50 protein-coding genes and 1 riboswitch (2 of these 51 running past the window's edge) are annotated in these 57671 nt (G+C 71.9%); of the genes, 28 read left to right on the top strand and 22 right to left on the bottom strand.

Annotated elements, in window-relative coordinates; translation table 11 throughout:
* From AAFX79_10820 to AAFX79_10845, 6 genes are all read right to left on the bottom strand, one after another.
* Positions 1-639: the 5' portion of a GC-type dockerin domain-anchored protein gene (locus AAFX79_10820; protein ID MEO1009053.1), read on the bottom strand. It extends 270 nt beyond the left edge of the window; the window shows 639 of its 909 coding nt (coding positions 1-639); the start codon lies at positions 637-639; its stop codon lies off the left edge, out of view.
* 176 nt (positions 640-815) lie between these two features.
* A riboswitch (cobalamin riboswitch) is annotated at positions 816-1043 on the bottom strand.
* On the bottom strand, positions 1041-2042 hold the full coding sequence (locus tag AAFX79_10825; GenBank protein MEO1009054.1) for an isoaspartyl peptidase/L-asparaginase: 1002 nt from the start codon (positions 2040-2042) through the stop codon (positions 1041-1043). (Overlaps the previous riboswitch by 3 nt.)
* Before the next feature lie 6 nt (positions 2043-2048).
* Positions 2049-2687, bottom strand: a complete 639-nt coding sequence (locus AAFX79_10830) for a peroxiredoxin (GenBank protein MEO1009055.1) — start codon at positions 2685-2687, stop codon at positions 2049-2051.
* A 151-nt stretch (positions 2688-2838) separates the two neighbouring features.
* Positions 2839-3324: a hypothetical protein gene (locus tag AAFX79_10835; protein ID MEO1009056.1), complete on the bottom strand. Its 486-nt coding sequence runs from the start codon at positions 3322-3324 to the stop codon at positions 2839-2841.
* Positions 3325-3389: 65 nt separating this feature from the next.
* Positions 3390-4100 (bottom strand): RNA polymerase sigma factor, encoded by a 711-nt coding sequence (locus AAFX79_10840; GenBank protein ID MEO1009057.1) that lies wholly within the window; start codon positions 4098-4100, stop codon positions 3390-3392.
* 82 nt (positions 4101-4182) lie between these two features.
* Positions 4183-5292 (bottom strand): hypothetical protein, encoded by a 1110-nt coding sequence (locus AAFX79_10845; GenBank protein ID MEO1009058.1) that lies wholly within the window; start codon positions 5290-5292, stop codon positions 4183-4185.
* Positions 5293-5391: 99 nt separating this feature from the next.
* Here AAFX79_10845 and AAFX79_10850 point away from each other — a divergent pair, with 99 nt between their 5' ends.
* Together AAFX79_10850 and aroC are read left to right on the top strand one after the other, a co-directional pair.
* Positions 5392-7671 carry a fused MFS/spermidine synthase gene (locus AAFX79_10850; GenBank protein ID MEO1009059.1) on the top strand — a complete coding sequence of 760 codons (2280 nt, stop codon included), beginning with the start codon at positions 5392-5394 and terminating at the stop codon, positions 7669-7671.
* A 45-nt stretch (positions 7672-7716) separates the two neighbouring features.
* A complete protein-coding gene (aroC, locus tag AAFX79_10855) occupies positions 7717-8910 on the top strand; it encodes a chorismate synthase (GenBank protein MEO1009060.1) in 1194 nt (397 codons plus the stop codon).
* Here the strand turns inward: aroC and AAFX79_10860 are convergent.
* Positions 8825-9619, bottom strand: coding sequence for a hypothetical protein (locus AAFX79_10860; protein ID MEO1009061.1), 795 nt, complete (start codon positions 9617-9619; stop codon positions 8825-8827). The two genes, aroC and AAFX79_10860, sit on opposite strands and share 86 nt — an antisense overlap.
* A 392-nt stretch (positions 9620-10011) precedes the next feature.
* Here AAFX79_10860 and AAFX79_10865 point away from each other — a divergent pair, with 392 nt between their 5' ends.
* On the top strand, positions 10012-10833 hold the full coding sequence (locus AAFX79_10865) for a bacteriorhodopsin (protein ID MEO1009062.1): 822 nt from the start codon (positions 10012-10014) through the stop codon (positions 10831-10833).
* 19 nt (positions 10834-10852) lie between these two features.
* On the top strand, positions 10853-11884 hold the full coding sequence (locus AAFX79_10870) for a beta-carotene 15,15'-dioxygenase, Brp/Blh family (GenBank protein ID MEO1009063.1): 1032 nt from the start codon (positions 10853-10855) through the stop codon (positions 11882-11884).
* Positions 11885-11939: 55 nt separating this feature from the next.
* Here the strand turns inward: AAFX79_10870 and AAFX79_10875 are convergent, their stop codons facing one another.
* Positions 11940-12440 carry a transcriptional repressor gene (locus AAFX79_10875; GenBank protein ID MEO1009064.1) on the bottom strand — a complete coding sequence of 167 codons (501 nt, stop codon included), beginning with the start codon at positions 12438-12440 and terminating at the stop codon, positions 11940-11942.
* A gap of 52 nt (positions 12441-12492) precedes the next feature.
* Here AAFX79_10875 and AAFX79_10880 point away from each other — a divergent pair, with 52 nt between their 5' ends.
* Genes AAFX79_10880 through AAFX79_10905 form a run of 6 tightly spaced genes read left to right on the top strand, consistent with a single transcriptional unit; the run spans position 12493 to position 20521 of the window.
* Positions 12493-13341: a substrate-binding domain-containing protein gene (locus AAFX79_10880; protein ID MEO1009065.1), complete on the top strand. Its 849-nt coding sequence runs from the start codon at positions 12493-12495 to the stop codon at positions 13339-13341.
* The gene (locus tag AAFX79_10885) at positions 13338-15356 is read left to right on the top strand and encodes a hypothetical protein (GenBank protein ID MEO1009066.1); all 2019 of its coding nucleotides are present in this window, start codon (positions 13338-13340) and stop codon (positions 15354-15356) included. Before AAFX79_10880 ends, AAFX79_10885 begins: the two co-directional genes overlap by 4 nt.
* 11 nt (positions 15357-15367) lie before the next feature.
* The gene (locus AAFX79_10890) at positions 15368-16423 is read left to right on the top strand and encodes a lysylphosphatidylglycerol synthase domain-containing protein (GenBank protein MEO1009067.1); all 1056 of its coding nucleotides are present in this window, start codon (positions 15368-15370) and stop codon (positions 16421-16423) included.
* 8 nt (positions 16424-16431) lie between these two features.
* Positions 16432-18129 carry an NAD+ synthase gene (locus AAFX79_10895; GenBank protein MEO1009068.1) on the top strand — a complete coding sequence of 566 codons (1698 nt, stop codon included), beginning with the start codon at positions 16432-16434 and terminating at the stop codon, positions 18127-18129.
* A gap of 37 nt (positions 18130-18166) precedes the next feature.
* The gene (gene panB, locus AAFX79_10900) at positions 18167-19072 is read left to right on the top strand and encodes a 3-methyl-2-oxobutanoate hydroxymethyltransferase (GenBank protein MEO1009069.1); all 906 of its coding nucleotides are present in this window, start codon (positions 18167-18169) and stop codon (positions 19070-19072) included.
* A gap of 39 nt (positions 19073-19111) precedes the next feature.
* Entirely contained in the window at positions 19112-20521 is a 1410-nt protein-coding gene (locus AAFX79_10905) for a trypsin-like peptidase domain-containing protein (protein MEO1009070.1), read from the top strand.
* Between the two features lie 24 nt (positions 20522-20545).
* Here AAFX79_10905 and AAFX79_10910 read toward each other — a convergent pair whose 3' ends face one another.
* The 5 genes from AAFX79_10910 to AAFX79_10930 form a co-directional block, all read right to left on the bottom strand.
* A complete protein-coding gene (locus tag AAFX79_10910; protein MEO1009071.1) occupies positions 20546-21337 on the bottom strand; it encodes a YdjY domain-containing protein in 792 nt (263 codons plus the stop codon).
* Positions 21303-22694, bottom strand: coding sequence for a Mur ligase family protein (locus tag AAFX79_10915; protein ID MEO1009072.1), 1392 nt, complete (start codon positions 22692-22694; stop codon positions 21303-21305). The genes AAFX79_10910 and AAFX79_10915 overlap by 35 nt, the downstream gene beginning before the upstream one ends.
* Before the next feature lie 9 nt (positions 22695-22703).
* A complete protein-coding gene (locus tag AAFX79_10920; protein MEO1009073.1) occupies positions 22704-23603 on the bottom strand; it encodes an aminotransferase class IV in 900 nt (299 codons plus the stop codon).
* A 96-nt stretch (positions 23604-23699) separates the two neighbouring features.
* Entirely contained in the window at positions 23700-26006 is a 2307-nt protein-coding gene (priA, locus tag AAFX79_10925; protein MEO1009074.1) for a primosomal protein N', read from the bottom strand.
* A 72-nt stretch (positions 26007-26078) separates the two neighbouring features.
* The gene (locus tag AAFX79_10930; GenBank protein ID MEO1009075.1) at positions 26079-28874 is read right to left on the bottom strand and encodes a M12 family metallo-peptidase; all 2796 of its coding nucleotides are present in this window, start codon (positions 28872-28874) and stop codon (positions 26079-26081) included.
* Between the two features lie 115 nt (positions 28875-28989).
* Here AAFX79_10930 and carA point away from each other — a divergent pair, with 115 nt between their 5' ends.
* Positions 28990-30189 (top strand): glutamine-hydrolyzing carbamoyl-phosphate synthase small subunit, encoded by a 1200-nt coding sequence (gene carA / locus AAFX79_10935; GenBank protein MEO1009076.1) that lies wholly within the window; start codon positions 28990-28992, stop codon positions 30187-30189.
* Here carA and AAFX79_10940 read toward each other — a convergent pair.
* The 4 genes from AAFX79_10940 to AAFX79_10955 all read right to left on the bottom strand — a co-directional run bounded on the left by AAFX79_10940 (position 30186) and on the right by AAFX79_10955 (position 32374).
* Entirely contained in the window at positions 30186-30659 is a 474-nt protein-coding gene (locus tag AAFX79_10940) for a rhodanese-like domain-containing protein (GenBank protein ID MEO1009077.1), read from the bottom strand. The genes carA and AAFX79_10940 overlap by 4 nt on opposite strands.
* Before the next feature lie 52 nt (positions 30660-30711).
* Positions 30712-31320 carry a hypothetical protein gene (locus tag AAFX79_10945; GenBank protein MEO1009078.1) on the bottom strand — a complete coding sequence of 203 codons (609 nt, stop codon included), beginning with the start codon at positions 31318-31320 and terminating at the stop codon, positions 30712-30714.
* An 84-nt stretch (positions 31321-31404) separates the two neighbouring features.
* Complete coding sequence (locus tag AAFX79_10950; GenBank protein ID MEO1009079.1) at positions 31405-32052, bottom strand: regulatory protein RecX; 648 nt, start codon at positions 32050-32052, stop codon at positions 31405-31407.
* A gap of 13 nt (positions 32053-32065) precedes the next feature.
* Positions 32066-32374 (bottom strand): tetratricopeptide repeat protein, encoded by a 309-nt coding sequence (locus AAFX79_10955; protein ID MEO1009080.1) that lies wholly within the window; start codon positions 32372-32374, stop codon positions 32066-32068.
* A gap of 70 nt (positions 32375-32444) precedes the next feature.
* Here AAFX79_10955 and AAFX79_10960 point away from each other — a divergent pair, with 70 nt between their 5' ends.
* Both AAFX79_10960 and AAFX79_10965 read left to right on the top strand, forming a co-directional pair.
* Positions 32445-33293 (top strand): 3-hydroxybutyryl-CoA dehydrogenase, encoded by an 849-nt coding sequence (locus AAFX79_10960; GenBank protein MEO1009081.1) that lies wholly within the window; start codon positions 32445-32447, stop codon positions 33291-33293.
* 137 nt (positions 33294-33430) lie between these two features.
* On the top strand, positions 33431-33829 hold the full coding sequence (locus AAFX79_10965) for a VOC family protein (GenBank protein ID MEO1009082.1): 399 nt from the start codon (positions 33431-33433) through the stop codon (positions 33827-33829).
* Here AAFX79_10965 and AAFX79_10970 read toward each other — a convergent pair.
* Positions 33826-34416: a hypothetical protein gene (locus tag AAFX79_10970; protein MEO1009083.1), complete on the bottom strand. Its 591-nt coding sequence runs from the start codon at positions 34414-34416 to the stop codon at positions 33826-33828. The genes AAFX79_10965 and AAFX79_10970 overlap by 4 nt on opposite strands.
* Before the next feature lie 172 nt (positions 34417-34588).
* A complete protein-coding gene (locus AAFX79_10975) occupies positions 34589-35737 on the bottom strand; it encodes a TerB family tellurite resistance protein (protein ID MEO1009084.1) in 1149 nt (382 codons plus the stop codon).
* Between the two features lie 48 nt (positions 35738-35785).
* On the opposite strand from AAFX79_10975, the gene AAFX79_10980 reads away from it, so the two are divergent.
* A complete protein-coding gene (locus tag AAFX79_10980; protein MEO1009085.1) occupies positions 35786-36961 on the top strand; it encodes a N(4)-(beta-N-acetylglucosaminyl)-L-asparaginase in 1176 nt (391 codons plus the stop codon).
* On the opposite strand, the gene AAFX79_10985 is transcribed toward AAFX79_10980, so the two are convergent.
* Positions 36962-37441, bottom strand: coding sequence for a hypothetical protein (locus tag AAFX79_10985; protein MEO1009086.1), 480 nt, complete (start codon positions 37439-37441; stop codon positions 36962-36964).
* 149 nt (positions 37442-37590) lie between these two features.
* Complete coding sequence (locus tag AAFX79_10990; GenBank protein ID MEO1009087.1) at positions 37591-39486, bottom strand: M28 family peptidase; 1896 nt, start codon at positions 39484-39486, stop codon at positions 37591-37593.
* Positions 39487-39587: 101 nt separating this feature from the next.
* On the opposite strand from AAFX79_10990, the gene AAFX79_10995 reads away from it, so the two are divergent.
* The 6 genes from AAFX79_10995 (at position 39588) to AAFX79_11020 (ending at position 47302) form a co-directional block, all read left to right on the top strand.
* Positions 39588-40964 carry a hypothetical protein gene (locus AAFX79_10995; GenBank protein MEO1009088.1) on the top strand — a complete coding sequence of 459 codons (1377 nt, stop codon included), beginning with the start codon at positions 39588-39590 and terminating at the stop codon, positions 40962-40964.
* 22 nt (positions 40965-40986) lie between these two features.
* A complete protein-coding gene (locus AAFX79_11000; GenBank protein ID MEO1009089.1) occupies positions 40987-41694 on the top strand; it encodes an ABC transporter ATP-binding protein in 708 nt (235 codons plus the stop codon).
* Complete coding sequence (locus tag AAFX79_11005) at positions 41691-42857, top strand: hypothetical protein (protein MEO1009090.1); 1167 nt, start codon at positions 41691-41693, stop codon at positions 42855-42857. The genes AAFX79_11000 and AAFX79_11005 overlap by 4 nt, the downstream gene beginning before the upstream one ends.
* A gap of 62 nt (positions 42858-42919) precedes the next feature.
* Positions 42920-44008, top strand: a complete 1089-nt coding sequence (locus tag AAFX79_11010; protein ID MEO1009091.1) for a metal ABC transporter substrate-binding protein — start codon at positions 42920-42922, stop codon at positions 44006-44008.
* A gap of 142 nt (positions 44009-44150) precedes the next feature.
* Positions 44151-45149, top strand: a complete 999-nt coding sequence (locus AAFX79_11015; GenBank protein MEO1009092.1) for a glycosyltransferase family A protein — start codon at positions 44151-44153, stop codon at positions 45147-45149.
* On the top strand, positions 45146-47302 hold the full coding sequence (locus AAFX79_11020; protein ID MEO1009093.1) for a hypothetical protein: 2157 nt from the start codon (positions 45146-45148) through the stop codon (positions 47300-47302). Before AAFX79_11015 ends, AAFX79_11020 begins: the two co-directional genes overlap by 4 nt.
* On the opposite strand, the gene AAFX79_11025 is transcribed toward AAFX79_11020, so the two are convergent.
* The gene (locus AAFX79_11025; GenBank protein MEO1009094.1) at positions 47292-49340 is read right to left on the bottom strand and encodes a hypothetical protein; all 2049 of its coding nucleotides are present in this window, start codon (positions 49338-49340) and stop codon (positions 47292-47294) included. The genes AAFX79_11020 and AAFX79_11025 overlap by 11 nt on opposite strands.
* 140 nt (positions 49341-49480) lie before the next feature.
* Here AAFX79_11025 and AAFX79_11030 point away from each other — a divergent pair, with 140 nt between their 5' ends.
* From AAFX79_11030 to plsX, 8 genes are all read left to right on the top strand, one after another.
* Positions 49481-50851: a class I SAM-dependent methyltransferase gene (locus tag AAFX79_11030; protein ID MEO1009095.1), complete on the top strand. Its 1371-nt coding sequence runs from the start codon at positions 49481-49483 to the stop codon at positions 50849-50851.
* A gap of 124 nt (positions 50852-50975) precedes the next feature.
* Positions 50976-52346, top strand: coding sequence for a UDP binding domain-containing protein (locus AAFX79_11035; GenBank protein ID MEO1009096.1), 1371 nt, complete (start codon positions 50976-50978; stop codon positions 52344-52346).
* A 3-nt stretch (positions 52347-52349) separates the two neighbouring features.
* Positions 52350-53258 carry a hypothetical protein gene (locus tag AAFX79_11040; protein ID MEO1009097.1) on the top strand — a complete coding sequence of 303 codons (909 nt, stop codon included), beginning with the start codon at positions 52350-52352 and terminating at the stop codon, positions 53256-53258.
* Positions 53255-54394 (top strand): radical SAM protein, encoded by a 1140-nt coding sequence (locus tag AAFX79_11045; protein MEO1009098.1) that lies wholly within the window; start codon positions 53255-53257, stop codon positions 54392-54394. The genes AAFX79_11040 and AAFX79_11045 overlap by 4 nt, the downstream gene beginning before the upstream one ends.
* Complete coding sequence (locus AAFX79_11050; protein MEO1009099.1) at positions 54378-55109, top strand: methyltransferase domain-containing protein; 732 nt, start codon at positions 54378-54380, stop codon at positions 55107-55109. The genes AAFX79_11045 and AAFX79_11050 overlap by 17 nt, the downstream gene beginning before the upstream one ends.
* On the top strand, positions 55103-56749 hold the full coding sequence (locus tag AAFX79_11055; protein MEO1009100.1) for a methyltransferase domain-containing protein: 1647 nt from the start codon (positions 55103-55105) through the stop codon (positions 56747-56749). The genes AAFX79_11050 and AAFX79_11055 overlap by 7 nt, the downstream gene beginning before the upstream one ends.
* A 148-nt stretch (positions 56750-56897) precedes the next feature.
* Entirely contained in the window at positions 56898-57098 is a 201-nt protein-coding gene (rpmF, locus tag AAFX79_11060; GenBank protein MEO1009101.1) for a 50S ribosomal protein L32, read from the top strand.
* Between the two features lie 96 nt (positions 57099-57194).
* Positions 57195-57671, top strand: the 5' portion of a protein-coding gene (gene plsX / locus AAFX79_11065; GenBank protein ID MEO1009102.1) for a phosphate acyltransferase PlsX. It continues 564 nt past the right edge of the window; only the first 477 of its 1041 coding nucleotides appear in the window; the start codon lies at positions 57195-57197; its stop codon lies beyond the right edge, outside the window.

The following is a 57671-nucleotide window of genomic DNA, read 5'->3' on the forward strand; positions in this document are numbered from 1 at the left end:
GATGCCGACGCCGCCGCCCGAGCCGTCGTAGGCGGCGACGACCTCGGCGAAGGTGAATCCGTCGGGGTCGAGCGCGGGATCGACGGGCTTGGTGAAGTCGCTCTCGACGATGCCGGCGGTGGGTGAGAAGGGATCGGTGAGGTCGAGATAGCCCAGGGTGGGGAAGGCGCCGTCGGCCTGCAGGCCGGGCACGGGGACGAAGGTGACGCCGTCGTCGGAGAGCTCGATCAGGCCGCCATCGGCGAAGATGCCGCCGACGATGCCGTCGGGGAAGGCCGCGTCGATGTAGCCGGCGTTGCCGAAGACCAGCAGATCGATGCCGAAGGGGTTGGTCGCGTCGTCGGTCACGGGCTCGTCGAAGGCGACGGTGAGGCTGCCGCCGTCGCCGATGCTGACGATCTCATCCATGCCGAAGGGCGGGTTGAAGACGGTGACGGCGCCGGGGAAGACGCCCTCGCCCGTGAAGCGCTCGGGCTCGCCGAGTGCGGTGGTGGGGTCGTCGAAGCCGACGGGCACGCCGTCGCCTGGGGTGTACTCGACGACGCGGTCGGCCCAGGGCGTGAAGGCCTGGGCGGCCGCAAGCGGGGCGGTGAGCGCGAGCGGCGCGCCGGCAACGAGACAGAACGCATCGGCGCGCATTATGCACGCTCCCTCCGGCGAGTGCCGGCACGTCGCCCCGGATCGCGCGGGGCGGCCTCGCACCATGGCCCGATAAACGGCGGGCCTGCCGGTCGTTCTCGCGGGGCTTTTTCCGGCGCAGTTGCGCGAACGCACGAGGCGGACGCACGCACACCGCGCCACCCATTACGCGAGGGCGACACCGTCGTGCTGGTGGCAGGTCTTCCGGCTCCGGGCCCGATTCGGCTGGCCTTCCCGCCGGGCGTTTGACGCCGGCAGTGGCCTTGCTGCCCTCACCCGTTGCGGGGAGGGGAGCCGATCGGATGCGTGCCCGTTACGGCGGCGCGTCCGCGGTGGCTTTTCACCACGCTTCCCTTTTCACCCCGGCGGCCATCCGCCGGAGAACCACTAGCGTTACCAGACTAACCCGGATCCGAGGGCGAATCAAGGATTTCTTTCGCGGCGGGGCGCTCGAACACGCCGCGGGCCTGCACGAGCCGCTCGCCGGCGTCGTCGGATATCGCCATGGTGTGGCCCGAATAGACCGCGGCCGACCCGAACGCGCCATCGGCCCGAACGGCGTACATCGTGACGTTGAATCGCGGCCGGCCGTTGGGCCGCAGCAGGTCGGCCCTCGTGGTGTGCCGCACGATGCGTTCGACGGCGGCGAGGCAGGCGTCGCTTGGGTCCTCGCCCCGCTCCATGCGGGCGACGGCGTCGAAGGACGCGCAGGCCATGAGCGTGCTCTCGCCGCGGCCCGTGCTGCCGGCGCTGCCGGCGTCGCTCGAGTAGAGACCCGCACCGATGCATGGGCTATCGCCCACGCGGCCGGGTGGCTTGTAGCTCAGGCCGCTGGTGGACGTGCAGCCGCAGCAGCGGCCCGACGCGTCGACGGCCGACGCGTGCACGGTGCCGAAGGTTCGGGGCGGGCCGGCGGGGGGCTCGTCGCCCAGCTCCTTGGCCCAGTCCCAGTGTTCGGCTCGGAGCCAGGCGTCGGGGTCGCCGCCCTCGGTCTTCCATTGCTCCCAGGCTTCGCGGGAGGCGTCGGTGAGGAGGTCCTCGTCGGCGAAGCCACGGGCCAGCGCGAAGCGGCGGGCGCCCTCGCCGGCCAGGAACGACCAGTGCGGCTCGCGGAGCACGTGCAGGGCCACGCGTGCCGCGTGCCGTACGCCCCGCATGGCCGCGACTGCGCCCGCCTCGTGCGTCCGCCCGTCCATGATGGCGGCGTCGAGCTCGACGACGCCGTCGGCGTTGGGCAGGCCGCCGAAGCCCACGGTGTTCTCGGCGGGGTCGTCCTCGACGGTGGCGATGCCGTCGGCGAGCGCATCGAGGACGTCGGCGCCGCCGAGCATGCGGCGGCGGACGACGCCGACTGCCTCGAGCGCGTTGCCGGAGCCGACGACGACGGGGAGGGGGCCGCTCACGCGCGGTCAGGCCGGCTGCGGCGTGGTGCGGAGGTAGGGCTTGATCTCGGTGTAGCCCTTCGGGAAGGCCCTGTCGGCCTCGTCGTTGGAGACCGCGGGCACGATGATGCAGTCCTCGCCATGCCGCCAGTTGGCGGGCGTCGCGACCTTGTGGTTGGCGGTGAGCTGCAGCGAGTCGATGACACGGAGGAGCTCATCGAAGTTGCGGCCCGTGCTGGCCGGGTAGGTCAGCGTGAGCTTGACCTTCTTGTCGGGGCCGATGATGAACACGTTGCGGACGGTCATGGTGTCCTGGGCGGCGGGCGGGATCATGCCGTAGAGGTCGGCCACGGTGCGGTCCGGGTCGCCGATCATCGGGAAGTTGGGGGCGATGCCCTGGGTCTCCTCGATGTCCCTGGACCACCTCTCGTGGTCCTCGACGCTGTCGCAACTGAGGCCGATGACCTTGCAGTTGCGCTTGTCGAACTCGCCTTTCAGCTTGGCGACGGTGCCGAGCTCGGTGGTGCAGACGGGCGTGAAGTCCTTGGGGTGGCTGAAGAGCACGCCCCAGGAGTCGCCCAGCCAATCGTGGAAGTGGATCTCGCCCTGCGTGGTGGGTGCGGTGAAGTCCGGGGCGGCATCGCCCAGATGCACGGTGTTGGTCATCGTTGTCCCCTTGTGTGGATTGAAAAACCGAGCAGCGTCGCTCGGCGTGGGGGACTGTACCTAGGTCGCTCGGGATTGGATGCACCGCATCGCGGAGTGTGGGCGCCTCCGATGCTCGGATGCCGCGATCTGGGGGGCAAATAGGAGGCGGCTAGGGATTGGAGATCGCAGGGGCGACCGGCGCCGGGTCGACGCGGGGCAGCCTGTCCGACACGTGGGCCCGGAAGCGGGCGACATCGGTGAAGAGGGCCTCGGCTTCCTGGCGGCCGAGGTCGCGGTAGGCGTCGCTCTGGCGTTCCTGCGCCGGCAGCACGGCGAAGGTGGGCGAGGTTTGCGTGGGCCGGGTTGGGGCGGCGATGTCCGCGGTCGGGGCCCAGGAATCCCAGGCTTGGAGGCCGCCCATGGCGTAGATGGCGGCCGACACGATTACTGCAATGGCGGCAGCGGCCGCCAGCGGCGGACGCAGCGAGAACATCAGCCTGCGGCGGGGCCAGCCGGTGCCGGCCCGGTAGAGCGTCACGCGGGCGGGGCCGGGCCGGGGATCGGCCTGGCGGCGCTCGGCCAGGCGGGACATGACGCGGGCCCGCACGCTGAGCGGCGCGGTCTCGTCGGGCCAGCTCCGGTCATCCGAGAGCATGGCTTCCACCTGGCGGCCCGTGATCGGACCGAGGCCGTTTCGATGTTGTCCACCAGCACCCATGGTTACACCGTGAGTGTATTCGCTCCGAGGGGGTCGGGCGTAACGCCGCGGGCGTCAGAAGATGCAGCATCTTCGGCCCCGGCGAAGGCGATGTCGCTGGCGCGCTCGCGGATGGCCTCGGCCAGCGTGTTGCGGGCCCGCAGCAGCATAACGCGGACCGCGACGCCGGATTTGTCCATAACGCGGGCGATCTGGGCCGGACTGAGGCCCTCGACGTAGCGGAGCCAGACGGCCGTCAACTGCTCACGATTGAGAGCGACCTCGGCGATGGACCAGATTCTGGATCGTTCGCCCAGGGCGTCGAGGTCGGGCGTGCCGGCGGGGGTTGCCGCGGCATCGGCGAAGCCCACGCTGGCCTCGGACACGATGTGCACGCGGGCTCGCTGGCGGGCGGCGGATGCCGCCAGCCTTGCGGCGATGGTCAACAGCCAGGGGGCCAGGGGACGGCCCGACTCGAAGGTGTGCAGCTTCTGCCAGGCCCGCAGGAAGGTCTCCTGGGCCACGTCCTCGGCCTCGGCGGAGGAACCGGTGCGGCGGAGCAGGAAGCGATATACGCGATCCTGATATCTCACCACCAATTCATTATAAGCCGCGACCGAGCCGTCCTTGGCGAGATCCGCCAGGGCGTGGTCGGACTGGCCCTGGACGGGCGTTTCGCCGGGTGTGGCGGGCAGGCCCGTCAGGGCGTGGTGAGGGATAGCCGAAACCGACATTGGCATCAAGATACCCGGTCCGCTGGCCGCCCCCAAGCGGATCCACCCGTATTCCTGAGAATGCGGGGATTCGGGGAAGTGGTTATAGCTCCCGGTCTCGGTCTGGCGAGGCGGGGGGCCTGGCCGGCAAGCGCGGTGGATCGGCGGCGATGGTGGGGCTCAGGCGGCGTTCGAGTTCGAGCTCGACGGTCCGGCCTTGCCGGGTGATGCGGCAGGACTTGACGAGCGTGAGCAGGCGGAGCATCGAGGCGTCGCCGTCGGCGAGGTCGGCGGTGCGGGTGGCGGCAAAGTCGACCGCGCGGTTGAGGCTCTCCATGACCCGGGCACCCTCGGACTCGCTGCCGGCGACGATCCGCAGGCCGGCCTCGAAGACGGTGTCGCTGCGAGCGGCGCGGTAGCCCAGGAAGGCGGTCGCCTCTCGGGAGAGGCCCAGCAGGTCCGAGCTGGGGGGCGGCTGGGCGTCCCATAGGCCGGTCGCGCGGGCGTACACGACGGCACCCTCCGGCGGATCGAGTGGCAGGAGGTGGGGCGTGTTCATGCCCATCAGCGGCTCGCCGGTCTCGTGCTCGGCGGTGGCGTCCCGGTCGGCGTGCAGCGGCTGAGGCTCGAGCACCGGTGTTGCGGGGCTCAGGACGGCGTCGAGGGCTGCCTGGAGGGTGTCCAGGCGGTCGGTGAGGAGGGCGACGTGCGTCGGGCCTTCCGAATCCTGGGCCAATGGCACGAGGCCCACGTGGACGTCCAGGGCATCGACCGCCCACGCGCCGGGCGAGGTCCTGGCGTCGTCGCCGTCGTCTTCGGACGGATCGAGGGTGACCGGATAGCCGCTGTGGGCGTCGACGTAGCCGGTGATCGCATCGCGAAGGGTGTCGCCGCCGACGAGCAGCGTGGTGGTGTGGCGGTCGCCGGTGTCCCGGGCCAGGGTGCCGAAGATCGTGAGCGATCGGACGTCCATGGTGGCATCGATGCCCATGTCGGCGAGCGAGGCGCCCCAGGCGCTGGACGCAATGAGGTCGAAGACCGGCCGCAACTCGCTGGAGGCGGTGGCCCGCTCGACGTCGACGTGGAGCACCCAATCGCTGCCCGGGGTCACCCACTGCGGGCGCAGCGGATCGGCCCACGCCGTTGCGGCGATGGTCGCGAGGGCTGCAACTGCGATTCGGGTTCGGGCGAGTCCGTCCAGCAACACTGGCACCCCCGGAGCATGGATAGCGGTGGCGGACGGGTGCCGTTTCGCGGACGGTGCAGATCGGAGACGTGGGCGAGGGCGAGGGCCGTGCGGGACCCCGATAGCATGGCCGCACGGCCGGTGGAGGTGGTGGGCGTGCTGGTTCTGTTTGCTATCGCCATCTTCTGCGGCGCGGCCCTGCTGTTCTGCGTGCAGCCCATGCTGGCGCGGATGATCCTGCCGGGCTTCGGCGGCAGCCCGGCGGTGTGGACGGCGTCGATGCTGTTCTTCCAGGCGGCGCTGCTGGCGGGCTACGCGCTGGCGCACGGGCTTGGGGCGGCGGGGCGACGGCGGCCGAGGCTGGCCGCCGGAGCGCACGCGCTCGTCGCGGCGGGGTCGCTGCTGGTGCTGCCGGTGGCGATTCCGGCGCTCTCGGGCGGGGTGGCGGGCGCGTGGCCTCCGGCGATGCGGGTGATCGGCGTGCTGGTGCTGGCGGTGGGCGGGCCCTACTTGGTGCTGGCGACGCTGTCGCCGATGTTGCAGCGGTGGATCGCGGCGAGCGAGCACCGGCTGGCGACAAATCCGTACCCGCTATACGCCGCGAGCAACGCGGGCAGCTTGCTTGGGTTGCTCGCGTATCCGTTCGTGATCGAGCCGCTGCTGCCGCTGGACGCGCAGCGGCGGTGGTGGTCGATCGCGTACGCGGCCGTCGTGGCGCTCGCGTTGGTGTCGGCGGTGGTCGCGATGGTGCGGTCGCGCGGCGCACGAGCGGAAGAGAAGGTCGACGCGGGCGACACGCTCACGCTGCGTTCGGCCGCGGGGTGGGCGCTGCTTGCGTTCGTTCCGTCGAGCCTGCTGCTGGGCGTGACGCAGCACGTCACGACCGACGTAGCGGCGGCGCCGCTCTTGTGGGTGGTGCCGCTGGCGATCTACCTGCTGACGTTCGTGATCGCGTTCGGCACGACGCGGCCCGGGCTGCTGCGGTGGACGGCGCGGCTGGCGCCGATCGGCGTCGCGGCGCTCGCGGTGGCGATGCTGCTTCGTGCGCGGGAGCCGCTGGCGGCGGTGGTCGTCGCGCATCTGGCGGGCTTCGGGCTGTGCGCGATGCTGTGCCACGCGCGGCTGGCCGCGCTGCGCCCGCCCGCGTCGGGGCTGACGGCGTTCTACCTGCTCGTGGCCACGGGCGGTGCGATGGGGGGCGTGTTCAACGCGCTCGTGGCGCCGCGGCTGTTCGATGGCGTGCTCGAGTACCCGCTGATGATCGGGGCGGCGATGCTGGCGCTGCCGATCGTGGGCGTCGTATCGCGGCGGTTGCTCGTGCGGGATGCCGTGGTGGGCGTGGTGGTCGCGGGCGGCTTCCTGGTGCTGCTGCTCGCGTTGCTGCTGGCGGGCGGCTCGCCGCTGGCGGCGTCGTCGGCGTTGTGGGAGCGTGCGGTGGTTGTCGGGCTGCCGGTGATCGGGTTGTATTTGTTGCACCAGCGGCCCGCGGCGTTCGGTGTCTCGGTGGCGGGCGTGCTGGTGGTGGCGCAGCTGTGGCCCGGCTCGCGGGAGGTGCTGCACGCCGAGCGGACGTTCTTCGGCGTGCACGTGGTCGAGCGGCGGCGGGTGCCGCTGGACGGCGGCGGCGTTGCGACCTTCCACGAGCTGCGGCACGGATCGACGACGCACGGCGTGCAGCGGGTGGACGCGGGCGGCGTGGCCGAGCCGCTGGCCTACTACCACGACCGCAGCCCGATCGCGGAGGTGTTCGCGCTCATCGACGGGCAGGCGACGGCCGACCCGCACACGCCGCTGGACCGCGTGGCGCTCGTCGGCCTGGGGACGGGTGCGGTGGCGGCGTACGGGCGGCGCGGGATGCGCATCGTGGGCTACGAGATCGATCCCGAGGTCGTGGCGATCGCGCGCGATCCGCGGTACTTCACCTTCGTGAGCGGCACGCGGGCGGACTTCGAGGCCGTCGTGGGGGACGGGCGGTTGTCGCTGGCGGCGTACACGGGCGAGCCGTTCGATCTCATCGTGCTGGATGCGTTCAGCTCGGATGCGATCCCGGTACACCTGTTGACCGTCGAGGCGTTCGAGCTGTATCTGGATCGGCTGTCCGCGGACGGCGTGCTGGCGGTGCACATCTCGAACGTGTATCTGGATCTGGAGCCGGTGGTGGCGGCGGCCGCAGAACGGTTGGGGCTGGCCGCGACGATGCGGGTGGACCCGTGGGACGAGGCCCAGAGTGCCCGCACGGGGCGGTACACGTCGACGTGGGTGGTGCTGGGGCGGCGCGAGGCGGCGATTGGGCCGCTGGTCGGGCGGCCTCGGTGGCGCGAGCCGGTCGCGCCCGAGGGCTTCCGCGCATGGACGGACGACTACAGCAACCTGCTGTCGGTGTTGGGTCGGCCGGCGGGCCAGTAGGGGAGCAGTCGTCGGGGGAGGCGCGGCGTCGCTCTATCATCCTGGATGCCGACACTCGACTACCAGACGGCCGGCGAGAGCCATGGCCCGGGCATGCTCGCGATCGTGACGGGCCTGCCCGCCGGGCTGGCAGTCGATGAAGACGAGATCAACCGTGAGCTGGCGCGGCGGCAGGGCGGGTACGGCCGCGGCGGGCGGCAGCGGATCGAGACCGATCGCGTCGAGTTTCTCAGCGGCGTGCGGATGGGCGTGACGCTGGGCTCGCCGGTCGCGATGCGTGTGGTCAACAAGGACAGCCGGCTGGACGACGCGGAGCGGACGCCACCGGTGTACAGGCCGCGCCCGGGGCACGCCGACCTCGCGGGCAGCCTCAAGTGGCTGACGACCGACTGCCGCGGCACGCTCGAGCGTGCGAGTGCGCGGGAGACGGCGGCGCGGGTGGCGGCCGGCGCGCTCACGCGGGCGCTGCTGCGGGCCTTCGGCATCGAGGTGTTCGGATTCGTGCGGCGGATCGGGACGGCGGCGAGCGAGGTGAAGCTGACCCCCGAGTCCTGGCGGGAGCTGCGGGATGTCCGTGATGCGAGCGAGACCTACACGCTCGATCCCGCGGCGACGGAGGAGCAGAAGGACATCATCCGGCGGGCCAAGGTCGACAAGGACACCGCGGGCGGCCTGTGCGAGGCGCACGTATTCGGGTGCCCGCCCGGGCTGGGCTCGTGCGTGGATTGGCGGCTGAAGCTCGATGCGCGGCTGGGCTACGCGGTGCTGGGCATCCAGGCGTTCAAGAGCGTGGAGATCGGGCTGGGGCGGCGGGTGGCGGAGCTGCCGGGCAGCCAGGTGCACGACCCCATCGAGTACGACCGTGCGCAGAACGCGGGCTCGACGCTGGGCTTCGTGCGTCCGACGAACAACGCGGGCGGGCTGGAGGGCGGCATGACCAACGGCCAGCCCGTGGTCGTGACCGGGGCGATGAAGCCGATCTCGACGCTGCTGCGCGGGTTGCCCTCGGTCGATCTGAACACCAAGGAAGCGGAGCGGAGCGACTACGAGCGGAGCGACGTGTGCGCGGTGTCGGCTGCGAGCGTGGTGATGGAGAACGTGGTGGGTTTCGAGATCGCGCGGGCGCTGGTCGACAAGGTGGGCGGCGATTCGCTCACCGAGATGGAGGCGCACCACGCGGCGTACCAGGAGCTGGTGCGTTCGCTGCCGCTGGATCCGCCGATGATGACGCTGGCGTGAGGTCGGGGCGTGGCACGTCGCCGCACTCGGGGCAGGGCGCGTCCGGGGCGAGGCCGGCGCGGGGGTATCGGCAGCGTGTGCACTGGCCCTTCTTGGCCCGACGCTGCGCCCGGATGCCCCGGACCACGAGCCACCCGCCGGCGGCGACCATGGCGAAGAGCAGCGTGTTCGCCGCGAAGCCCGGCCACACTGGGGTCAGGGGCAGCGCACGGGGATTGAAGTTCGCGTCCCGCGGTAGCTGCAGGCCGCCGCGCACGGTGTAGGTCACGTTGCTGTTGGAGATCTGGCGGCGCCAGTGCACGCTGCACGCCAGCGCGGGCGCGGGCCAGCCGACCTCGTGGTACCAGGCCTGCATGCGGAGTTCGTCGATGTCGCCCGGGCGGAGATGCCCGGGGAGCGTGGCGAGATCGATCTCGCCGGCGCGGAAGTCGGCCTCGGGCATCGAGAGGGATAGGCCCGAGACCTGCATGTGCCAGTAGGAGACGACGCGATGCCAGGCATTCTCGCCCCGCGAGAGCTGGAAGGTGCGTTCGCCGTCGGCGGTGCGCGTCAGGCCGATCTGCGTGGCGGCAAAGGGGCCGTACCACGCGTTGCCGGTGGGCAGCCGCATGGCGAGCCAGGCGACGGTGACGTTGGCGAGCAGGCCGACGGCGAGCGCGAGGGCGGCCGCTCGGGCGATGCGTCGGAGGCTGCGACGCTTGGAGGGCATGTCCGAAGGGTACATGCGATGGGCGTCCGCCGCGGGCCGCGATGGGCGATGCCCGAGGAGATGTTCGCGCGGTGCGCGAGAAATTCGCCCTGTGCTGGAAAGTGGTGGCGGGCCGCAGGGTGGCGTGCGTCGCGGGTAGGCATCCCCGCGTTGCGGGCGGCCGGGGCATGTCGAACGACGCGACCGGCGAGGGGCATGTCGTGGCGTCGGCGGGGATGCCCCTGCGGGAACGGGGCTCGTGCACGCTGGTTGGTCCGCCCCGGGTGATCCCGGTCGTACTAGCGGGCCTTGCCGCGGCGGGCGATGTGACAAACGGCTGCGTGCTTGCTGTGGCGTTGCATTGCGATGGTGGAGACGCCGGCGGGGTGTCGGCCCCGCCCGGGAGCAATTCGATGCACACACTTGTGGGACTTTCTGACACCTCGATGGCCCTCAACGCGGGGCTCTCCATCGAGGGCATCACGATGTACCTCTTCTGGATCGGCACCGTCGCGATGGGTGCGGGCACGGCCTACTTCTGGCTCATGGCCGGCAGCGTGCCCAGGGCGTATCGCTCGGTCATGGTCGTGGCGGGCATCATCACCGCGGTGGCCTGCTTCCACTACTTCCGGATGTCGGGCATCTACCTCGAGCAGGTCGCGGGCTTGTTTAACGCCGACGGCACGCGGATCGAGGGCGCCGAGATCGGCCAGTTCCCCACGGCCTACCGCTACATCGACTGGCTCATCACGGTGCCGCTGCTCGTGCTCGAGATTCCGCTGCTCCTGCGGCTGAAGGGCCGCGGCGGCTCGTTGTTCCAGACGCTGGTGGGCGCGAGCATCGTGATGCTGGTGCTGGCCTGGGTGGCCGAGGAATCTCCGGTCGGCGGTGGCACGTGGTGGATCACCTACCTGCTGTCCTGCGCCGCGTGGCTGTACATCGTGTTCGTGCTGTATACGAAGGTGTCGACGGAGATGCAGAACTCGCCGTCGTCGATCCAGAAGTCGCTCAAGACGCTGCGGCTGTTCATTCTGGTCGGCTGGACGATCTATCCGGTGGGCTTCCTGATGGCGCTGGCCGGCCCGGACGGCGAGTCGATCCGCGAGATGTGCTACAACGTCGCGGACGTCATCAACAAGGTGTTCTTCGGCCTGGTGTGCTACCAGGGCGTCAAGGTACTGACGGACACCGAGCACGACACCGTCGGTGACGATGTGCTGACGCGGGCGGCCTAGGGCCGGGTTCGCAGCAGGCATGCCGGTCGTTCTGGCCCAACTCGCTCTCCTTCCCGGCCACGCCAGCGGCGCAGGACGCCCGCTGGCGTGGCCGCGTGGTGCGGCGTACGCCGTCGCGGTGCTCGCCGCGGTGGTGCTCGGGGTCGCTGGCGTCGGCGTGTCGGGAGCGCTGGCCGGCTCGTGGGTATGGGTGATGGCGCTCGTTGTGGCCGGCATGCCGCACGGGGCGTACGACCTCGCGGAGATGCAGCGGCGATGGGGGTTGCGTGGGGCGATGCGATCGTTCGTGCCCTACGCGGCCGCATTCGTGTCGTGCGGGCTGGCGTTCGTCGTTGCTCCCGTTGTCGTTCTGCTGGCGTTCCTTGTGCTGACGATGGTGCACTTCGGGCTCTCGGACACGAGGCATCTGCGCATCCGGGCCAGCGGTCTAGATGGAGGGTTGCTCGGGCGAGCGCTGGCGTTTGCGCACGGCGGAGTGGTGATCGCGGCCGTATTCGCGTTCCAGCCAGGGGTGAGCTGGCGGCCGTTCGCGGAGATCGCCGGCCTGGTCGGCGGCGCCGCGGGCCCGATGGGCGTGCCCATCGCGGCGCTGCAGGCGGCGGCGGTGCTGGTGATGGCCGTCGGCGGGCTCGTGGTCGCCGCGTCGGCGGTGATCGCCTGGCGGCACGACACGCGCATGGCGGCGGCGGAGATCATCGGCGTGCCGTTGCTCGCGGTGGCATCGGCGTCGGCGCTGCCGCCCCTACTGGCGGTGGGGATGTACTTCGTGTGTGTGCATGCGACGCGGCACTGCGTTCGCGTCGGCGATCGCGGCGATGGGGCGCTGCGGGCGTTTGCTCGGACGCACGCGCTGTCGGTGCCGTTGCTGGTGCCGTCGCTGGCGATCGTCGGGTTGCTGGCGCTGCCATTCGCCGAGCTCGGCTGGGTGCCCGCGTTCGCGCTCGCCTTCCTGCTCTTCTGCGTCGTGGCGACGCTGCCGCACCACGCGCTGTGGTTTGGCCGGGCGTGTGGTGGGTGGTGCAGCAAGCGGTCCGCCGGCGGATTGGCTTAGGTCGGCGTAGTTCGGCAGAAGATCGCCCGAGGCCGCCACGCCGGCGGCGCTCGGGCTAGCCCAGCGGCTCGTCGCCCGTGATTTCGGCCCCGATGGCAACGGCGAAGATCTGCAGGCGGTGGCCCTTGGGTTCCAGGCCCATCTCGCGGCAGATCCGCTCGCGGATGGCCACGAGCTCGGGCACGTCGATGGCGACCGCCTCGCGGGTATCCAGGCGGACGAGGGTGTCGCTGGGGCTCTCGCCGTAGGCCAGCTGGTAGCGGGCCTGGTCGCCCTCGGTTAGCACCCGCTGGATGATGCCGGCATCCTGGAGCAGGTGGATGGTGCGGTAGACGGTGGCCTTGCTGACGCGATGCCCGAGCGTGCGGAGTTGGTCGATGACCTCTTCGGCCTCGAAGATGCGATCGAGCAGGATGATCGCATCGAGCACGCGAGCCCGCTCGGTGGTGTACTTCTGGCCCTCGGCCTTGAGCTGGCGGCGGAAGACCGCGCAGAGCGGCTCGGTGATCCGCAGGTTGTCGCCGGCGGTCTGTGGTGCGTTGGGCTGCAGGGCCATGCCGGAGTGTACGGACGGAAGAAGTTGGTGGCATCCGCCCGAAGAATGGGGCGTGGTACGGGTTTCTGCGATCGGATTGCTGCTCGCGCACTGGCTGCTGCTGGCGTCCTGTGCGGCGCGGATCGACGAGCCGTGGCGGTGGCCCTCGGTGGATCCGCCCGCCGGCGCGGCGCCCGGAGTTGGGCTGGTGCCCGTCCGCGTCGCGGTGGCCCCGTCGCTCGTGCCGCTGATGGAGCGGCTCGAGCCCTACTACGAGGCCGCCCGCCCGGGCGTGGACCTGGTGATCCACGCGGGTCCGAAGACCGGCGAGGTCGATCCCGCGCGGTGGCTGGCGCTGCGGCTGGAGCGGGGGGCGGAGGCCGACGCCTTCCTGGCCGAGTCGATGGGCCAGGTCGACGCGCTGGAGCGCGAGGTTCAGGGCTCGATGGCCTGGCTGGGCAACACGCTGGCGGTGGTGGTGCCGCGGGGCTCGACGCTCGATCGCCGGGAGCTGGCTCTGGGGCGTGCACCGGTGCACATCGCGCTGCAGCGGAGCGAGCTGGGCCGCTGGACGCGGGCGTCGCTCCGCGAGAGCGAGCTGTGGGGCGACGTCTCGCTGGCGGCGGGCGTGTTCGATGATGGGTCGGCGATCATCGAGCGGGTGCGGTACTTCTACGAGCAGACCACGCCGCAGCGGGGCCGGCAGGAGAGCTTCGGCATCGTGTTCGGCAGCGATGCGCACGCCGCGCAGGACCGCGTGCGGGTCGTGGGCTACCTCGACCAGCCCCGGGGCGATCCGTTGGTGCACGCGATAGCGTGGTTCACCGACGAGGGCGCGGCGCTCGCGTCGTGGCTGGCCGAGAGCGAGGACGCCCGCGTGGCGGCGGCCCGCGGGGGATTCATCGTCGGCGGGCCGAGGTGAACGCCGGCGGCGTGTCGCGGTTGCTGGGCGTGGCCGGCGTGGCCGGGCTCGTCGGCGGCGTGGCGGCGCTGGCGGCGATCGGCGGGACGCTCGGCTACCAGCAGACGCTCGTTGCGATCCTGATGGAGTGGGCCCGGGGCGGCGCGCTCGCCGGCGCATACGTGGCGGCGGCGTGGGGACTGGGTGCGTGGCTTACGCCGTATCTGCTGAAGACCGAGGATGCGCCCTGGGTGGCGCCGGCCGTGGGTCTGGGCTTGATGCTCGCGATCAGCCATGCGATGGGCGTGCTGGGCATGTTCGACGTTGGCGGGCGGGTCGCGGCGGCGGCACCCCTTGCCGCGGGGCTGGGGCTGCTGGCCTGGCGGCTGCTGCAGCGGCGGGACGAGGGCCTCGCGCTGCATCCGGCGGCGCTGTGCGTCGTGCCGGGCGCCGCGGTGCTGATCGTGGCGGCGGCGAGCCCGCCCGGCTGGCTCTGGGCGAGCGAGGGCTTCGGGTACGACACGCTGGGCTACCACCTGCAGCTGCCCGGCGAGTGGGCCCGGGACGGCCGGCTGTGGCCGGTCGAGCACAACGTGTACTCGCACCTGCCGGGCTACGTCGAGGCGGCGTTCCTGCACATGGCGTCCGTGCTGGGCGTCGGGCCGGGAGTGCCGATCGCGTCGGGCGGGGGCACGGCGATCCTGGCGGCCCAGATGCTCAGCGCGTGGACGGCGCTGCTGGCGGCGGTGCTCCTCGCGCGGGTGTGCTACGCGGCGTGCCGGGCCGTCGAGACGGAGCACGCAGCCGGCATCGCGACGGCGTGCGCTGCGGTGGCGCTCGGCACCCCGTGGATGCTCGTGACGGGCACCCTGGCGTACAACGAGCCCGCGGTGCTGGCACTCGGCGCGGGGGCGATGCTGGGGGCGATGGACGGGGGCGCCCGGCCTCTCGTGCGGTGGGGCGTGGCGGCGTTCCTTGTCGGGTCGGCGTGCGGCGCGAAGCCGACGGCGCTGTTCATGGTGACGCCGGTGGTCGGCCTGTTGCTGCTATGGCGGACGCCCGCGCGGTGGTGGCTCGCGTTTGGCGGCGTCGCGGTCGTGGTGGGCACGCTCACGCTCGTGCCCTGGCTTGCGCGCAACTGGGCGGCGGCGGGCAACCCGGTGTTCCCGGCCCTCGACGGCGTGTTCGGCCTGGGGCACTGGACGGCCGAGCAGCATGGACGGTGGAAGTCGGGCCATGCGTTCGACGGATCGCTGGGAGATCGGCTGGCGATGCTCGCCTCGGGGGACCGCGGCCTGCTGCACCCGCAGTGGGGCGTGCTGGGCGTTCTCATGGTGCTTGGCGTCGCGGCGTGCGGGGTGCTGCGCGGCGGGGTGCGGCTGGTGCTCGTCGCGGGCTTCGTGCTGCAGCTGGCGGCGTGGTACGCGCTCACGCACCTGCAGTCGCGGTTCTTGATGCCGCTGATGCTCACGGGCGTGCCGGCGATTGCGGTGGCCCTGTCTGCGCTGCGGCGGCCGGCGGCGGCGGTCATCGCCGCGTCCGTGCTGGCGACCGTGCAGGCTGGCTTCGCGGTGGCGTTGTACGCCGGGGAGCGGAACGGCAGCCCGAACGCGGCCATCGCGACGGGCGTGGCGCCGTTCACGACGCCGCCGGCGGACGCGTCGCGTGCCGGCCCGGTGCCCCTGCTCAACAACCTGTTGCCCCGCGATGCCCGCGTGCTGCTGGTGTTCGACGCGCGACCGCTATACCTCACGCGGCCCGTGCTGTACTCGACGACGTGGGACGCCTCGTCGCTGGCCAAGGCGATCGCTGCGTCGCCCGATGATCCGGCGTCGTGGGTGGCGGCGCTGCAAGGACGAGGGGTGCGCTGGATGCTGGTGCACACGGGTGAGTTCGATCGGCTGGGGCGGTCGGGCTGGCTCGACCCGGCGTTGACCACGGAGAACCTCGAGCGGCTGCTCGGGCAGGGCCGAGTCGTGCGGGCGTGGGACGGCGGGGTGCTGCTGGTCGATCTCGGCGCGGCGGCGACGCCATAGGCTGCAGGCCGATGGACGAGGTGGACACACCCGGGAGCGCGTCACGGAGCAGGGCACGGCTGCTCGCGAAGCTCGCGGCGCAGACGCTGGGCTTCCTGATCGGCATCGCCATGCTGGGCTACTGCGTGCAGCTGGCGCTGTCGGGCGAGAACCGGCGGGCGCTGCAATCGCTGAGCGAGGCCAGCCCGGCGGCGCTGCTTGCCCTGGTGGGGCTGTCGGCGATCAGCGTTATGGCCAACGGATTGATCTTCTGGGCGACGCTCGCGCCCGTGCGGCGGCTGGCGGCGATCGACGTCGTGGCGACCAACTTCCTCTCGACCTTCCTGGCCAATCTGCCCTTCAAGATCGGCCTACTCGTGCGGATCGCGATCCACACGCGGCGGGATCGCGTGCCGCTGGCAACGGTGATGGCGTGGATGGCGGCGGTATCGGCGACGCTCGTGATGGCCTCGGGCGCACTGCTGGTAGCGGCGCTGGTGCGGGATGCGACCGGGCCGCTCACGGCGCCCCTTGCGGTCGTGCTGATGGCGGCCGGCTGCGCGGCGATGGTCTTCGTCGCGCGGCGGCTGTCGGGCGAGGCGGGCCACCGCCGGCTGTCGCGGCTGATCGCGCGGTTCGGCGGCCGGCGGGCGATGCGGATGGCGCGGGGCGACGTCGCCCGGCAGCTGCACGCGGGCATCGACATGCTCGCCGACGGTCGCTGGATCGCCGTCGTGATGCTGGCCCGCGTGCTGGACTTCGCGGCCCAGTCGCTGCGGATGATCGTCGCCGGGGATCTCGTGGACGTCGCCGTCCGTCCGACGAACGGCATGATCATCGCGGGGGGGCACTACGTCGTGGGCGCGGTGTCGCCCTTCGGCATGCTGGGGTTCCGCGAGGGCGGGGCGGTCGGCATCGCGGTGCTGCTAGGCTATGACAAGGACGGCTTCGCGCCCGTCTCGTTGCTGGCCAGCGGCTCGGAGATCATCGCGACGATCACCGGCGCAGGTCTCGCCATCGCGTGGTTGCGGCTGGACCGCATCCTGCGCGGGAAGACCGCGGGCAAGCGGCGGGCACCGGCGGCGTAGCCTCGCCCATGCGCATCGCCCTGGCGCCCATCAACCCAACGGTCGGCGACGTCGCCCGCAACGCCGACCTGGTGCGGGCGGCCTACTCGGCCACGCGGGACCGCGTCGACGTGGTGGTGCTGCCCGAGTTGGCGATCAGTGGGTATCCGCCGCGGGACCTATTGCTGGAGCCGGGCTTCCTGTCGGCCTGCCGGGCGCACGCATGGGCGCTCGCCGAGGCAACGGCGAACGGGCCGGTGCTGGTCGTGGGCTGCCCGACGCACGAGGGCGCGGTGGTCCGCAACAGCGTGCTGGTGCTGCGGGACGGCGGCGTGCAGTGCGTGTACCACAAGCGGCTGCTGCCGACGTACGACGTATTCGACGAGGATCGCTACTTCGAGCCCGGCGGCGAGCCGTGTGTGATCGACGTGGGTGGACGGAGGCTGGGCCTGGCGATCTGCGAGGACCTGTGGATGGGCGAGGACGCGGGCTTCGCGTCCCGCTACGAGGGCGCGGCCGATCCGGTCGCGGAGCTGGTGGCCGCCGGCGCGTCGGTGGTGGTGGCGCCGTCGGCCAGCCCGTTCGTCGAGGGCAAGCACGCGCGGCACGAGGGCATCGTGCGTGCGCACGCGGAGCGGCACGGCGTGTGGGTGCTGGGCGTCAACCAGGCGGGTGGCAACGACGACCTGATCTTCGACGGGCACGCCATCGCGGTCGACCCCGCCGGTGCGCTGCGGTACGCCGGGGCCCGCTTCGGCGGCACGCTGGAGAAGGCCGAGACCACGATCGTCGACGTCGACGACCCCGGGGCGGCGGTGGGCGATCCGTTCCTGGATGCGGGCGACGATCGCACACTGGTGGAGGCGCTGGTCGTCGGCGTGCGGGACTACTGCCGCAAGACCGGCTTCGCCCGCGCGATCATCGGGCTCTCGGGCGGCATCGATTCGGCGGTGACGGCGGCGATCGCGGTGCTGGCGCTCGGTCCCGAGAACGTGCTGGGCGTGGCGATGCCCGGGCCGTACTCGTCGGCGCATTCGATGGACGATGCGCTCGCGCTGGCCCAAAGCCTGGGCGTGCGCTGCCCGGTCGCGCCGATCGCGCCGCCGATGGAGGGCTTCCGCGGGACGCTCGACGAGCTGTTCGCGGAGTTCGATCATGCGAGGCTGGGCGAGCGGCTGCCGGACGTGACCGAGGAGAACCTCCAGAGCCGGCTGCGGGGCACGATGCTGATGTCGATCTCGAACCGCACCGGCGCCATCGTGCTGACGACGGGCAACAAGAGCGAGCTGGCGGTGGGCTACTGCACGCTCTACGGCGACATGAACGGCGGGCTCGCGGTGCTGGCCGACGTGCCCAAGACGCGGGTGTACGCGATTGCGCGGCACGTGAACGTGGCGTGGAGCGAGCTCGGCTTTGCCGGCCCGCCGATCCCGCGGAACACGATCGACAAGCCGCCGAGCGCCGAGCTGGCGCCCGACCAGCGGGACGACGACACGCTGCCTCCCTACGACGTGCTCGACCGGATCGTCGAGATGCGGGTGGAGCGCAGGATGACCGTCCGCGAGATCGCCGGAGAGGGCTTCGATCGCGAGCAGGTCGACCGGATTGCCGGGCTCATCGCCCGCAACGAGTACAAGCGTCGGCAGGCGGCGATCGCCCTCAAGGTGACGTCGGTGGCGTTCGGTCCGGGGCGGCGGATGCCGATTGCGCAGGCGTGGCTCGGGTGAGCCATTGCCGCGTTGCGTGGCGCCCCTAGCATGCCGCGTGGGCACGGTGGGCTCCGCATCGGGGAATGGCAGCACGGGCGGGCGGCGCAGGCCGCACACGCTGGCGTCGCTGGCCAAGATGGCCGATCGAGGCGAGCCCTTCGCCTGCCTGACGTGCTACGACGCGTCGACGGCACGGCTGCTCGAGGCCGCGGGCGTGCATGTGCTGCTCGTGGGCGATACCGCGGCCGAGGTCATCCTCGGGCTCGACCGGACCATCGAGATGCCGCTGGACGTGCTCATCGCGCTCACCGCGGCGGTGAAGCGTGGCGCACCCAGCGTGGTCGTCATGGGCGACATGCCGTTCATGTCCTACCAGGCGTCGGCGGACGAGGCGGTCCGCAACGCGGGGCGCTTCCTGGTGGAGGGCAAGGCCGACATCGTGAAGCTCGAGGTGGACGCGAGCTTCGCGCCGCTGGTGGCGCGGCTGGCGGCGGCGGGCGTGCCGGTGTGCGCACACGTGGGAAGCAAGCCCCAGCACGTGAAGCGGACGAGCGGGTACAAGGCCGAAGGTCGCACGCCCGCGGCGGCGGCGCGGGTGCTGGCCGATGCGCGGGCGCTCGGGGACGCGGGTGCGGCCATGCTGCTGGTCGAGGCGGTGCCGAGCGAGGTGGCCGACGAACTGGTGGCGTCTGCGGGCGTACCCGTTATCGGGATCGGTGCGGGCACGGCGTGCCACGGGCAGGTGGTCGTCCTGCACGACGTTATGGGTCTCCTGGATCACTCCCCGGGGTTGGCCCAGCCCGTCGCGAACCTGGGGCCGCAGATCCGCGAAGCGGCTATGGAATGGGTGCGCCGCGTTGCCGAACGAAGCTTCGGCGGCAAGGAGTTCTCGATGCAGCGCCCGGCCGCCGGCGGCGGTGGTGGAGGCGACGGGGAGCCGGCGGCGACGCATCCCGGCTAGCGTGCCGCCGGCGGGACCGGCCCAGCACGGAGGCAACGCATGCGACGATTCATGAGCTTCGGACCGGCCGCCGTCGTGCTGCTCACCGTCATCGCGGCGCTGGTAGCGGCGCCCGAGGTCGTCCGCCGCGTGGAGCACGCGCAGGCGGGCGTGCAGGTGCGATTGGCCCGCCAGGAGCTGCGGCAGGACGACATCCTCGAGCGGATCAACCGCGCGACGCGGGCCATCGCCCAGTCGGTCGAGCCGGGCGTGGTCCACCTGATGACCGGTGGTCGCTGGGGCGGCGGGGCCGCGGGGTCGGGATGGGTGTACGACGACGCGGGCCACATCGTCACCAACGCGCACGTCGTCGGCGGGTCGGACTCGGTCAGCGTGCAGCTGCACACCGGGCGGACGCTGCGGGCCGAGGTGCTGGGCGTCGACGTGTTCACCGACATCGCGGTGCTGCGGGCCGACGAGATGCTCGGCGGCGTGCCGCTGCTGCGCGCCAGCGGCGAATTGCCCCAGCAGGGCGATCGCGTGTTCGCGTTCGGGTCGCCGTTCAACTTCAAATTCTCGATGAGCGAGGGCATCGTGTCCGGGCTGGGGCGGGACCCCAACACGGGCGGCGGCAGCGCCTTTACGAACTTCATCCAGACCGATGCCGCGGTGAACCCCGGCAACTCGGGCGGGCCGCTGGTGGACGTTCGCGGGCGGGTCATCGGCATGAATGTGGCGATCGCCACCGGCCGCAGCGGCAACGGCGAGGCGACGGCCGACGAGGGCCAGTCGGCGGGCATCAGCTTCGCCATCCCGCTGCCGACCATCGAATCGGTGGTCGACCAGCTCATCGAGAACGGCCGCGTGGCCCGCGGGCGGCTCGGCATCGCGTTCGATCCGAGGCGGAGCCGCAGGCCGATCATCGACGGCGGCGAGTTCCGCGGTCTGGGCGTGCTGGTGGGCGACATCACCCAGGGTGGCCCCGCGGAGAAGGCCGGCCTGATGCAGAACGACGTCATCGAGTCGATCGGCGGCCAGGCGGTGCCGAGCCGGCAGCTGCTGCGGGCCGTGGTCAACACGATGCGGCCGGGCGAGGAGCTGGAGGTCGTGGCGTGGCGCGACGGCGCGGCGATCCGCACGCTGGTGGTGCTCGACGAGCTGGACCCGGTGAACGCCGTGGGGCCGGCGACGGCGAACATCCTCAGCCGCGAGGTGGGCCTCGTGGTCAACCTGGGCGACGACTCGGTGACCGTGCTGCGTGTTGCGGCCGATTCGCCCGCCGACCGTGCGGGCATCGAGGCCGGCCAGCGGATCCTGGAGGTCAACGGCCGCCGCATCGATGGAATCTCGGGCTTCATCGAGGCCGTGGCGTCCTCCCGCATCGGCCTGGGTCGCGCGACCGAGTTCGTCGTGCGGGGCCCGGGCGAAGACGATGAGCCGCGGAGCGTGACCGTCCGCGTGCGGCTCTAGCCCCACTCGACGAACGCAGCGGGGCTACTGGTCCACGGCCAGGCGGATCGTGACGCTTGCGCCGAACTGGGGCGTGCGCTCCGGGTGGGCGATCCACTCGGGCTCGTCGATCCACGAATCCGGGCTGAGTGTCGTCGTGAGGGCGACCACCTCGGAGCCGAAGGTGTGCAGGCCGACGAGTAGGCCCGTGGCGTCCGCGACGTAGCGGGTGTCGTCGTCCTGCAGCAGCGAGCCCGCAAAGACCCACCGCGGATCGCCGCCGCCGGGGCGGAAGGGCGTCGCGTCGTCGGCGTGCGTGATGAACTGTTCGATCGGCTCGCCCGGCGGTGGTGCTTCGCTCGGTCGCAGGGTTACGGCAACGCGCGGGCCGTCGGCGGCCGAGGTGATCGCGAAGCGGCCGTCCCAGGCGACGCGTCCCGGCGTGCCGGGCTCGAGACCCAGCGCGAGGAGTGCGGCGTGGACGTGGGCGGGGCGTGCGCTCGTCAGGACGAGGGCCTCGTGGTCCTTGCCGCTGGCGGGCGTGACGGCGACGGCCTCGAGGTAGCGGATCAGGACGAAGCCGGTGCGGTCCCGCTCGCGGACGTCGATGGGCACGATGCCGTCGAACTCGATCCAGCGCTCACCGACGTGCAGGCGGACGCCGGGGAAGGCCTCGACGGCCGGCGGGGCCGGTGCTGACTCCGCTGGCACGGGCGCCCGCGCGGTGGCGTTCGCCGCGGCGGGCGGTTCTGTGTCCGAGGTCTGCGTGGACGGCTGGGGGAGGGGCGGATCGGCCAGCGGCCTAGGCGTGCCGCAGGCCGCCAGCGCCAGCAGCACGAGCGGCAGCGAAGCGGTGCGCCAGCGTGCGGAACGCGTCGCCCCGCTGCTCGAAGTGGTCGAACTGGTCCCAGGACGCGCAGCCGGGGCTGAGCAGCACCGCGCCGCCGGCAACGTCGGCGTGTGCCGTTGCCGCCTCGAAGGCTCGCTCGAGCGTGCCATGGTGCTGCGCCCTCCCGCCCGCGGCCCGCGCCTCGTCCACGATGCGCGGGCCCGTTGCACCAATGGTACAGAGGGCGACGCCGCGGGTGGCGAGGCGGGCGATGGCCGCGAGGTCGACGCCCTTGTCCGCGCCGCCGGCGATGAGCGCGATGCGGTCGGGCGGCGTGCGCTCGGCGACGGCGTCGACGGCGAGCGCCGCGGCCTCGGGCGTGGTGCTCTTGCTGTCGTTGTAGAACGCGACGGTGCCGCCGGCGGCCGCGGCATCCACCACGTGCTCGAGGCGGTGCGGCAGGCCCGGGAAGCCGGCGATGGCGTCGCTGGCGGCCGCGGGCATCGCGATTCCGAATCGGCCGAGGGCGGTCCGGGCGGCGGAAAGTGCGCAGGCCGCGTTGTCGCGGTTGTGCGCCCCGGGCACCCGGAGCGGCGGCGGGTGCTCGGTGCGGGGGTCGATCCGCGTCGGCGTGTTGAGGTCGGGCCACAGGTCGGCGGGCGCCACGAGCGCGTCGCCGGCGTGCTGGTGGCGGGCGATGTGCCGCTTGCTGGCCTGGTAGTGCTCGAAGGTGCGGTGCCAGTCGAGGTGGTTGGGGCGGATGTTGGTGACCACGGCGGTGCCGGGCGACCAGGCATCGCGGCCGAGCCAGTGCAGCATGAAGCTCGAGAGTTCGAGCACGACGAAGGCGCCGGCCAGGGTGTCTGCCGGTGCGTCGTCGATGGCTTCGAGGATCGAGCCGCCGATGTTGCCGCCGAGCAGGCATTGCTGGCCAGCGGCCTCGATGGCGCGGGCGATCATCGTGCTGGTGGTGCTCTTGCCGGCGGTGCCCGTGACGCCGATGGTCCTCGCGCGGTCGGGCAGCCGCTGGATGGCTAGGCCGATCTCGGTGGTGACGGACACGCCGGCGTCGTCGGCGGCGGCGAGGAACTCGTTGTCCCACGGTGCGGGCACCGCCGGGCTGGCGACCACGAGGTCCGCGTCGCGGAAATCGGCAGCGTCGTGGCCGCCCAGTCGCAGCTGCACGCGGCCGTCGCCGATGAACGGATCAAGAGCGTGCAGCGGTTCGCTGAGGCTCGCGGCGTCGGCTCGATCGGTCAGCAGCACGCGGGCGCCGTGTCGTGCGAGCCACCGGGTGACGCCCAGCCCCCCGCCGAAGCGGCCCAGGCCCATCACCGTGACTCGTGCGCCGGCGGGATCGAACACGGCGTATGCCTAGGCGACGGACGCGGGGGTGGGAGCAGCGGTGGTGGCGGAGGCAGTGGCCACGCCGGTGATCTGCGCGCGGCAGTCCTGGAGGACGCGGTCCAGCAGCCGCCGGGCGACGGGGCCCGGCGTGCCGTCGCCGACCGTGCGGCCGTCCAGGCTCACCGCGGCGGTCACGATCGACGTCGTGCCCACCAGGATGATCTCGCTGGCGTCGGCGATCGCCTCGATGGGCACGGGGCGTTCCTCGATCGCCGCGTCCAGTTCGAGGCAGCGGGCCCGCGTCACGCCGTGCAGGATGGAGACGCCGTCGAGGGCCGGGGTCACGGGCCGGCCGCCGAGCACGAGGATGAGGTTGGACGCGCAGGCCTCGGTGACGAAGCCGTCGCGGTGCATGAGCACCTCGTCGCCGCCGGCGTCCCGGGCGTCGTAGGCCGCCAGCACGTTGCCCAGCAGCGAGATCGACTTGAGGTGCCCGCGGGCCCAGCGGGTGTCGGCCGCGGAGGCGAGGCGGATCGTCGGCGGGGCGGCGTAGGTCTCGAGGGGCGGCTGCTCGGTGGCGAAGGCGAACACCGTGGGTGCGGCGGCCTCGCGGAGCGTGCGGGCGCGGACGGGCTCGCCCGGACCGGGCTCGCCGCGGGTGACCTGCACGTACATGAAGGCGTCGCGGAGGCCGTTGGCGCGGCACAGGTCCTCGGCGATCCCGGGCAGCCTGCTCGCGTCCCAGGGGATGCGGGCCTCGGCTAGGCCCTCGGCCATGCGGCGGACGTGGCGATCGACGGCCATCGGCACGCCGTCGAAGACGCGGACGCCCTCGTAAACGCCGTCGCCGAAGAGGAAGCCGCGGTCGAACACGCCCACGCGGGCGGCGGGTGCGGGCAGCAATTCGTCGTTGAGGTGCACGATCACGGGGGAGAGTATCGGAGGGCGGCGCCGGGTCGCGACACAGAAGCCCGATGGGCTTCTCGATCGCGCCGGGGTTGCTCGAAGCCGGCCGCCGCGGCGCTACCAGATGGCGACCGGATCGACATCGATCGCAACGTGCGCATCGCTCACCAGGCCGTGCTCGGCGCGGAGCCGCTGCAGGCCGGCCCGCAGGTCGCCGGCGCTGCGGGCGTAGACCTCGACGCCCACGCGGTGCTCGTCGTGCGTCCGCTCGAGCGGCGCGGGCGCGGGGCCCTCAACGCGGGCGCCGCTGCCGAAGCACGCCCGCAGGCGGTCGGCCAGGACCATCGCGTCGGCCTCGGCTCGTTCGTAGGAGCGATCGCGGACGACGATCCAGGCGGCCCGGGTGAACGGCGGCAGGCCCGCCCGCTCGCGGATGGCAAGCTCGCCGGCGGCGAAGCCCTCGTAGTCGTGGGCGGCGGCCGCAACGATCGCCGGCAGTCTCGGGTTGAGCGTCTGGACGATGACCCGGCCCGGGTGGTCGCCGCGGCCCGCCCGGCCGGCGACCTGGCTGATGAGCTGGTAGGTCCGCTCGTGGCTCCGCCAGTCGGCGATGCCCAGGGCGGTGTCGGCATCCACGACGCCCACGAGGCGGATGTTGGGGAAGTCGAGGCCCTTGGCGATCATCTGCGTGCCGAACAGCACCCGGGCCGACCCGTCGGCGACGCGCCGCAGCACGGCGGCGTAGTCGGCCGGCCGGGCCATGGTGTCGGCGTCCATGCGGGCGATGGCGTCGGGCGGCAGGTCCAGCCTGAGGGCCAGCTCGTCCTCGAGCCGCTGGGTGCCGTGGCCCAGGCGGATCGTGCCCCTGCCGCACACAGGGCATGCACGTGGCAGCAGTTGCTCGGCGTGGCAGTGGTGGCAGCGGACCAGGCCCCTCGAGCTCGCGACGCCCTTGCGGTGGAAGACCATGGCCGACGAGCATGAGTCGCAGGACAGCGCCCAGCCGCAATCCGCGTCCGGGCAGGCGACGACGCGGGCGAATCCCCGGCGGTTGAGCAGCAGCACGGCCTGGCCGCCGCCGTCGAGCGTGTCGCGGAGCGCCGACCGCAGGCACGGGCCGAGGAGTTGCATGCGGTCGCCGGCGTCGCGGGCCAGCTTCCGCTGCTCGGCGATGTCGACGACCTCGACGGTGGGCAGGCCGGCGGCTCCGGGCGGTCGCGTGGCCAGGCGGTGCAGGGCGTACCGGCCCGTCTGGGCATTCCGCCAGCTCTCGAGGCTGGGCGTGGCCGACCCGAGCACGACCGGGCAGCCCTCGACCTGGGCCCGCTTGATGGCGGTGTCCCGGCCGTGGTAGCGGGGGGCCTGGTCCTGCTTGTAATCGCCGGCGTGTTCCTCGTCGACGACGATGAGGCCGACGTTCTCCAGCGGCGCGAACAAGGCCGACCTGGGGCCGACGGCGATGCGTGCCCGGCCCCGCGCGAGCAGATCCCAGGCGTGGTGCCGCTGGCCGGCGTTGAGCCCCGAGTGCATCACCGCGACGCCGTCCTCGCCGAGCATCGGCACGAAGCGGGCCCGGAATCGCGCCGCGAGTTGGGGCGTGAGGGCGATCTCGGGCACGAGCACGATGCCGGTGCGGCCCGCGTCGATCACGCGCTGGAGCAGCCGCAGGTAGACCTCGGTCTTGCCCGAGCCCGTGACGCCGAACAGCAGGTGCACGCCGAAGGCACCGAGGGGCACGCCCTCGATGGCGGCGGCCTGTTCGTTCGTCGGCGTGGGCGGCGGGCCGGACTCGTCGAGCGTCGCGGCCATGTCCCCGCGCGTTCGAACCTCCGAGAGCGTCTCGGGCGCCAGCAGCCCCTCGCGGATAAGGCGGCGCACGGGAGCGGCGTTCTTCGCGCCGACGCGTCGGGCGAGAACGCGCTCGTCGAGCGGCCAATCCGCCTCGTCGATTGCGCCGAGGGCCTCCCAGGCGCGGCGGGCGGCGGGCGGCAGCGGCTGCTGCGGCGAGGCGCTGGTGGGCCGCAGCGCCACGCGGGTCCGGCGGCCCACGGCCTTCTTGACGGCCGCCGGCAGCATCGCCGCCAGCGCGATGCCCAGCGGGCAGGCGTAGTAGTCCGCGATCCAGCGGCCCAGCTCGACCACCGCGGGCGGCAGCCTCGCGTCGCCGATGGCATGCAGCCGGCGGAGCTTCGCGGGGTCGAGGCCGTCGAGCAGCTCGGCGTGGCCCGCGGCGATGATGACCCCGCGGGCGCGTGTCCGGCCCAGCGGCGCCGTGCATGCCCGCCCGACGAGGGCAGCGGGCTCGGCCGCGGCGTCCTCGGGCAGCGCGTAGGTCAGCGTGGCGGCGCGGCCGTCGATCGCCCGCTCGAGCGCGACGCGGACGAGCGGGCCGGCGTCGTCGTGTCCGAACAGTCCGGGCGGCACGGGCGTGAGTGTACCGCGGCTCGGCTCGACCTAGCCGGCTCGACCGACTTGCTTCGATCTACTCGGCTCGCCCTACGGGCACCCGTCCTGGAATGCGTTCTGGAAGCAGAGCAGGTCGAAGAGGTCGAGGCTTCCCGAGCCGTCGCAGTCGGCGGCAGGGTCACCGTCGTGGAAGGCGTTCTGGAAGCACAGGAAGTCGAAGAGCTCGAGTTCGCCGTTGCCGTCGCAGTCGGCGTAGCAGAGGGCTTCGCACTCATCGGGCACGCCGTTGGCGTTGCGATCGGTGCTGCGGCCGCCGGCGATGTCGCAGGAATCGGGGATGCGGTTGAGGTTGCAGTCCGTCGCGTCGCCCGGCACGAAGTCGAAGCCCCTGGGATGATCGAGCCGTGCGTCGACGCCCTGCACGTAGGTGAACATCAACTTGCCGTTGCGGTCGTCGTAGCGGAGCAGGTGCGGGAAGGTCAGGTGCAGGCCGCTGGTCGGACCGCCCGGCATCCGCCCGTGCATGCGGTTGATGCTCACGTACACGTCGCCGTCGGGTCCGCGGCGGAGCCCCCAGGGATGCACGAGCCAGCGATCGCCGCCGTCGTGCCAGAGCCCCAGGAACGCGCCGGTATCGCCGTCGAATGCGAGGATGGCGTTGGCCTCGTTCTCGGCGACCAGCAGCAGGTGCGTGCCGTTGCCCTGGGGCAGGAAGAGCATGCCGCGGCCGTGGTGGAGGTCGCCCGAGCCGTGTTCGACGAACTGGCCGACGAATGCGCCGGTGCCGCCGTCGAACTCCATGACGCCGATGTGCTCGCCCGTCACGAAGAGGTTGCCGTCGGGCCCGGTGGCCATGCCGTGGGGCATGTGCAGGCCGGCGGCGTTGGGCGGCACGAAGTCGCCGAGTGGTACTCCGGTCGCCGGGTCGTATCGGCGGATGGCGTTGGCCTCACGGTCGGCGACGAGCAGCGAGCCGTCGCGTGCCAGGTGGAGCGCCGTGGGGTAGGCCAGTCCGCCCGCGCCGCCGGCGACGAGCTCGCCGACGAGCCCGCCGGCGGCATCGAACTCCACGACGCGGGCGTCGCCCGCGCTGGCGACGAGCACGCGGCCATCGGACGTAATGAGCACGTCGGTGGGATCGTCCAGGATGCCGCCGCCGGCCTCGGCGCGCAGCACGCCCGTCTGGTACTGGTATTGCTTGATGAGCCCGTCGCCCGAGCCGGCGACCCACGCGTTGTGGGCAAAGCCGAGCGCGTCGATGTCGATGATGCCGTCGCCGTCGCAGTCCTGGCACTCGTCCAGCACACCGTCACGATCGATGTCCAGCGCCATGTTCTGGTTGATCTCGGCGTGGTCCGCGGCGCCATTGGCGTTGCAGTCGGCGTCGCACTCGTCGGGGATGGCATTGCCATTCTCGTCGCGACTAAAGGCGAAGCGGATGTCCATCTCGTCCGGCACGCCGTTGGCGTTGCAGTCGGGCTCGCACTCGTCGGGCACGCCATTGGTATTGAGATCGAGGCTCGTGCCCGCCGCGATGTCGGCATCGTCGAGGGTGCCGTTGGCGTTGCAATCCTCGCACTCATCGGGCACGCCGTTGGCGTTGGCGTCCGCGCTGGTGCCCGCGGCGATGTCGTCTGCATCGGGCACGAAGTTGTTGTTGCAATCGAGCGAGAGGCGCAGGGGGTTGCAGTCGAAGACCCGTTGCCGCACGCCGGTGTGGAAGTAGCCCTGCGTGAGGGCGCTCCCGCCGCTGAAGGTCTGCGAGCAGTAGCTCATCAGCGTGCCGCGGCGCGGCGTGCTGAGCGGATCGTCGCAGGCGTCGACGCCCTCGTCGTGCGTGTGCCGGGCGCCGAGGTTGTGGCCGACCTCGTGGGCGGCGATGCGGAAGTCCTGGTTGAACGCGGTGGGGTTGGTCGGGTCGGGCAGGATGCCGAGGCCGTAGGCTACCCACGAATCGCGGCCGCAGAGCCGTGCCGCGCCGCCCGCGCGGGCGTTCTTGTCGCCCGACATGAGCTGTCCGATGTCGTAGTCCACGCCCGGGAAGTCGCGGGGCATGCCGGCGCCCCCGGAGTACGGATCGTCCGGCGTCGTCCACACCCGGAGGTAGACCAAGTCCAGCCGCACGCCGAGGTCGCGGCTGGTGACGTCGGTCACCATGCCGTACACCTGGATGAGGTACACGGCGGTCTCGCGGGCGTCGCCGAAGAGCTCGAAGAAGCGGAAGTCGCACTCGACCGCCAGCCGAGCGCGGTGCAGGCCCCGCACCGGCGGGGGTGGCGGCGGCGGGGGTGTGGGCCCGTTGGCGGCGGCGGCATCCCGGAGGCCGAGCCGCGGGAAGGCGGCTCCGCAGAGCGTGGGCGTCGCCAGCCCGCCGGCGACGCGGGTGCGGAACACCGCGACCTCGCCCGCCGCAAGCGCCACGCCGCCGGCCTTCGGGTCTCCGCCGACGGACGAGACTGCGTACGCCGGCCGGCCCGCGCCCAGCTCGATGCGGCCGACGGTCGAGCCATCGGCGATCGACAGGAAGACGTGCGAGCCGGGGACGCCCTCGACGCGGCCGCGCCAGATCGCGACCTCGCCGATGTCGATCGGCGCCTCGTGGCCGGCCGGGCCGGCGGCCACGACCACGGCGTCCGGGGCGAGCAGCGGCATCCGCTCCAGCACGAGGTCGAGCGACTGGCCCCCGATCCAGACGCCCGGCACCGCGAAGGCCTCGTCGGGTGGCATGTTGCGGGCGGTACGCAGCGCGTCGGCGTCGATGCGGATGACCCCGAGATTCGCCGCCTGATCCGCGGTACGCAGGAGGCGGATCTGCGGCGTGGCGAGGCCGCTGGTCGCAGCCAGCAGCAACATAACAAGGCAGAGCGTCGCGTGCATCCTCGGCATCGAGATCCTCCGGCGATCCTCCGTGCAGGTTACCGCAGATCGGGGCGGCGTTCGAGGGGATCTCGCCGCGGATGCCTGGGAATGTGGGCTCGAACTCCCGGGTACCATCTCTTCGATGACCGAGACCGGCCCCAGCGTTCGCCCCGCCGCCCGGCCCGTCGCTCGCCTTGCGCTCGCGGACGGATCGATATTCGCGGGCGCCGCGTTCGGCGCGGTGGATGCCGCCCCGGTCGCGGCCGAGGTGGTCTTCAACACCGCCATGTCGGGCTACCAAGAAAGCCTGACCGACCCGAGCTACCGCGGCCAGATCCTGGTGCAGACCTTCCCGATGGTCGGCATCGTGGGTGCCAATGAGCGGGACATGGAGAGCGGCCGCGTGCAGGCCTCGGGCCTGGTCGTGCGGGAGCTGGCCGGCCGGCACAGCAATTACCGCGCGAGCATGAGCCTGCCCGAATTTCTCGAGCGGTACGGCGTGATGGGCCTGGCCGGCGTCGACACGCGGGCGCTCACGCGGCGGATCCGATCGGCGGGCGCGATGATGGGCGTGCTGAGCGCCGACGCGCGGGCGAGCGACCTGGACCTCATCCGCATCGCGCAGGACGCCGGCGGCATGACGGGGCGCAACCTCGCCGGTGAGGTCAGCCCCGCCGAGGCGACGCGGCCGGCCGCCGATCGGCTGTGGCGGCTATCCCCGCCGGCACGAATCGCGCAGGACGAGAAGCTCGTCGTGGTCGCCCTGGATTGCGGCGCCAAGCGGGCGATCTACGACCACCTCCTCGCGCGCGGCTGCGAGGTCGTCGCCGTCCCTTGGGATACGCCGCCCGATCGGCTGCTGGCGATCCTGGAGGAGGAGGACGCCGCCGGCCTGTTCATCAGCAACGGCCCGGGCGACCCGGCCGCGGTGGAGGCGACCATCGAGGCGCTGCGGTCGATCCTGGCGCGGCGCGAGGCTCTGCCGACCTTCGGCATCTGCCTGGGCAACCAGCTGCTGGCGCTCGCGGCCGGTGCGTCGACCTACAAGCTCAAGTTCGGCCACCGTGGCGCGAATCAGCCCGTGCTGCACGCCGCCACGGGCCGGGTCGAGATCACCAGCCAGAACCACGGCTTCGCGGTGGATCGCGCATCGGTCGAGGCCGCCGGCGGCGAGGTGACGCACGTGCACCTCAACGACGACACGGTCGCGGGCTTCCGCCTCAAGGGCCGGCCCGTATTCGCGGTGCAGCACCACCCCGAGGCCAGTCCTGGCCCGCACGAGGCTGGTTACCTATTCGACGAGTTCGTGGCGGCGATGCGAGCGGCCCGCGGCGCGTCCTAGGCGCCCTGCGGCGATCCGGCGGGCACGACCTGGCACTGCGCGCCATCGCGGGTGTACCGCGGCACGCTGGTGTCGACGCCCATGGACCAGACGTCGATGCCGCCGGCGATGGAGTGGCTGTCGTCCATGCCGCAGCCGCGGAGGGCGAGCGCCGCCTTGATCGACCGGATGCCGTGGTGGCAGAAGGTCAGGATGGTGCGGCCGCGGGCCAGGTCCTCGATGTCGTCCAGGTGGTCGTTCAGCTCGTGCAGCGGGGCGTGGATCTCGTCGTGTCCGCCCGGCAGCGTGGCGATCTCCCGCTCCTCGGCCAGGCGGACATCGACGAGGATGGCCTGGCCATCGGCGAGCATGGTTCGTGCCGACGATGGGCACACCTCGTAGGCGGGCTTGAAGGGATAGCCCGCCGGCAGCCCACGATCGTCGATGTCGGGACAGGCGGGCTTGCTGGTGGTGGCGTCGTGGTTGCTCATGCCGCATTCGCTCCGGGGGTCTGGTCCCAGTGGGTCCGGCCTGATGGGGCGTCTAGCCGAGGTCGCCCGGGCGCGGTTCGTAGGGCACGCCGCGGGGCCGGTTGGGCTCGCCCACGGGCTGGCCCGTGCGGGGCAGCGGGTCGGCCCACCGATGCGGCGCCCGCTCGTACTCGGGGCTCGGCGAGGCGTCCAGGTTCCATGGAGCGATGTCCACCATCGCCCGCACGGGGATCATCGCCAGATCGAACGTCGTGATCCAGGGCCAGGTGATCAGCGACTTGAACTGGTGCCAGTTGCCCGAGCCGTAGTCGTGCACGCCCAGCAGCATGGGCATGTCTCCGTGGTACCGCCGATCACCCGTGACCGGCAGCCGGGGCGGCAGGTAGTGCGGGGGGTGCAACACGAGGTCGCTGGGCACGACGACGGCCGTCGGGCTCCACCCGCGGCGGTCCATCACGTCGATGGGCTCGGCGGGCGTGATTGCGAGATCGGCGTCGCCGTCTTCCGCCGCCCGCAGCGTCGGCAGCGACGCGATGCCGCCGACCGTTCCGTACTCGGCGGTGTAATCGGCGTTGGCGTCGGGGTCGCCGAGGCGGGCCGCGTAGCAGCCGCTCATCAGCACCGAGGCGGCCAGCACGCACGCGAGGGGCAGGGTCCTCATGGGGCGATGGTAGGGGCGGCGGAATCGGTGCACGCGCGGCTCGGTTCGGGACGGGATGCGGGCGCGGCCGATCCGCGCCGGAGCTCATTCCGGATCATCGGCCATCCCGACGAGCCGCTCGATCGCGTCGGCCGCGAGCTCGGGCTCGAAGCCCCGGCGGGCGAGGGCCGCGAACAGCCGCCGACGGGTCGCCTCGGGCGTTAGGTTGAGGCCCGCGAGCCGGCGGAGCTGGGCCTCGGCGACGGCCAGGGCCCGATCGGCCTCGTGCTCCTCGGGTGCGTGCTCGTCCAGGGCCTCGTGGATGAGCGGATCGCCGATGCGGAAGCGCTCCAGCCGCTCGCGGATGGCCTCGCGGGCGTGGGGGCGTTGGTCGGCCATCTGCTCGGCGAGCGTGCCGGCCAGCCGCTCGTCGTCGATGACCCCCGCGGTCCGCATCGCCTCGATCACCCGCTCGACTGCGGCGGCGGGATAGCGCGTGGCGAGGCGTTCGCGGAGTTCGGCCTCGGAGCGGGGGCGGACCCGCAGCAGCCGGTGCGCCGCCAGCCGCGCGCCCGCCTCGCCGATGGCCCGGCCGACGCGCTCCTGCACCGCGAGCGTCCAGGGGTCGCCGTGCACGAGGTTGTGGTCGGCCAGCGCCGCGTTGTCGAGGGTGGCCCGGGTGCCGTCGGGCGTGGCCAGCCGCCAGCGGTCGGGTCCGCTGGGCTTGATCTCGATGTGGCCCTCGGTGTCCATGCCGGTGTGTCCGTCACGCCATCTCATCGAGCAGGGCCGCGATCTCGCCCGCGGCCTTGGCGTTGCCGTCCCGCTCGGCGAGCGCCAGTCCCCGCCGCAGCGTCTCGACCGCCTCGTCGCCCCGGCCCAGCTCGCCCAGCGATCGCGCCATGTGGAAGTAGGCGTAGTGCTCGTGCGCGTCGCTCTCGATGCACCGCGCGTACCAGCCGACGGCCTCGCCGTGGTCGCCCGCCTTGGCGTGCTCCTGGGCGAGCGCGTAGAGGGCGAAGGGGTCGCCCGGTTCGGCTTGCAGGATCTTCTGGAGCTGGGCGATTCGGTCCATGGGCGGGGGCGTCTCGGCTAGTGTTGCCGCTCAGGGTGACCGGTACTGGATCTGTTCGAGGAGTGTAGCGATGGCGATCGACAAGGTGGGCGTGGTCGGAGCGGGGCAGATGGGCGGGGGCATCGCCCAGGTGGCCGCCGTCGCGGGGCTGGACGTGCTGGTCTACGACGCGGCGGCCGAGCAGATCGAGAAGTGCCGGGCCACCCACCAGAAGCTGCTGGCCCGCGCGGTCGAGAAGGGCCGCATGGAGCAGGCCGACGCGGACGCCGCGCTCGCCCGCATCAGCTATGCCAGCGACGTGGCCGCCATGGCCGACCGCGACATCGCCATCGAGGCCGTGGTCGAGAACGAGGACGTCAAGCGGAGCGTCTTCGCCGACCTCGACGGCGCCTGCAAGGACGGCTGCATCCTGGCCACGAACACCAGCAGCATCTCGATCACCGCCATCGCCGCGGCCACCACGCGGCCGCAGCACGTCATCGGCATGCACTTCTTCTATCCCGTGCCGGTGATGAAGCTGGTGGAGGTCATCAATGGGCTGGCGACCGAGGAGGGCGTGACCAAGGCCGTGCTGGAGCTATCCGAGCGGATGGGCAAGACGGCCGTCCCCGCCAACGACCGCGCGGGCTTCGTCTCCAATCGCATCCTGATGCCGATGATCAACGAGGCGTTCTACACCTGGATGGAGGGCGTCGCCCAGCCCGAGCACATCGACGCCATCATGAAGCTGGGCATGAACCACCCGATGGGCCCGCTGCAGCTTGCTGATTTTATTGGATTAGACACCTGCGCCCACATCATGAACGTGCTGGCCGACGGGCTGCACAGCGAACGCTACCGCCCGTGCCCGCTGCTCGAGCAGCTGGTGACGGCGGGGCGGCTGGGCAACAAGAGCGGGCATGGGGTGTACGAGTACTAGGCAATGGGCAATGGGGAATAGGCAATGGGGAATGGGACAGAGACGGGAGCGGGATGCCCACTTTCCATTCCCTATTGCCCATTGCCCATTGCCCTCTCCATCGAAGCACGAAGATCACCGACCAACCGGAGCACGACATGCGCATCAAGCTCGCAGGAATCCCGATCTCCGATCAGGCCCACGCCCTGGCCTTCTACACCGAGAAGCTCGGCTTCGTGAAGAAGGACGACATGGAGGTCGCCCCCGGGCACCGCTTCCTCACCGTGGTCAGCCCGGAGGAGCCCGACGGGGCGGCCCTCATGCTCGAGCCCAGCGGCGAGCACCCGGCCACCAAGGCGTGGAAGACCGCCCTGTACGGCGAGGGCATCCCGGTCACCGCGTTCAGGGTCGACGACATCGCGGCCGAGCACGAGCGGCTGTCGGCCGCCGGCGTGCAGTTCAAGGGCGGCATCAGCGAGATGCCCGGCTCGAAGGTCGCGATGCTCGACGACACGTGCGGGAACTGGGTGATGATCTATGAGGAGACGGGCAGCTAGCGCCGCCGGCGGACTGCGGCCAGTCCCCCGATCGCGAATAGCACGGCCGTGCCGGGCGCCGGGATGGCGGCCGTCATGTTGTCCAGGATGTGCGCGCTTGTGCCCGGCGTGTAGTCCACGAAGTCGAGCGTTTCGCCCGGATCGCCCACCCAGCCGACGAATAGCGGCGTGGTGCCCGGCGTCATCATGGCGCTCTCGATGCCCGAGCTGGTGTTGAAGTTGTACATGCCGTCGAGTTCGCTGAAGTAGTCGAAGCCCAGGGCCGTGACGCCCAGGCTGGTGCCGCCGACGCCCTGGATGATCTCGCCGATGCCGGCCTCGACGCCGAGGTAGGCCTGCCCGGTGCCGATGGGCGAGGGATCGATGATCTCGGCGGTGCCGGCGCGGTCGATCTCCGCGGCGCCTCCGCCGATGATGGTGGGCGTAGGGATGAGGCCCAGCCCGAAGCCCTCGAAGTCCTCGTCCCAGGCCGGCGCGAAGCTCATCGCGGCCACGGCGGCGTCGAAGGACGCCCGATCGGTGAAGATGTCGGCGTGCGCGCTGGCGGCAGCGCACGCGACGATCGCGCACACGGTGTTACGGGTCATGTCTCGTCTCCTCCACCCCCGATGGGGGCGTCGGGCCGGATGTCTCACGTCCGGCGTCCTGTCCTCTCGTATTGCTTCCTCGCTGCCGTCCTGCAGGCGCATTAGAACGGAGCGGGATCGGCCACGCAAGCCGTAATTGGAGCGCAGGCGCCGTTGCGGAGCCGAGGGATCCCTACGCCGGCAGCCCGCCGCGGACGGCCCTGAGCACGTCGGCGGGGTTCAGCGTGCCCGCCTGGTTGGCGATCTGGGGCTGGTGCTGGTCGTAGAGGGCCTTGCCCTTGCCCAGCTCCTGGGTGAAGAGGCTCTTGAGATCGACGCTGCTGAGCGTGCGGCCGCCGGCGTAGTAGGCATGGGCGACCTTGCCGATGGCGTAGGTGCTGGCGAAGGTCATCATCGGGCCCGTGGCGGTCTTGACGACGGCGCCGGCGGTCTTGCCCAGGGCCTTCTTGGCGAGCTTGCCCAGCGCCTTGCGGGCGAAGTTCTCGAGCATCTGCGAGGTGGCGCCCATGCCCAGCGTGGCGATGAACTCCTTGATGTGGCCCGCCCCCAGGCTGTGCCCGTGCCGCTTGCCGATGACGTAGACCATCCGCGTCTGCAGCGGCAGGATGGCCATGGTTGCCAGGTTCTGCGGCATGAGTTCGAGCGCGCCGTTGAGGATGGCGTAGCGGAGGATGATGCCCTGGATCTCGGCGGGCGACATCTCGGCGGGCGAGGCCTCGGCGGACGACTCGGCCGAGGCCGTGGTGACGGCGGGGGTCATCGCGGCGACCTCGGCGGGCGCGAGCGCCGCGGCGGCGTCCATCTGGGAGGGCGCGTGCGTCTGCGCCGGGCCCGCCGGGGCGGCCGAGGGCACGGCCGACGCGGGCATCGCCCTCCCGCCGTCGTAGGCGGGCGAGGGCGCCACCGGCGCGAGCAGCGCGTCGGCGTCCACGGTCTCGTCGGCGTCGCCGAGCCGCTCGGCCTCGTGCTCGAAGGCGACCGCCTCCTCGTGGTCCAGCGCGAGCGCCGCCTCGAGCTGGTCCAGGAAGGCCTGCTCGGCCTCGGTCGCCTTGCCGTCGGCGTCGGCGATGCACACCGCCATCTCGAAGGCCATCCGCTTGGCCTCCTCGCTCCGCAGCCGGGCGGCCTCGTCGGCGAGGCTGGTCTGCTTGAGCATCACCTTCTGGTAGAGTGCGGGCAGGCCCGGCAGCTCGTGCTCGGCGGCGAGCCCGTCGAACAGCGTGCGGAGGTGCTCGCGTTCCTCGGCGGCGGAGCGGCCATCGGCGAGCGCGGCCATGAGCGAGAGGGCGAGGACGGCTTGGGCTTCATTGGCGTCGAGCATACACGCGATGGTATCCGGCGGGGTCGCCGCCCTGCATAGCCTGCGGGCATGACCACCACCAGAAGAAGCGTGCTGCGGGCGGCGCTGGCCTCGGGCATGGGCCTCGCCGTCGCGCCCTCGGTGCTCGCCCGTTCCGCGTCGCGCTCCCGCGAACGAGGGCATCCGGGCGACGCGCCCCGCAACGGCCCGGTGGTTGTTTCGAGCGCCAACGGACTGCCGGCCACCGAGCGGGCCTTCGCGCTGATGGGCGAGGGCTACGACCCCGCCGACGCGGTGGTCGCGGGCGTCACGCTGGTCGAGAACGATCCCAACGACCTCACCGTGGGCTACGGCGGGCTGCCCAACGAGCGGGGCGTCATCCAGCTGGACGCCTCGGTGATGCACGGGCCCACGCACAAGAGCGGCGCGGTGGCGTGCATCGAGAACATCAAGAACCCCGCGGCCGTCGCGCTGCTGGTGCTCAAGCGGACCGACCACTGCCTGATCGTGGGCGAGGGCGCCCGCGAGTTCGCCATCCAGCACGGCTTCCGGCACGAGGACCTGATGACCGACCGCACCCGCCGGCTCTTCCTGCGGTGGAAGGCCAACGGCAACCCCACCGACGACTGGCTCGACGACGACCAGATGGACTGGGACGCCCGCGACGAGCGCAACAACGGGCTGGGGCCCATTGGTCGCGCACCGAACCCGTTTGGCGAGGAACTCGAGAGCCTCGCAGCCGACTACGACGTGCGCTGGCGGGGCGGCGTGCCCTACACCACCGGCACGATCAACTGCTCGGCCGTCGACGCCAACGGCGACGTGGCCAGCTGCACGACCACCAGCGGACTGTCGTGGAAGATCCCCGGCCGCGTGGGCGATTCGCCCATCTGTGGCGCCGGCATGTACTGCGACAACGACGTGGGCGCCGCGGGCGGCACCGGGCGGGGCGAGGCCGTCATCGTCAACTGCGGCGCCTTCTCGATCGTCCGCGCGATGGAGCGGGGGCTGACGCCCACCGAGGCGTGCCTGGAGGTCGCCGGCGACATCGTCCGCCGCACCAAGGAGAAGCGGCTCCGCGGCCCCGATGGAGACGGAACCGGCCGCGTGAACTTCAATGTCACGCTCTACGCCGTGCGGAAGGACGGGGCCTACGGGTCCGCGTCGATCTTCCCGGGCGGCCGCTTCGCGGTGTGCGACGCCAATGGCAATCGCCGCGAGGCGTCGGCGTCGGTGTACGAGTAGTCACTCGATCCAGATCGTCCATCGAAGCAGCAGGACCGTGACCGCGAGAAAGATCGGCGGCGCTGCAAGACGCAGGCACAGTCCCCGGACCCCAAGCGGTTCGCGTGCGGCACGCCGAGCCTTCACCACCAGCACCGCAAGCAGGCACATGACCAACCAGGCATACAGGCCGCCCAGCAGCCCGAGCAACAAGACGGTCATCGATTGGTCCAGAACGGGCGTTGTCGGGTCGTACAATTCCTCCGGCCAGGAAGCCTGCCAGGGATAATAACCCACGAAGCGAACGCCCTCGACGATGTTGGCTATCCCGGCGAGCAGCGGGATAAGCGGCACGAGCAGGAGGCCACTCATCAGCCGGTTCAGGAACCGCAGGCGTCCGCGGCCGAGGGTGAGCCGCTCCCCTTGCGTTGCTCCGCACTCGGGGCAGGTGGCGCTCGGGTCGAGATCCCGCAGGTCGTAGGTGCACCTCGGACACCGCATCACTCATCGTACGGATCCGCTGGCGAGCATCGCGAAGCCGGGGCGGCCGCTTGGTGGGCGGGCACGGTGCATGCTCGCCATGGCAGAAGAAACGAACCCCGCACGGGCGGGGTTCGCAGCGCAGCGTGGCGGTGGGAGTGGCGTTGCCGCTAGCGACCCTCGAGGGTCACGGTCAGCGTGACCTCCTCGCCGTCGCGCATCACGCCGACGTTGACGGTGTCGCCCGGGCTGTGGCGGGCGACCAGCTCGCCCAGCGTGCCCGTGTCGAGGATCTTCTGGCCGTCCCAGCGGACGAGGCGGTCGCCCGAGCGGAGGCCGGCCTTGGCCGCCGGCCCGTTCTCGGTCACTTCGGCCAGCAGCACGCCCGACTCGTTGTCGTCGGCGTCGAGCACGACGCCCACGCGGACGCGGCGCTCGCCGGCGGCCTCCCGCTCGCGCTGCTGCTGCCGCTCGCGCTGCTCGCTGGCGGTGATGAAGCGGAACTTGCCGGGCCGCACGGCCGCGTCGGCCACGATGTTCTCGTACATCCGCACCGTCTTGACGGCGCCCACGCGGTTGATCTTGTCGACGGTGTCGGCGGGCGTGTGGTAGTCGCTGTGGAAGTCGGCGATGATGCTGAACAGCACCGGCACCTCGGCGCGGTAGAAGGGCAGGTGGTCGCTGCCGCCGCTGAAGCGATCGGGGATGACCGCCTCGAGCCCCGAGGCGTCCACGTGCGGCTGGATGAACTCGCCCAGCCCATCGGCGGAGAAGCCGCCGGCGACGAGCACCCGCTCGTTCTCGATGCGGCCGATCATGTCCCAGTTGACCATCAGCATGTGATCGTCGATGGGCGCGATCGGATCGACGACGTAGTGCCGTGCGCCGTTCAGGCCGCTCTCCTCGGCGTCGAAGCCGACCAGCAGGATGCTGCGGCGGGGCGTGGCATCGTCGGCGAAGCGCTGGCTGAGCTTGTCGGCGATCAGGATCACGCCCGCGGTGCCCGAGGCGTTGTCGTCGGCGCCGGGGTGCAGGGTGCCGGCATCGCCCGTCCGCGAGCCGAAGTAGCCCATGCCCAGGTGGTCCAGGTGGGCGCCGACCACGATCCACTCGTCGGCCAGGTCGCCCACGCCGCGGATGACGCCGCCGATGTTCTCGGCGATGAGCTGGGTGCGATCGGCCTCGCCGCCCAGGGCAATCTCGAAGCCCAGGTCCTTCAGGCCGTGGCCCTCGTCGGCGTGCTCGCGGAGGTCCATCAGCGAGCCGTCGAAGCCGGCGGCCTTGAGCATCCGCTCGGCGGCCTTGGGGCTCATCATGCTCACGGGTGCGTCGGCGTCGGCGCCGCCGGCGAAGCGGGCCAGCTGCTCGGCTCGGGCGTCGTTGGCGCCCGGCGTGTTGATGATGATGATGCCCTCGGCCCCGCGCTCCGAGGCGGCCCGCAGCTTGTTGGCGAACGCGGCCCTGGGCGACCAGCCCCGCTCGCCGTCGTTCCACAGGCTGCGGCCGTTCTCGTCCATGGGCTCGAAGCGGAAGAGCACCGCGATCTTGCCCTCGAGGCTGTCGCCCTCGGCGTAGCTGCTGTAGCCGTCCGGCCCGTTGTCGATCGAGTAGCCGACGAAGACCGCCTCGCCGCGCGCCTCGCCGGTGCTGCCCATGCCGGTGAACATGAAGTCCTTCTCGGCGTCGAACTCGATGCGGCGGTTGCCGTTCATCGCCATGAGCGACTCGCTCTGCACCTCCCAGGTGCCGCGGAGCGGGAAGGGATCGCGGTAGGTCGAGAAGGCGTTGCCGTCCTCGTCGGGGAAGGCCGGCTCCAGGCCGTACTTCTCGAAGTGGAACTCGATGTAGCGCTTGGCCAGTTCGCTGCCCTCGGTGCCGGGCACGCGACCGCCCATGAAGGGGTTGGCCAGGGTCGAGATGTGCATGTCGTACGCGCGGACGTCCTCGGCCGAGTCCATCAGTGCGTCGGAGATCGGCGAGCCGTTCTGGGCGTGGGCGGCCGCGCCGCAGAGGGCGACGAGCGCCGCGGCGCAGGCGAAACGGCGGGGGAGGGAGTCGATGCGCATGGGGTATCTCCGCTGGTGGATCCTGGCGGCGCGGGAACCCTCGCGCCCGCGTCCGGTCCGGGTGACGCAGCAATATATGGCCCGCCCCCTACCATCGTTGCGTGCGAAACTCCCCTGCCACGGCGGTTCTCGGTCGTGCCCCGCGGGCCCCCTGGGTGCTCGCGCTGGCGGTGCTTGCCCTGCTGGGGGCCTCCCCGGCGCTCTCTCGCCCGGCCGGGCACCCCCAGGACGGCCCGCACGCCGACCTGCGGATCGCGGTCGAGCCCGACGGCGTTCGCTTCGCAGCCGGGCTGAATCTCGCTTTCCTCGATGAGGCGCTGGCCGTCCCGCGGGAGACGCCCGACGCGGTCGCCGACGTCGAGGTCGCCCAGCTGCGGGAGGCGCTGGAGACCTACTTCCGCGAGCGGGTCGTGGTCGAGATCGACGGCGTCGAGGTCACGCCCGTCTTCGAGAGCTTCACCTTCCTGAACGATCCCGACCCCTCGCTGGCGGGCATCTACCCCCGCTTCGGCATGCGGGCGCTCATGCGGGGCGCCATCGTCGCGCGGTACCCGGCGCTCGAGGCGCCCGAGGTCGTCCGCGTGACCTGGCCGACGTACCCGCGGGACATCGTCGCCGGCGAGATGGAGGGCGCGACCGGGCCCGATGGGCTGCCGCCATTCATGGTCCTCGAGGCCCAACTGCAGGCGCTGGGCGGCCTCGAGATCGTGCGGTTCTCGAGGGCGAAGCCGACCATCGAGTGGTTCGCCTCGGACGCGGCCGCGGACCGCTTCGCCCGCGTGCCGCCGGTGGAGGTCGAGTCGCCGAGGCTCGAGGTGTCTCTCGTGCTGGTTGGCCTGGTCGGCTGCGCCCTGATCGCGTCGATCGTGGCCATCCGCTCGCTGGGCTGGGGCCGCGGTGTGCTCGCGGGCGGCGCGATGCTGCTGCTGTCGTCCATGGCCGCCGTGGGCATGCGGGATATCGCGCCCGTGCCGCTGCCGATGCTCGGCTCGGTGTCGACGACGCTCGACGAGGATCGAGCGGTCGAGGTGTTCGCGCCGCTGCACGCCAATCTGTACCGTGCCTTCGACTACACGGATGAGGGCGAGGTCTACGACGCGCTGGAGCGTTCGGTGCGGGGTGATCTGCTGGGCACGCTCTACGACCAGATCTACAACTCGCTGCTCGATGCCGAGAACGGCGGCGTGCTGGGCATCGTGACGGGCGTCGAGCCGCTGGAGACGAGCCTGATCACCTCGATGGTGCAGGCCGACGGGCCGCCGGAGTTCCGGGTGCTGCACCGCTGGCGGGTCGAGGGCACGGTGTACCACTGGGGCCACTCGCACACGCGGCTCAACGAGTACCGGGCGGCCTATACCGTCACCGGCACCGAGGACGGCTGGCGGATCACCGACCACCAGATGCGAAGCCAGCGGCGGGTGGACGACAGCGGGCGCGTGATCGACGATCTTCCGCCGCCGCTGCCGACCGAGCTGTAGGGAGTTGCCGACCGAGCTCGCCATGGAAGGTCCCGCCGACGAGAGACCGTCCCCCATCGTCGCCCGCGGCCTGCGGTTCGCCTTCCCCGGGGCGGCCGAGCCGACGGTCGATCTGCCCGCGCTCGGCCTGGGCGAGCTGGCCATTCGTGCGGGCGAGCACACCGCCTTCGTCGGGCCCAGCGGGTGCGGCAAGACCACGCTGCTGCGGCTGTTCACCGGCATCCTGCGGCCGACCTCGGGCGAGATCGAGCTGGCGGGCCGCCGGCTGGATCGCCTGGGCGACGCGAGCCGTCGGGCGCTGCGGATCACCGCCGTGGGCATGGTGTTCCAGCGGTTCGCGCTGCTGGGCTACCTGACGGCGCTGCAGAACATCCTGCTGCCCTTCCGTGTGAATCGCGCGCTCGCGCTCGATGACGCGGCCCGGGAGCACGCCCGCCGGCTCGCGGAGGCGACGGGCATCGCCCTCGCGCTCGCCCGCCGGCCGGCGAACCTCAGCCAGGGCGAGCAGCAGCGGGTCGCGATCTGCCGGGCGCTCGTCACGCGGCCCGACCTGATCGTCTGCGACGAGCCCACGGGAAACCTCGACCCCGCGCGCGCCGCGTCGGTCATCGAGCTGATCCTTCGGCAGGCCGACGAGACGGGCGCGACGGTGCTCCTGGTCACGCACGACCACGCGCAGCTGGCGCACTTCGCCCGCGTGATCGACCTTCGCGGGGAGCCCACGCCGTGAGGCTGCTGCCGCTGGTCCTAGCGCACGCCGCGCACCACCGGGGCCGCACGCTGCTGCTGGTGGGGTGCGTGGCGGTCGCGATGGTGGTGCCGCTGCTGAGCCGGGTGCTTGTCGCCCGCTTCGAGGCCAACCTGCACGCCCGGGCCGACACCGTGCCGCTGGTCGTGGGGGCGAAGGGCAGCCGCTTCGATCTGGTGTTCGCCGCGCTCTATTTCCGCGAGGCCGATCTCGCCGCCACGCCGCACCGCGTGTACGCATCGCTGGTGGCCGACGAGCAGGCAACGGCGATCCCGGTGCACGCGGAGTTTGCCGCCGAGGGCGTGCCCGTCGTGGCGACATCGATCGAGTACCTGCAGGCGCGGGGGCTACGGATCGCCGAGGGCCGCGCCTTCGCGCGGATCGGCGAGGTCGTCCTTGGTGCGGATGCAGCCGCACGACTGGGCGTCGCGCCCGGCGGCAGCGTCTTCAGCGACCAGCGGGAGGCCTACGACATCACAAGCCCGCCATCGGTCAAGCTCGACGTCGCCGGCGTGCTCGCGCCCACGGGCGGCGTCGACGACGGCGTCATCCTGGCCGACCTCGAGACGGCCTGGGTGCTCGAGGGCATCGCGCACGGTCACGCGGAGGCCGAGTCGATCGATCGCGAGGACCTCGTGCTGGGCGCGACCGAGGACCACGTCGCCCTCTCCGGCGCCGTCAGCACCTACCAGGAGATCACCGACGAGACCGCGGCCAGCTTCCACGTGCACGGCCCGCGGGACAACCTGCCGCTGACGGCCGTCCTCGTCTACCCGCGGGACGACAAGGCCCGCACTATCCTCGCGTCGCGGCTGAACGCGACGCCTGATCTGCAGGCGGTCCGGCCGTCGCGGGTGATCGACGATCTGGTCGCCTTCGTGGTCCGGCTGCGACAGATCTTCGACGCGCTCGCGGTGCTGCTGGCGGCGTCGACCGCGGCGCTGATCGTGCTCATCGGCGTGCTGAGCTACCGCCTGCGGGCCGACGAGATCCGCACGCTGACCGACATCGGCTGCGGGCGGGCGACCGTCGGGCTGTTGTTCGGCCTAGAGCTCGCGTTCGTGCTGCTGGCGGCGGCCGTGCTGGCGGGGGTTCTGGCCCTCGCCGTGGTGTCCGTGGTGGCGGGCGTCACGCCATACTTGTAGTGTTCACCAGTGGTGGTGCGCCGAAGGTGGTGCGTAAGAGTCTCGAGATGGAGGTGCGGAGCATGCAAGCAACGTGGATGATCCGGCTGCTGGCCTGCGCGGCGCTCGCCGCGGCAACCTGGACGCTCGCTGCGTGCGAGCAGAATCAGGCCGCGGCCGACGCGGAGGCGGCGGGCGAGGACGTCGTGCTGGCGACCTTCTACCCCACCGAGTACTTCGCCACGCGGATCGCCGGCGGGCTGGTCGAGGTCGGCTGCCCGCTGCCCGCGGACGCCGACCCGATCTTCTGGCGGCCCTCGGGTGACGCCATCGCCCGATACCAGCGCGCGGGCCTGGTGGTCACCAACGGGGCCGAATTCGAGAAGTGGGTGGCGGGTGCGCCGCTGCCGCGGTCCCGCGTCGTGGAGTCGATCTCGGTGGCCGCGCTGGAGCAAGCGGGCGGGCCGATCACCATGGAGACGATCACGCACAGCCACGGACCGGAGGGCGAGCACAGCCACGAGGGCATCGACGGGCACACCTGGGTCGATCCGACGCTCGCGATCGCGCAGGTGCGGGCCATCGAGGCCGCGATGGCGGCGCGGTGGCCCGAGCACGCCGCCGACTTCGCCGCCAACGGCGAGGCGCTGGTCGAGAACCTGCGCGCGCTCGATGCCGCCCTCACCGAGGCCACGTCGCTGCTGGAGGGCGCCACGCTGCTGGCCAGCCATCCCGCGTACAACTACCTCGCCCGCACCAAGGGATGGGACATCCACAATTTGGACCTGGACCCCGAGAGCGCCGACGTCGACGCGGTGGTTGAGGCCGTGCACGAGGCGCTGCACGAGCACGAGCATGACCACGGGCACAAGCACGGCCACGAGCATGACCACGGGCACGAGCACGCGGACGACGAGGCCGCGGGCCACGACCACTCGGGCGACTCCGCCGACGCGGACCATGACCACGATGCGCAAGACGGCCCGATCATCCTGCTGTGGGAGGGCCAGCCCACCGCCGAGATCGTGACGGCCCTCGCCGATCGGCTCGGCGTCCGCAGCGTGCTGTTCACCCCGGCCGAGAGCCGCGGTGCGCTGGCCGAGGGGCAGGACTACCTCGACGCGATGCGGGGCAACGTCGAGCGGCTGCGGGAGGCGGCGTCGGCCCTCTAACGCTCGCACCTGGTCGAAACCCACCCGGCGGAAATCTGCAGGACGAGCACCGGCGGGACCGTTGTACCGCTGTATCGGCTGCAAGGCCGTGCACTCGTCCTCGCCGTGCACTCGATGACGCGACCCGGGAGCTGCGGTGCGCATGTCGGTGGTCATCCCGAGCCGGGGCGGGGCCGATGGCCTGCTGCCCCGCTGCGCGCGAGCGGTGCTGGACCAGGCCGACGGCGGCGTGGAGATCCTGCTCTCGATCGACGCGGCCGCGTGCCCGCCGTCGATCCGCGAGCTCGGTCGCGACCGCCGCGTCACCATCCTGACGGGGCCTACCGGCGGTCCGGGGGTCGCGCGGAACCGCGCGCTGCGGATCGCCCGCGGCCGGCTGGTGCTGTTCCTGAACGACGACGTGGTGCCGTGCGATGGGCTGCTGCAGGCCCACGAGGCATCGCACGATTCCGAAGAGCACGGCGGCCCGCGGCTGGTGCTGGGCGATGCGCCCTTCGCGATTCCGCCGGACGACCGAGGCCTGGACCGCGTGGTCCGCGAGACGCCGCTGCTGTTCTTCTACAGCGAGATGGACGCCCGCGATCCGCAGCGCGACTGGGGCTTCCGCCACGCATGGACGCTCAACCTGTCGCTGCCGCGTGCGATCTGTCAGCGTTTCGACGAACGCCTCCGCCATCCGATGTTCGACGACCTCGAGTGGGCCCACCGCGTCCAGAGGGCCACGGCCGCGCCCGTGGTGTACCGCCCGGGGGGCCGCGGCATGCACGAGCACCGCTACACGCCCGCGGCCATCGCCCGCCGCGAGGCCCTGCTCGGCCATCAGGCGGCGTGCCTCGCGCGAGCCAACCCCGCGTGCGCCCGCGCGGTGTTCGGCGACCGCTTCGATCTCACGGATCGCGCCGCGGACGACGCCCGCGCGACGCTTGCCGATCGCGCTGCAGCCGAGCGCGCGTACGCAGAGTTTGTGGCGCAGGCCGAGCGGTCGGCGGCGTCGATCGATCCGAGGCGGGTGTACGAATCGGCCTGGCCGTGGCGGCGGGCGGCGCGGGCGGCGGGCTATCTCTCGGCCATCGCCCGCGAGGACGTGCACGCCGCCTGCGCGAGCGCGATGCGGGCGATCGGCGTCGCGGTGGCGGCGTGACCGCCGGGCCCATCGTGCTCTTCGGCAGCCGCCGCCCGCTCGACCAGTTCGCGGGCGTGCCACAAGCGCTGCGGTCGCGGGGCATCGAGGTCCTGTCCGAGCGGCTCTGGGGGAGCGAGGCCGACCGCGGCCTGCACGCGCACCCGGGAGTGCTCGGCCGCGCCGGCCTGCTGGCGTTCGCCGACCTCTCCCACCGCATGGATGCCCGGCCGACGTGGCTCGCGCAGCATCGGGGCACGCCCACGGTGCTGCTGGCGGACGGCGTGGTCGACTTCGCGACGACCTATCTCAACCCCTGGATGGGCCGGCGATTCATGCGACCCGCGCCGCAGGATGTGGTCCTCGCACTAGGCCCTCTGCAGGTCCGGCTGCTCGAGGCCATGGGCAACCGCGTCGTGCGCACCGGGCTCCCGCGGCTCGACGGCCTGCGGGAGCGCGTCGAGGCGGCGCGGCCGCACACCCTGAATCGCTGGCTGCTGGTCGCGACCGCGAACACTCCGGCGCTCGATGCAGCCGCACGCTCGCGCATCCTCTCGGCGCTCGCGCAACTCCGGGAGGAAGCGGCTCGCCGCGAGATCGCCGTGCGATGGCGGCTCACGGGCGACCTGGGCGAGCGCCTGGGCGTGCGGGTCGATCGGGCGCCGCTCGCCGATGCGCTCGCCGGCGCGTGGGGCGTCGCTAGCACCGCCAGCACGCTCGTCGTCGAGGCCATGCTCGCGGGCGTCCCGACTGGGGTCGTGCATCCCCATCCCTGGCCGCTCTGGGTGCCCGCGGCGTTGCAGTGGACGCCGCGTGGCGATGCCGCCGCGGAGGACGATCGAATTGCGCAGGCCATTGGTCGCGCGACGGCCGCGGTGTCTGCCGCCGAATCCGGGATCGCTTCGGCGCTGGGCAATCACGATCCGTGTGTTGGTGGTGCCGATCAGATGCTTGATCGCTTGGCCTCATTCGGGCCCGCGGAGTTCGCGGCCCAGGATCGACTGTTCGGTCTATTGCACACGCGCGATGCCGCGAAACGTGTGGCTGATGCCCTCGTGGATGAACACGATTGCGCGCAGCCTTACGGGCGTCGAGCGGCGACGGAGCCCGAGCGGCTCGGCCGGACGCGCATCGAAGTCGGTCCAAAGCGCACGCGGCGTCTGGTCGTGCTGCTGCGTTGCGGCGGCGCGGAGCCCACGCCCGAGGTGCGTCGTGCGATGCGGCTCGCGGCAATGGCCAACGACGGCGGGACCGCCGAGGTGCACGTTCTGCTGGTGCCCGATCGGCCGGGCAACTTCGAGGTGGTCCATGTACCCGCGGTCGAGGACGAATCGTGTGTGCACCTGCACGTGCCCGAGCCGACGCTCGGCACGCACGAGCGGATCGAGGAGCTTCTCGTGGCCGTGTCGCGGCTGCGGCCCGATGTGCTTGCCGTCAACGACAAGCGCGACGGGTGCGTCGCGGCAATCCTCGCGCTCCGGGGCGTGCCGGCGATGGCATTCGCAGAGCTCGATGGAGTGGACGACGAGCAAGGCGTGGTGCGTGCGTTGGACGCTGCCCCTCGCGTGCGGCACGACTTGTACCCCGATTCGTGCGTGCGGATGCCCGATGACCCGCGGTGGCCGCCGCGCATGCCCGGCGACCATGCCGCCGCGGACGCGTGGATCGCCGGCAGGCTCCGCGAGGCCGGCTATGAGCGGGTGGCGCTGGAAGGGCCCGAACCTGGTTGCGACGCCGTGCTCGTTCCCGCGTTGGCGCGGCGTCCCGATCCGGAGGACGTCGAGCGTTGGCGGGCGAGCGGGCTGGCCGTGGGCGTCTCGCCCAACCTGTGCGTGGAGGCCGGGGTGCGACGGGCCGAGTGCGCGATCGATCGGCTGGTGGCCATGGGCTGCGGCCGCATCGCGGTCGCCGGCACGGATCGCTCGTCCGTCTTCACGGGCGCGGTGCTCCGCGGGGAGCCCATCGTGGGCTGGATCGACGCGGCGGCCGACGATCACGCCACGCACATGGGCCTGCCCGCCGCGCCGCCCGATCGGGCGATGGATCGGCTGCGGCCCGACGGCGCGATCGCGCTCGATGCGGGGGTCGTGCGTGCGCTGCCGCGCGAGATCGCGGTTCTGCCGACCATCGACGCCTCGGAGGCCGACGATCAACCGATCGCCGCTACCCGCTAGCGGCGGCGTCTTGGCGCAGCATGCCGACGACGGCCTCGGCGAAGCCATCCATGCCCAGTCGCTCCCGGCACCGGGCGGCGATCCGCGCGGACAGGCCGCGGCGGTGGTCCTCGTCGGAGGCGCGTTCGACGATCCGCTCGAGCCCGGCCTCGTCGGCGAATGTCGAGTCGGCGAGGTCGACGAAGATCCAGCCGGGGGCTCGGTCGGGTGGGGGCGGCGGGCCCTTGGGCGCGTCGAGGATGTCGCGCTCCTGCTTGGCGGACACCGCGAGCACGCCGGCTTCGCCTAGCTCCAGGCCCAGCCTCCGCCATTGCTCGGCGGCGTCCGCCAGTTCGGGGTGGTCCGCGATGGCGTAGGCGCGCTCCCGCGTGCCCGCCATGCACGCGTCGAAGGGTTGCGTGCCGACGAGCACGTTGAGCGCATGGCTGCGGATGCGGTCGACGTCCTCGAAGGTCCGCCGGCCGACCGGCAGCCCTCCCGCGAAGGCGATCTCGGCCACGCGCTGGTGGACCAGCCCGCACACCGAGGCGTGCAGCGACACGCGGGCCAACTGGTACGCGGCTCGCAGGTCCTCGCCGTGCAGCAGCTCGGGCCGGGCGTGCTCGGCCAGGTCGGCGTGCACCGCCCAGCCGGGATCGCCGTAGAGGTGGAATCGCCAGCCGCGACGCTCCGCGATGCGGGCGGCCCAGCGGGCGGTTTCCTGGCGGAACATCAGGTCTGCCAGCGGCTGGGTGAAGCCGTGCATGAGCACGGAGAACGCCGACGGCGCGGGCTCCCCGCCGAAGGCTCTCGCCAGCGCGGACTGCGTCAGCGTGCGCAGCTCGGGCAGCAGGCGCGCCCCGGGCGCGGCGGCGCGGGCGATCGTCGCGGGCAGCAGCTCGGCCACGCGTTCGGCCGCGCGGCCCGCGGGGGTCTTGGGGTCCAGCGTGCGGATGTTGCGTTCGGCGAAGCGCTCGGGCGGCTCGCTGTGCCGCGTCGCCATGGCGATCTCGCACCGCAGCTCATCGCGGCCGCGCACCGGCGCCGCGTGGAACTTGCCGGCCGACGCGGGGTTGTGCCAGCGCAGCGTGCGGCGGGGGTGGAAGCCCATGCGGCCCAGCATGTCGGGGTAGATGCTGCCCGCCGCGAAATCGTTGGGCCGCGCGAGCAGGCTGGGCTGGCCGTTGAAGAAGTGGGGCATGGCGTCCTGCACCCAGGTCACCAGCGGCACGTGCGGCGGCAGCACGGGGCCCAGCTGCGGCCGCATGTAGTTGATGAGCACCACGGCGTCGGGCCGCAGCGCCAGCACCTCGTGCGCGTAGCTCAGCTGCGTGAACCGCGTGTGGCTGTCGCGTTCGAGCATCACGCGAACGGTGTGGCCCTGGGATTCGAGCGAGCGGGCCAGGTCGGCGGCCGAGTGCTTCATGTAGGTGCTGTACCGCGTCGTGCAGATGAGCACCCGCAGCGGCTGCCCGCTCCGCAGGTTGGCGCGGGGGTCGTGCGTGGCCTGCAACTCCCGCAGCCGCACCATCTGGTGCTGGAGCGTCCGCTGCTGGTCGCGGGCGGCCTGGAGCACGATCTCGGCGTAGGCCCGCCAGCCCTCGGCCGCCGGGGCGCCGGGCGTGGCGTGCACGGCCTTGGGTAGCTGGTCGTGCGGGTGCTCGCGGAGGTAATCGGCCAGCTCGCTCCGGGCATCGGGGCCGACGAACCACTCGATGTTGCTGGCGTCGAGCAGCTGGGTCGCGGCGTTGGGGCCCCGCCGGGCGGCCAGCTCGCCCAGCCCCGCCAGCAGCGCCTCGGGCGAGGGCTCGCACACCAGCACCCGCGGTCGGTAGCCGTCGGTGCGCTGCTCGATCTCGGCGTACGCCTTCCAGAGCAGGTCGGGCGGATCGACGCCCACGATCGCCAGCGGCGGCGGCAGCGACTCCTGGTCGGGCGTGGGCAGCAGCCGCTCCGGCAGCTGGGGCGCCGCGATCGAGCCGGTCTTGTCGAGGTACGCGTGCAGGCGATCGGGCAGGTCAGCATCGAGCGACACGCGGCCGGCGAGCTTGTCGGCCATGATCGGCCAGACGATCCCCGCGTGGGCCGCGGCGGGGGCGCGTGCCGAGGCCGGCGTGTGGACGGCGGGGAGGGCGGACATAGGGGCGACATCGGTGCCGCATTCCACCGTGCTGCAGAAGATGGCCGATGAGGCTCCCCGTGAGCACCGCCGCCCCCGCCGACATCGCGCCGCCCTGGCACCCCGCTGCGCCCAGGCTGCCGCTGGTGCCCCAGCTCCGCGAGCGGCTGCTCGACCGCACCGCGGCGTGGCTCGCGGCGCGGGGAATCCGCCGCATCGCGCTCTATCCCGGCGGCCGCCACACCCGGGGCGTCATCCGCCAGCCCTGGCTCGTGCACGGCATCGAGGTCGCGGCCGTGCTCGACGATCGGCCCCGGAGCGCGTCGATGGCCGGCGTACCGGTCCTGGAACCCCATGCGGCGCTTGCCGACGCCGCGCCGGCGTTCGACGCCGTCGTGCTCAGCACGATCGAGCACGAGCAGGAACTGGGCGCGAGGGCCCGCGAGCTGTTCGCGGATTCGGGCGTCGAGGTCGTGGGCCTGTACGCACCCGATGACTCGATCTGGGGGGCGGGCGAGACCGCCGAGCGGCTCGTTCAGCAGGGGATGGCCCGGAGTGACGCCGCCTGGCTCGTCGAGAACCGGGCCGAGCGGCACGATGCGCTCGCCGGGGTCATTCCGCCGGCGCGGACCGAACTGCACGCTCGTCGGTACGAGCTTGCGGCCCAGCTCTTGCGTGATCGCGGCGGCGGGCGGGCGGCCGACCTTGCGTGCGGCACCGGCTACGGCAGCGCCCTGCTCGCCCGCATCGGCGGCGCGGAGGAGGTCGTCGGCGTGGACCTCGACGCACACGCCGTGGACTACGCCACCCGGCGGCACGACGCGGGCGGCCGGGCCGTGTTCCGCTGCGGCGACGCGACCGAGACGGGCCTCGAGACCGGCGGCATCGATCTGGTGGCCAGCTTCGAGACCGTCGAGCACGTCGCCGACGCGCAGGGCCTGCTTGCCGAGTTCCACCGCGTGCTGGCCCCGGATGGTGTCCTGGCCATCAGCACGCCCAACCGGCTCGGCCCGACACCCTACCACGTGCACGACTTCGGCTTCGCGGAGTTCCGCCGCCTGCTCGAGTCGAGATTCGTGGTCGACCGGTGGGTCGGCCAGCTGCCAACCGACGAGGTGTTCGCGGCCGATTTGCCGCCCGGCATGTGGCCGCTGGAGCCCGCGCGTGCGGAGCGGGACGACTGGTCGGGCGGCGGCGGCAAGCCGGAGTTCCTGCTGGCCGTCTGCCGCAAGGCGGGCGCCGCGCGGGTGCCCGCAACGCCGCTGCGGGTCGACGCGGGCGTCGACTGGCCGACGCTGTGGGCCGCCGTCACGCAGCTGGGCCACGCCGCCGTCCGGCTGGAGGGCCCCGAGGACGCGCTCGATGCCGGCGTGCGTCAAGGGGAAGCCGCGGGCTACCGCACCATCGAGTCCCGGAGCGGCGTCCGCGTGCTGCACTCCGGCGGCGCATGAGCCCATCGGACGGGCCATTTCTGCAGCACGCCGCCGCCCGAAGCCGAAGCTCCTGCAGCGCTAGGAGCGGGCAGCGAGCCGCGGCGGGGTCGCCGTGCGCGAGGCCATCGGAGGGCCGCACGCCGTGAACGTCGCATTCATCGGGCTCGGCAAGCTGGGCTTCCCGTGTGCCGTCGGGCTGGCGATGCGCGGCCGGACGGTGTGGGGCTACGACACCGATGCCGCCCTCGTCGATGGTTACCGCCGCGGCGAGGTGACGCCCTTCGAGCCGGGCCTCGCGGACCAGTACGCCTCCTGCCGCGAGCGCATGCACTACGCCGGCAGCCTCCGCGAGGCGATCGCAAAGAGCGAGGCGATCCTCGTCGCCGTGCCCACGCCGCACGCGCCGATGCACGATGGCTCGCGGCCCTACGACGGCGTGCCGCGGGACTTCGACAACGAGCCCATCCGCCGGTGCGTCGCGGATGTTGCCCGCTGCCTGGCCGACCTAGACGACGGCGTCTTCCGCACGGTGTTCATCGTGTCGACGGTCACGCCCGGCACGACCATCGAGACGCTGCTGCCCGCCATGGCCGAGCACGCGGGCGATCCCGCCGCGCCGGGCGCGAACTGGGGATTGGTCTACAACCCGTTCTTCATCGGCCAGTCCACGGTGGTGCGGAACTTCCTCGATCCCGAGTTCGTGCTCGCGGGGCATGCGCCGGATCATCGGGCCCGCGCGCGCACCGAGCGAGCAACCGAGGCGCTGTACGGATCGCTGCACGACAAGCCCATCCGCAACATGGGCTGGACCGAGGCCGAGTGCGTCAAGCTCTGCTACAACACCTATCTTGGCCTGAAGGTGCTCTTCGCCAACGGCGTGATGGAGCTGTGCCACAAGCTCGACGACTGCGACTGCGACGTCGTCAATGGCGCACTCAAGCTCGCGACCGATCGCCTGATCAGCACGAAGTACATGGACGGCGGCATGGCCGACGGCGGCCCGTGCCACGGTCGCGACCAGATGGCGATGTCCTTCGCCGCCCGCCGCGCCGGCATCGGATTCGACGTCTTCGACATCATCAATCGGGGCCGCGACGAGCAGACGGCATGGCTCGCGGACCTGATCGAGGAGCACCGCCGGGGGCGCGACGTGGTGCTGCTGGGCATGGCCTTCAAGCCCGGCACCAACCAGACGCAGGGCAGCCCGGCCATCCTGCTGGCACGGACGCTCGAGGCCCGCGGCGTGACGCCCGTGCTGCACGATCCGGTGCTCGCGGCCGATGCGGTGCTGCCCGCGACGCCCGCGCTGTACTTCATCTCGACCAACTGGCCCACCTACGCGGGCCACACCTTCCAGCGGGGCGACACCGTCATCGATCCGTGGCGGATGCTGTCGGCGAACGACCTGCCCGAGGGCGTGGAGTACGTGCCCATCGGCATCGGCCCGCGATCGAGTGCGCACGCGGCCGCCGCCATCGAGCCGAAGACCCAGTCGGCGATGGCCAGGGGGTAGCCCATGAGCGTCCGCGTCGTTGGCGTCTACCGGCTGCTCTACGGCAGCGATTTCATCGCCGAGTCGCTCGCATCGGTGTACGACGCGTGCGACGCCATCCTGTGCTTCGTGGGCCGGCGTCCCTTCGGCGGGCGCAACTCCGTGCGGTACTTCGGCCGCGAGGTCTTCTTCCCGCACGACATCGACGGCGTGGGCGATGCCATTCGTGCCTGGGCCAGCGAGCACGATGCGGCCAGCAAGATCCGGATCATCGAGAACCCCCACGACGCGCTGCTGAAGAACCAGCTCGGCACGCTCGTCGACCGCTACGTGCTTCCCGGGTACGACTGCACGCACGTGCTCCAGGTCGAATGCGACGAGGTCTGGCACGCCGACGCCATGGCGGCGCTGCTGCACGCCATGGAGGGCGACGCCGACGAGATCCTCTCCATCAACGACCTGTTCTGGCGCTCGCCGAGGTACGTGAGCCGGCGGCAGAACCCCTACGCGGTCGCCCGGCGGATCACCGATCGCACGACCATCGGCGAGACCGGCAACGCGCTCATGAGCGTGCGGGACGACCTCCGCCGTGTGCAGCCCGAGCGCGTCCGCGTGCACAACTTCGGCTACGCGAGCAGCGCCCGGACCATGTTCTGGAAGCACCTGGCCGGGCTGAGCTTCAGCCGGGATCTCGGCCTGGACTCGACGCCGCGGGAGGAGTGGTTCGAGGACGTGTGGCGGCCGTGGAACTGGCACGCGAACCGACGCACCGACCTATGCCCGTCGATCGGCTACCCGGACGCGTTCGCGCCCGCCGAGCCGTACCCGCTGGACGACCTGCCGGCGAGCATCCGGTGGCGGTTGCAGCACGATCCGCTGGCCGAGTGGCTCGAGGCCGAGCGGCGCGAGCCGGTCGCGGAGGGCGCCGCATGAGCGACGTCACCCTTTCCGTGAACGGCTCGCCGCTGTTCTCGAGCAGCGCGGTGGTCACGGTCGACCCGATCGAGGCCGCGATCGCCGAGCGGTACCTGCGGCCCAGCGAGCAGGAGCACAGGTTCACGTCGACGGGCGTCAAGTTCTGGAAGCACCGGGCCGCGATGGAGGGCTACCGCGACGGCACGGGCCACAGCGTGATCTCGACGCACATCGCGCCGGAGGGTCGATGCAATCTCTCGTGCGACTACTGCTCGGTGACGCACCGCACGTTCCACAGCACCATCCCGCTCGAGACGATCCAGGACTACGTCACCAAGCTCAAGAGCCGGGGCCTCAAGGCGGTCATCCTCACGGGCGGCGGCGAGCCCACGGTGTATAAGCATTTCAACGAGCTGGGCGAGTGGCTGCTCGACGAGGGGCTCGACCTGGCGCTCATCACCAACGGCACGCAATTCAAGCGGGTCTCCGATCGCATCCTCGACGGCCTGAGCTGGCTGCGGATCTCCATGAACCGCTTCGAGCACTGGGAGCGGCGGATCACCGTGCCCATGGATCGCGTGGGCGCGGGCACGGTCGTGGGCATGTCGCTCTGCCACTCGGGCGACAACAGCGACGACGAGTTCCTCGAGAAGGTCGGCCGCATCGCCGACGAGAACGGCGTTTCGTACGTGCGTGTGCTGCCGGACTGCATGCTGCCGCAGGCCGAGCTGGTGCGGGAGCATCGCCGGCTCCAGTCGCTGTTCGATGCCATGCCCGCGGGCGGCAAGTTCTTCCACCAGGTCAAGATCCACTCGGCCCCAACGCAGTGCACCTGCCACCAGTCGTTCTTCCGGCCCTACCTGTCCGAGGAGGTTGACCCCGAGAGCGGCGAGCCGGGATTGGTTTTCCCGTGCGATTCGGTCGTCCTCAACGACCAGGCCATGAAGTTCAAGTCGATCTTCGCGGTCTGCCGGCCGCACGAGATCCTGGACTACCTCGACGGCAGGATCGAGCAGAAGTTCGACGCCACGGTGCACTGCACGGGCTGCGTCTTCGCCCGCACCGTCAACATGCTGGACGACTACGTCCGCAAGGGCGAGGAGCACTTCGACGAGTTCGAGCACGCGGAGATGCGGCATGAGAACTTTGTCTGAACTCGCGACGCGGCCGGCGTCGCAGATCGAGGCCCGGCCCGTCGTCGCCTACGACGAGACCTACTACGAGCGAGGCGTCGAGGCGGGCGTCTCGGGCTACAGCAACTACCGCTGGCTGCCCGAATTGACCATCCCCATGGCGATGACCATCATCGACACGCTGGGCATCCGCCGCGGCCAGAGCGTGCTCGACTTCGGTTGCGCCAAGGGCTTCGTCGTCAAGGCGATGTGCATGCTCGGGCGGGACGCCGAGGGCGTGGACATCTCGCCCTACGCCATCGAGCACGCCGACGCGGCCGTCGTGGACCGCGTGCACCTGATCGACGAGCTGCGGCGCTGGCCGGGCCGTCCGCGGTTCGACTTCGGGTTGGCCAAGGACGTGCTCGAGCACGTACCGCACGGGGCCATCGACGGCGTCGTCGAGTCCCTGTCGGCCCGCTGCGGCACGCTCCTGGTGGTCGTGCCCATCGGCGACGGCCAGCGGTACACCATCGAGGCCTACGAGCGCGACGCCACGCACGTCATCCGCCAGCCCGCCGCGTGGTGGGCCGACGCGCTGTCGCGGCACTTCGCCTCGGTGTCCTGGAGGTGGCACGTGCCGGGCATCAAGGACAACTGGCAGCGTGTGCATCCCCGTGGCAACGCCGTGCTCGTCGCTCGCGGTGGCCGATCAGTAGACCCAGCCGGACACGCCGAGGCCCCGTCGGCATGCTGATCTGGGCGTGCTGCGAGCACCGGGCCGCCCGGCACGCGGACTATCGCGGCCACGCGCTGCTCGTCGATTGGGACGCCAAGCGCGTCGTCCGCCGCGTCGATGCCCCCGAGCTGTTCGATGCCGACGCCGATCCGGATAGCGCCACGCGGTACAACCGCGGCGTCCGCGGCGTGCTGGAACTCGCGGGCGAGCCGTGCATGCTCACCCAGGGCGGGCTGCTCTCGCTCGATGCGCAGGCGCTCGCGCCCGGCCGCGGCCGCCGGCTGCCGCAGCGATCCGGCGGGCACTATGCGATCCATGGTCCGGACGGCCTGCTGTGGTACAACGCCTGCGTGCCCGATGCCATCCTCGCGGTCGATCCCGCGACGCTCGAGGTCCGCCGCCGGATCGACCTGGCCGACTGCGACGAGATCGTCGACCGGCTCGGCCTGAACCCCCACCGTTACGAGCCCGATGCCGAGCTGCACGCGATCATGCAGACCGCGTTGCAGGCCGAGGTCGATGCGGGCCGGGCCGACCAGCTGCACGTCAATACGCTGCAGTGGCGGGGCGACACGCTGTACGCCTTCGCGTGCCGCAAGCAAGCGCTGCTGGAGGTGTGGCCCCGCCAGCGGGTCGTGTTCCGCGACGAGCGGCTGCAGATGCCCCACGACGGCTGCTTCCTGCCCGACGGGCGGCTGATCGTCAGCGATTCGAGCCGGTCGGCCGTCCGCGTGTACGCCGAGGGCGCGACCGACCGCGGCGGCATGCTCGCCTCGATCGCGATCCCCCGTCCGCCCCACGCCGCCCCGCCGAGGCACGCCAAGCCCGGCTTCGTCCGCGGCATGCTGCACCTCGGCGGCGGCCGGGTCCTCGTCGGCACGAGCCCGTTTGCGCTCTACGAGATCGATGTTGATGCGGCATCGGTCGTCGGCGGCATGGTGTTCGGTGACGACCCGAGCCAGACCTGCCATGGCATCTCCGTTGCGGGGTCGATCGTGCGGGCGGCCCTGTGTCCGACGCACGAGCCACCGGTCCGGCTGAACCTCGGCGGCGGCTTCCGATGGCGGCAGCCTGGATGGATCTGCCTCGACGCCACGCTGGGTTACGACCTGGCCGAGCGGTTGCTCGCCGACTACGGCGACGCGTCGGTCGAGGCCATCTTTTGCTCGCACACCCTCGAGCACCTACCCGTCGATCGCGCCGCCGCCCTCGTGCGGGACTGCCGCCGCGTGCTGAAGCCCGGCGGCGTGCTGCGGCTGGTGCTGCCCGACTGCGAGCGGCTCGTGCGGGCCCACAACGACGGCGATGACGCCCTGCTCGCGGACCCGACGTTCGCCCGGCACTTTCCGAGCGTCGAGCGGGCGGTCGTTGCCCTGGGCGGCAACCCGTGCGATCCGCCGTCGCAGGTCGAGGCCAAGCCCCACGACCGCCACTGGTTCTTCTGGGACCGCTACTCGCTCCAGTGGCTGCTGATGTGGGCGGGCTTCGAGCGCGTCCAGCCGGCGTGCTTCGGCCGCTCGCGGCACGCGGGCATGGCCAAAGCCGCAACCATGGACAAGGCGTCGGGCTTCCCGGTCTCGGGCTTTGACAACCCCCTGACCGAGGCGATCTCGGTGTACATCGAGGGCGTCGCCGCCTCGGCGGCGGGCCCCGTCTGAACCACTACCCTTGGCCGCCGCACGATTGACGGGCCGTGCGCCCGTGCTTATCGTCATCGTCCACGAGGCTCCGGCCGTATCATTCGTCCTTTGTTTGGATTGCACGTCGGCCTGAACGCGTCGCAGTCCGGCAGACCGAGGATTTTCGATGCTTCCCGCGCAACGCCAATCGCACGGCCGAACCCGCCGCCGCCGCTCGCACGACTCGCTCAAGGGCGTGTCGGTCACGCTGTGCCCCGTGACGAGCATGCCCAAGGGCCACCACCGCGTGTGCCGCCAGTCGGGCTACTACCGCCCGGGGCTGACCATCGTCGTTCCCAAGCTCGGGATCGGCGTCGAGCGTGCGTGATCGCCCCGCCGGCGGCGTTCGGGTGCTGACCAAGCCGTCGTCCGCCGGCCGCCGAACACGCGGCCTCGTGTTCCGGGGCCGCCGGGAGTCCGCCTGATGCGACTGGCCGTGGACGTCATGGGCGGCGATCACGCCCCCGACGCCATCCTCGCGGGCTGCTTCCAGGCCCTCGATGCCCTGAACGAGGGCGACCGCCTCGTGCTCGTGGGCGACGAGCCGACCATCCTCGACGTCGCTCGGGAGCAGGGCGTGGACTCGGGTCGCTTCGACGTGATCGCCACTACCCAGGTCGTCGAGATGGGCGAGAGCCCCGCCCGCGCCGTACGCGTCAAGACCGATTCGTCCATCGTGCGGTCTGCCGCGCTGGCGTCGCACAAGTCCAGCGACCCCGTCGACGCGGTGCTCAGCGCGGGCAACACCGGCGCCTGCGTGTCGGCGGCCATCATGCACCTCAAGCGGCTGCCCCGCGTGCATCGCCCGGGCATCGCCGTGACCATCCCGGGCTTCCAGGGGCCCATCGTACTGTGCGATGCGGGCGCCAACCCGCTGCCCAAGCCGACGCACCTGTGGCAG

The organism is Planctomycetota bacterium (assembly GCA_039819165.1).
In the GTDB taxonomy this organism is placed as follows: domain Bacteria; phylum Planctomycetota; class Phycisphaerae; order Phycisphaerales; family UBA1924; genus JAHCJI01.

Bases quoted from the DNA above. Each gene is read 5' to 3' on its own strand.
- AAFX79_10830 (MEO1009055.1), bottom strand. From the start codon at position 2,687: ATGACCAACACCGTGCATCTGGGCGATGCCGCCCCGGACTTCACCGCA.
- AAFX79_10835 (MEO1009056.1), bottom strand. From the start codon at position 3,324: ATGCTCTCGGATGACCGGAGCTGGCCCGACGAGACCGCGCCGCTCAGC.
- AAFX79_10840 (MEO1009057.1), bottom strand. From the start codon at position 4,100: ATGTCGGTTTCGGCTATCCCTCACCACGCCCTGACGGGCCTGCCCGCC.
- AAFX79_10850 (MEO1009059.1), top strand. From the start codon at position 5,392: ATGGCCGCACGGCCGGTGGAGGTGGTGGGCGTGCTGGTTCTGTTTGCT.
- aroC (MEO1009060.1), top strand. From the start codon at position 7,717: ATGCCGACACTCGACTACCAGACGGCCGGCGAGAGCCATGGCCCGGGC.
- AAFX79_10860 (MEO1009061.1), bottom strand. From the start codon at position 9,619: ATGCCCTCCAAGCGTCGCAGCCTCCGACGCATCGCCCGAGCGGCCGCC.
- AAFX79_10865 (MEO1009062.1), top strand. From the start codon at position 10,012: ATGCACACACTTGTGGGACTTTCTGACACCTCGATGGCCCTCAACGCG.
- AAFX79_10870 (MEO1009063.1), top strand. From the start codon at position 10,853: ATGCCGGTCGTTCTGGCCCAACTCGCTCTCCTTCCCGGCCACGCCAGC.
- AAFX79_10875 (MEO1009064.1), bottom strand. From the start codon at position 12,440: ATGGCCCTGCAGCCCAACGCACCACAGACCGCCGGCGACAACCTGCGG.
- AAFX79_10890 (MEO1009067.1), top strand. From the start codon at position 15,368: ATGGACGAGGTGGACACACCCGGGAGCGCGTCACGGAGCAGGGCACGG.
- AAFX79_10895 (MEO1009068.1), top strand. From the start codon at position 16,432: ATGCGCATCGCCCTGGCGCCCATCAACCCAACGGTCGGCGACGTCGCC.
- AAFX79_10905 (MEO1009070.1), top strand. From the start codon at position 19,112: ATGCGACGATTCATGAGCTTCGGACCGGCCGCCGTCGTGCTGCTCACC.
- AAFX79_10930 (MEO1009075.1), bottom strand. From the start codon at position 28,874: ATGCCGAGGATGCACGCGACGCTCTGCCTTGTTATGTTGCTGCTGGCT.
- carA (MEO1009076.1), top strand. From the start codon at position 28,990: ATGACCGAGACCGGCCCCAGCGTTCGCCCCGCCGCCCGGCCCGTCGCT.
- AAFX79_10940 (MEO1009077.1), bottom strand. From the start codon at position 30,659: ATGAGCAACCACGACGCCACCACCAGCAAGCCCGCCTGTCCCGACATC.
- AAFX79_10945 (MEO1009078.1), bottom strand. From the start codon at position 31,320: ATGAGGACCCTGCCCCTCGCGTGCGTGCTGGCCGCCTCGGTGCTGATG.
- AAFX79_10950 (MEO1009079.1), bottom strand. From the start codon at position 32,052: ATGGACACCGAGGGCCACATCGAGATCAAGCCCAGCGGACCCGACCGC.
- AAFX79_10955 (MEO1009080.1), bottom strand. From the start codon at position 32,374: ATGGACCGAATCGCCCAGCTCCAGAAGATCCTGCAAGCCGAACCGGGC.
- AAFX79_10960 (MEO1009081.1), top strand. From the start codon at position 32,445: ATGGCGATCGACAAGGTGGGCGTGGTCGGAGCGGGGCAGATGGGCGGG.
- AAFX79_10965 (MEO1009082.1), top strand. From the start codon at position 33,431: ATGCGCATCAAGCTCGCAGGAATCCCGATCTCCGATCAGGCCCACGCC.
- AAFX79_10970 (MEO1009083.1), bottom strand. From the start codon at position 34,416: ATGACCCGTAACACCGTGTGCGCGATCGTCGCGTGCGCTGCCGCCAGC.
- AAFX79_10975 (MEO1009084.1), bottom strand. From the start codon at position 35,737: ATGCTCGACGCCAATGAAGCCCAAGCCGTCCTCGCCCTCTCGCTCATG.
- AAFX79_10980 (MEO1009085.1), top strand. From the start codon at position 35,786: ATGACCACCACCAGAAGAAGCGTGCTGCGGGCGGCGCTGGCCTCGGGC.
- AAFX79_10985 (MEO1009086.1), bottom strand. From the start codon at position 37,441: ATGCGGTGTCCGAGGTGCACCTACGACCTGCGGGATCTCGACCCGAGC.
- AAFX79_10990 (MEO1009087.1), bottom strand. From the start codon at position 39,486: ATGCGCATCGACTCCCTCCCCCGCCGTTTCGCCTGCGCCGCGGCGCTC.
- AAFX79_11000 (MEO1009089.1), top strand. From the start codon at position 40,987: ATGGAAGGTCCCGCCGACGAGAGACCGTCCCCCATCGTCGCCCGCGGC.
- AAFX79_11010 (MEO1009091.1), top strand. From the start codon at position 42,920: ATGCAAGCAACGTGGATGATCCGGCTGCTGGCCTGCGCGGCGCTCGCC.
- AAFX79_11015 (MEO1009092.1), top strand. From the start codon at position 44,151: ATGTCGGTGGTCATCCCGAGCCGGGGCGGGGCCGATGGCCTGCTGCCC.
- AAFX79_11025 (MEO1009094.1), bottom strand. From the start codon at position 49,340: ATGGCCGACAAGCTCGCCGGCCGCGTGTCGCTCGATGCTGACCTGCCC.
- AAFX79_11040 (MEO1009097.1), top strand. From the start codon at position 52,350: ATGAGCGTCCGCGTCGTTGGCGTCTACCGGCTGCTCTACGGCAGCGAT.
- AAFX79_11045 (MEO1009098.1), top strand. From the start codon at position 53,255: ATGAGCGACGTCACCCTTTCCGTGAACGGCTCGCCGCTGTTCTCGAGC.
- AAFX79_11050 (MEO1009099.1), top strand. From the start codon at position 54,378: ATGAGAACTTTGTCTGAACTCGCGACGCGGCCGGCGTCGCAGATCGAG.
- AAFX79_11055 (MEO1009100.1), top strand. From the start codon at position 55,103: ATGCTGATCTGGGCGTGCTGCGAGCACCGGGCCGCCCGGCACGCGGAC.
- rpmF (MEO1009101.1), top strand. From the start codon at position 56,898: ATGCTTCCCGCGCAACGCCAATCGCACGGCCGAACCCGCCGCCGCCGC.